Consider the following 44,258-nt stretch of genomic DNA (forward strand, 5'->3'; position numbering starts at 1 on the left):
TTATTTTTCCATGGTCTTGGATATCCGATAAGCTTTGACTCATAAAGTACTTCGTTAACCTTTTCCATTACTTCATTTCTGCATTCTACACGCACACCGATATCAACTGTTCCCGGTTTATGTGCAATATTATGTTCTGCACATAGTTTTTCTAACCAATCAGCTCCTCTTCTTCCTGTTGCAATAACAACTTCATCTGCATAATAATGAACACTTTCATTACCTTCTCTTAAGATAACACCTTTACAGCCTTCTTCATCGAGAATGATATTTTCACATTCTATTTCAAATTTCATTTCAACACCATGCTGTAACAACCATTCCTGAATATTGTAATAAAGCTGCTGTGCCTTTTCCGTTCCCAAATGTCTGATTGGGCAGTCTACTAACTTAAGACCTGCCTTAATTGCATTCTTTCTTATTTCCTTGATGTCTTCTCCCTCGTAAATTCCTTCTACATGTGGGTCTGCACCAAATTCCAAATAGATTGTATCTGTATAGTCAATTAATTCCTGTGCAAATTCTTCTCCAATAAGCATCGGCAAATCTCCACCTACTTCATATGACAAGCTTAACTTACCATCTGAAAAAGCTCCTGCTCCGGAGAACCCTGTAGTTATTGCACAATTTGGCTTGCAGTTAACACAATGTCCTACTTCCGCTTTCGGGCAATGTCTTTTTTCTACTGCTTTTCCTTTCTCAACCAAAAGAATCTTCTTATCGCTATTATTTTTTAAAAGTTCTAATGCCGTAAAGATTCCTGCCGGTCCTGCACCTACAATAATCAAGTCATAATGCATACACAATTCACTCCTATTCTTTAAATTTATTCTGTGTTAATTTTTCCTAAACGCTACAAAACCGGATTCGTAAAGAATCCGGTTTTCTGTTTCGTATCGTGATTTCTTACGTCTAATTATATCACAAGTACATATAATTATTCAATCTTTTTATTTTTCCAATAAATATTTGTATATTGCCTCTGCAACCCCATCATGGTCATTGTCCATAACCTCTACATCTGCTATCTTTTTTACATTAGCATTTGCATTGCCCATGGCTACAGCAAGTCCTGCTGTTTTTAATACATCCAGATCATTATCTGCATCTCCAACTACAATTGACTGCTCAACCTCAATATTCAAGTGTTTGCAAAGTTTTTTTAGTCCATATCCCTTTGTAACTCCAAGTGGTGAAATTTCAAGTGATGTATCCTCTGCATTAAGCATCACAATAGGTAATCCCTGTAATTTTTTTCTCGTATCTTCCCTGTCTTGTGGACAAGTATGAAATAGATTAATTTTTTCTATTCCCTGTTTATCTTCATTATGAAATGTAACTGTATCCTCAACTTTTGTACATACTCTTTCATATAACGGAATATAAATTCCCATGTGGTATTTTTCCATTTGCGGAATCAATCTTTTCGGTGAAATAGAACGTCCTTTAGATATCAAATGAATAAACACATCCTTATCTTTAACTGTATCAAATATCTTACTAACTATTTCTTCGTCTATTGTTGAAGCAGAAATTATTTCTTCATTTTTCAAATTATAAACCAAAGCTCCACTTTCAAGGATGGCATATTCCATATCCTTTAATTGTTCTCTATATTCTTCTATTTCAGCTAATGCCCGTCCGGATGATAACGAAATATGTTTTCCATTTTCTATTGCTTCTTTTATTGCTAAAATAACACCTGAATTAATCTTCTTTTCTGAATTTAGCAATGTTCCATCCATATCTAATCCAATTAATTCGTATCCCATATCTTTTCTCCTTTAAACTCTTTAAGCATTCGCATCAAGCCATACTATCTGCTATAATGATGTGCTATTGAACCTACGCTGCCAAATGCACTTTCTTTTAACCCTTACACGCTCCACATAATACATTTTATATTTATACAGTAATTTCAGCGGTCTGAACAGGAATTACCTTTCTTAAATCTTCAAGTGTAATTTCTACCTGATAGCCGATTTTTCCACCACTTACGCAAAATTTTTCTACTTTTTCTACACTCGAATCAATTGTTGTTTTAAATAATTTTTTCATTCCAATCGGTGAGCAGCCACCATGAATGTATCCTGTAAGTGGTAAAAGTTCCTTTGATTTTATCATTTGTATTGATTTTTCTCCTACAGCTTTTGCTGCCTTTTTTAAATCAAGTTCTTTTTCTACAGGTACAATAAATACATAGTGATTTTTTGTCTTTCCTTCTGTGACTAATGTTTTAAATACGCACTCCGGATTTTGTCCTAATGCTTTTGCAACATCAGTCCCACTTATTGCATCTGTATCACCATAATAATAATGCTGATATTTAATCTTCTTACTGTCTAATACTCTCATTACATTTGTTTTTTCGTCTTTTGCTTTCATTTTCTCTCTCCTTGCGAAAACATGTCATCATTTCTCTTGTTAGGCTTATCTTTTCTTCATCATCCGGAACATCTTTATAATTAACCCATTCTGCTACGGACAATTCATCTTCATCCATTGTAATTTTCATATTGCCATCTAGTTTTGCAAAAAATCCCATAAGGACATTACCATCATATCCCCATGGTTGGCTTTTGTAATATGTTATATCTTTAATATGCACTCCTGTTTCTTCAAATACTTCCCTTGCAACTGTTTCTTCGATAGTCTCTCCTATCTCTGTAAAACCTGCAATTAGTGCATATCTTTTATACTCTCTGTCTGCATATTTTGTTAATAATATTTTATCATTGTCCGTCACTCCTACTATAACTGCCGGAGCGATTTTTGGGAATACCTGATTTCCACATTTAGGACATTTTAGCATTCTTATTTTTTCATCATGTTCCATATTACAACCACATGCCCCACAAAATTTATTAGACTTATACCACATATTTAAATGCCATCCTGTTGCTGCTGCCATTACTTTAGTCATTGGTTTCATTGTTCTTGTCTTAAACATTGGTACATACTCAAATCCATCAGCTTCTATTTCGCTTTTTTCATAGAAATATGAATCATTTCCTATACTAAAAAAATAAACCAAGGTATCATCCCCCTGATTTATCTGTTTATACTTCTCATATGTTAAATATTCTAGTGTTTCTGCCTTTTTAGATAACAATACCCTTCTCCCACTGTAACTTAATACATAATCATTATCTTTAGGCTTAATATTTTTATATTGATTGTTTAGTTTTGGTTCTATGTCCTGTATCATATTTACCTCAACTTTCCCTGCTTATTTTAACCGGTTATCAATCTAAGAAAAATTAATAACCGGTTATTTTAATGTTTATATTTATTATTTTGCAAATTAGTGTTTATGATATTTTCTTCCATCTTCTTCGTATTTAGGTTCACATGTAAGCTGTATTCCTAATCTCTTAAATGTCTGTTCATCTACTGATGTAAGCAATACTGTAGAATGTGCCTGACATCCTTTTAACTTATGTAACTGCTTCATCGCTACTTTTGCAACTTCACTATTTGCTGCTGTTGATGATAAAGCAATTAAAATTTCGTCTGTATGAAGTCGTGGATTCTGACTTCCTAAATACTGTGTCTTTAATGTCTGAATCGGTTCAATTGCCTGTGGTGATACCAATTTAACATCATCTTCAATTTTACCTAATTTCTTAACTGCATTTAATAAGGCTGCTGCAGATGAACCAAGCAAATCACTTGTTTTTCCTGTAATCATTGTTCCATCTTCAAGCTCAATAGCTACTGCAGGACTACCTGTTTTTTCTTCAATTTCTTTAGCTACTTTTGCTACTTTTCTGTCATCAATAGTAACTCCTGCCTGCTGCATCAAAAGTTCTAATTTATATATATCATCTTTTGTTTCACCATTACGTTTTTTATCGCATAAACATTTATAATATCTTCGTAAAATTTCCTGCTGTGATGCTTCACAACATACTTCATCATCCACAATACAGTTACCAGCCATATTAACACCCATATCTGTAGGTGATTTATATGGACTTTCACCTGCAATAAGTTCAAACATTGCATTAACAACAGGGAATATTTCTATATCTCTATTATAGTTAACTGTAGTCTTTCCATACGCTTCTAAATGAAATGGATCAATCATGTTTACATCATTAAGATCTGCTGTTGCTGCTTCATATGCAAGGTTAACAGGGTGCTTAAGTGGAATATTCCATATAGGAAATGTTTCAAATTTAGCGTATCCTGCTTCAATTCCTTTTTTATGCTCATGATATAACTGTGAAAGACATGTTGCCATCTTTCCACTTCCGGGACCCGGTGCAGTAATAACTACTAAAGGTCTCTCTGTTTCTATATAATCATTCTTTCCATATCCTTCATCACTTACAATATGATTTACATCGCTTGGATATCCCGGAATCTTATAATGTCTGTATGACTTAATTCCAAGTTCTTTTAATCTCTGTTGGAATAATTCTGCTGATGGCTGTCCTGCAAATTTTGTAAGGCATACACTTCCTACAAAAAGGCCAACTGACTGAAATTCGTCAATAAGTCTTAATACATCTAAATCATATGTTATTCCATAATCGCCTCTTACCTTATTTTCTTCAATGTCTTCCGCACTAATTACTATAACAACTTCTGCCTGGTCTTTTAACTGTAATAACATCTGTAATTTTGAATCAGGCTGAAATCCCGGAAGAACTCTTGATGCATGATAATCATCAAATAATTTTCCACCAAATTCTAAATATAACTTGTTTCCAAATTTTTCAATTCTCTCTCTGATATGCTCTGACTGCATTTTTAAATACTTGTCATTATCAAATCCAATTTTCATTTACTTAACCTCTACCTTTTCTAATTGACTTTAGAATAATTCCGAATTAAATTCTTATTTCTATTCAATAATTACATAAGCATCCTCTTCGGCTAATAAATCTTTTGTTTTAATCTCATTTTCCTATTCTAGCAGAAAAACATTAATAAATGAAGAGTCTATATATTAATTTATCTAAAAATAATAACAGTCCGGCCATATAGCATAAACTGTAATAATCCCTGCTATTGTATGGTCGAACTGTTTTATTTTACTTATTTGACATAATTTTTTCTAAATCTTTATCCGGTGTACTAATAGGTGAAATGTTATAATTTTCCACTAAATAATTCAATATATTAGGTGATATAAAAGCAGGAAGTGTCGGTCCTAAATATATGTTTTTAATTCCAAGATGTAATAATGTTAATAAAATACATACAGCTTTTTGTTCATACCATGATAAAATCATTGATAATGGTAAATCATTAACTTCACATTCAAATGCCTGTGCTAACGCAATTGCAACTTTTATTGCTCCATATGCGTCATTGCACTGACCCATATCCATAATTCTTGCTAGTCCGTTAATATCTCCCAAATCCAAATCATTAAATCTGTATTTACCACATGCAAGCGTCAAAATAATAGAATCTTTTGGTGACTGTTTAACAAACTCCGTATAATAATTTCTTCCGACTCTTGCTCCATCACATCCTCCAACTAAGAAGAAATGACTTATTTCTTTGTTCTTAACTCCTTCAATAACCTTATCTGCAACTCCAAGAATAGTTCCATGTCCAAATCCTGTCATAACATATCTTCCACCGTTTATTCCCGTCATAACTTTATCTTCTTCATAACCGCCAAGTTCAAGTGCCTTATTTATTACAGGAGTAAAGTCCTTGTCTTCTCCGATATGAACCATTTCAGGATACGAAACAACTTCCGTTGTAAATACTCTGTCTGCATAACTTTGCTTAACCGGCATTAGACAATTAGTTGTAAATAATACAGGTCCTTTGATATCATCAAATTCCTTTTGCTGATTCTGCCATGCAGTTCCAAAATTCCCCTTCAAATGAGGATATTTCTTTAACTCCGGATAACCGTGTGCAGGAAGCATTTCTCCATGAGTATATATATTTATTCCTTTTCCATCTGTCTGCTGTAATAACAATTCTAAATCTTTTAAATCATGTCCTGAAATTACGATAAATGGTCCTTTTTCTATAGTCAATGGAACTTTTACCGGAGTAGGATTTCCATAACTTTCTGTATTTGCCCTATCAAGTAATTCCATGCATTTTAAATTCTTTTCTCCCACTTCAAGCGCTACTGGCAAAAGTTGTCCAATTTCCATATCATAAGTAATAACAGATAACGCTTTATAAAAGAATCCGTTTACATCCTCATCCTCATATCCTAAAACCATTGCATGGTACGCATAAGCTGCCATTCCTCTTATTCCAAACAAGATAAGTGATTTTAATGAGCGGATATCCTCATCCTCATTCCACAACAAATTCATATCATAATCTTCTGTACTTCCACAAGGCATCGCACACGCATTGCAATTTGGTGCAATTGCATTTTTTTCTAAATGAACTTTTTGTATCATTTCCTTTAATGTATCATCATTAAAATTAACATTTGTTATCGTTGTAAATAATCCCTCTATTATAATTTTATCTGTTTCTTTTCTTTTAGGATTGTGACTTGTACTTTTTGCCAGACCGATTAACGCTCCTGTGAGTTCATCCTGCAATTTAGATGTATCCGCTGACTTACCACACACTCCCATTGCTCCTGTACAGCCTGTACAACCGGCTGTCTGCTCACATTGAAAACAAAACATTTTATTATCCATCTATTAAAATTCCTTTCTGATGTAAAATTATCACATGCAGATAGTATTATAATTCGAATAACATTTCTGTTGTTTTAACAACATTATTTTAATTTTTATTTGGCATTTTTTGCATTTGGATATATTTTTTCCATTCTGGCATCATTGTAATTATCATCAACCCATATCTGCCACTGCTTTGTTGCCACTATTCCATTTTCTCTCTGGTCATATCTATGAAGCACCATGCATGTCGCAACGACATCAACACTCATAAATATAATCATTACCCATGTACATATTTTTCCCGGCTTTACAGGAATTTTTTCAATTATTGCTGATAATTTAGGGTAACATATTTTAAACCATACAACTGCTGCCATTCCCCAGAAGAAGCAATATAAAAGATTTATTCTTCCTCCTAAGTTAAATGGTATTTTGCTGTAATCCCAAAATATCTTTCCAAATACAATTTCGGTAAATACACTACATAAATATTCGTATGCTCCCCCTAAACAGGTTCCCATTACAAATAAGAAACTATCACTTTTTTCTCTATATTTATAGAGCATAGCCGTTACGATTGCAATTGCCAAGCCCCACACTATACTGAACTGTCCCCATATTACACTGCTTCTTCTCATCCATACTCCTGCCGTTGCTCTGCAGAATATCGTTTCTGTTACATCTCCAAGAAATGAGCCGATAAAAAACAGTAATGCAATTTTATAAAAATCACATCCCCTTGCAAATACACTCTTATCCTTTTCCTTTTTCTCTACTTTAGAAGATTTTGGATAAGCTTTATCTATACGCAGATTTATTCTTTTGGCAATCCATTTTTCAAGTTTTAAACTAATTTCCGTAAATTTATTATTTGCTTCAATTATTTTATCTACGCCTTTACCTTCAAATTTAATAATAATTGAAGAAAATACTATATCTGCAATAAGGCATCCTGTTATAATCCATAAAATTATATGCATTAAAAGTTCCGGAAATAATTTGTACAAATCAAGTAACAGACTATCTCCAAACTTAACAACTATGTATCCTAGCACGCCCCATACTGCTGCCATTGGAACGCATACATATCCTTCAAAATTCCATTTAATATCTGAATAATCCCACCATTTTTCGTGGTATATTTTTTCAACTAAATGTCCGCCAAACCATTCAACAACAGATGCATATATAGCTGCAAATAAAATCAACCAAATTCCTGTAAGTTCGTGTAATGTTGTTGATATTAAAACTGCACTGATACCATATATAATACAAAATGGTCCATTTATAAGACCTCTGTTAACTACTTTTCTTTCCTTTATTGTTGCAAATACTGTTTCTAGAATCCATCCTAAAAATGAATAACTTAAAAACAGCCACATAAGTTCATATACTGACAGATTGTCCATATTACTTTCTCCTTAGTTCTCCCTAAATTTATCCTTGTGATATATGTCTGTAAAAATCTATCACATATACCAATTCTTTACCATGAATATCCCTATTTAAGAATCACTTCCATCTGTGTTTCCTTTACAAACATTCCCACCTTTTCATAAAATGCACGGGCATTATCATTTCCTTCCCATACATTTAACGTAACATCATAACATCCTATTGATTTAGCATATTCAAGAACATATTTATACAAAATTGTTCCAATATGTTTTCCTCTGCAATTTTCGTCTACACACAAATCATCAATATGTAATGTTTTAAAATCAACCATATTTGTACTAAAAGGTTGTTTTTTTATTACACAAAATGCATAACCTACAACTTCATCATTATCTATAGCTACAAATACCGGTGTTTCATCATTTTGAAATATATTAGTTAGTTCTTCCCTTGTATACTTTGTTGTACCTGATATAAATATGTCAGGTCTTAACTTCGCATGTAATTCGAGTACCTCACTTAATAATATGCTCACTTTATCAATATCTTTAATTTCTGCTCTTCTAACTGTAATATCCATTGTACTTCTCCTTATGGCTTTTACTCTTGCACAAATGCCCATTAAATAAAAATATTTCTCTGACACTTGTATCTGTCTGCAGAATATAAATAATTAATACTTTTTCTACATACTTTATATAATACAACAATATATACATACATTTCTACCTATTTATTAAGACTTTGTATTTTTCTCCTATCAATCCTCTTCATAAACACACACGCAATAACACATGATACTGCCTCTGCTATCGGAAATGTCATCCATACTAACCATATGTAGCTTATATCTTTTATTGCAATTAAAGAAAATCCCCATGCAACAGGAAGAACAAATAAGAACTGTCTGCATATTGAAATAAATAGTGATTCCATGCCACCTTCAAGTGCCTGAAATATTCCCTGAAAAGCAATATTTGCACCTGCAAATACAAAACTTATAGAAATTACTCTTATCGCACTAACGCATAATTGTTGCGTAACACCTGACAACCCAAATATCTTAGCAAATGGATTTGCAAAAATTTCCAGCACAACAGTTCCTACAACCATTATAATTAAAGTATAAATCAAACCATATTTTATTCCGTCCCTAACTCTTTCTTTACTTCTCATTCCATGATTAAATGATACTATCGGAGTAATTGCATCTCTTAAGCCAAATGCTGCAAACAAAATAAACTGTTGAATTTTATAGTACAATCCATATGCAGTAACTGCTGTTTCACTTATTCTAACAAGTATTATATTTAATCCGTATGTCATAAATGACATTAATGCCTGAGCTATGATTGCAGGTAAACCAATCATATATATCTCTTTTATTATTTTTGCTGATGGTTTTAAATTTTTAATTATTCCTTTTATTTCGACATTAAATTTTATATGGAAAGCAATCGCTGTTAAAACTGACACTACCTGACCTATAACAGTTGCATATGCCGCGCCTGCGACTCCCATTTCAGGAATTCCTAGCAAACCATATATTAAAATAGGGTCTAAAATCATATTTGTTACAGCCCCTAGTATTTGTGCTATCGTTGAATATAATGAGCGCCCTGTTGCCTGTAGCATTTTTTCAAATATTGAAAAGAACACTATTCCTATAGATAAAGTACAGCATATTTTCAAATATTGTATTGCCATATTTTTTATTAATTCATTACTTGTCTGTGTAGATACATAGAAATCTGCTCCAAATATTCCGAAAACAAGAAATATTAAATAAATTATTGTTCCTAAAAATATTGTATTTCCTGCTATCATAGATGCTTTTTTCAGATTTCCACTCCCTAAATTTTTCGAAAGCAATGCATTCATTCCGACACCTGTGCCTATTGCAATCGCAACCATCATCATCTGAACAGGAAACGCCAATGTTAAGGCATTCAAAGCTGCTTCTCCATTTTCATGCATATTGGATACAAATGCACTGTCAACAATATTATACACAGCCTGTAACACCATCGATAAAATCATAGGTGCTCCCATTGTCAGCATCAATTTGTTTACCTTCATCGTCCCCATTTTGTTTGCTTCCTTGTTTTCTTCCACTTTTCCCTTTACCTCCTATGTTTAAAATGAATTCCCAAAATTCATAAAATTAAATCAATCCGGCTTCGTCAATTTTTTATTTGTTGTTATACACACGACTTCGTCTTATATAACATAAAAGAGCGCAAATCCATATCTGGATTTACGCTCTTAGCCACTCGATTCGTTTGATATTTTAGCAAATTTCTTTTTAAATTTCAAAGGCTTTTTTTAATATATAACGATTAAAAATTAAGTAATTTTGATTTTTTGCTTATAATTGTTCCTTATTTTTTTGTTTTTCTTCCATTATATCAACAATCTGCTTTTTACTTAATACTATCATTTAGTAAGCACCTCATAAGCTTTCATATTTTGTTTAATAAAAAACAATATTATTTTCTACTAATTTATCTCCCTCATATACCAATTTTAATGAAAAGAATCTTTTCTCATCATTTAACAGTAATTTCAAAAATATTGCATCCCCTTCCCATGTTGGCAAATTAGGTACTACTTTTTTATCTACCCATTTAAGTTCTCCCTCATCGCATTCAATTATATTTCCTGTAAACTTATCCGCAGTAAATAGGCACATGGTTTCCGATTCACATTCATCACTGATAAATGTTACAATTCCTCTGAATTTATATGAAGTAAGTATTAGTCCTGTTTCCTCTTTTACCTCTCTTACAAGACATTCTTCCGGTGATTCCCATTCGTTAGCATGTCCACCTACTCCTATCCACTTGTTTTTATTAATATCTTCTTTCTTTTTCACACGATGAAGCATCAAATATTTTTCATCATTTTCTATATAACAAAGAGTTGTCATCTGCATAATTCTACCCTCACTTTTTTATATAAATATGAGCCATCTTTCGATGGCTCAAAAAATTTATACTTCATTTTCCATATTGCTAAGCTTTGCTGCCTGATCTGCTGCTATACAGTTATCGATTATTTCATCAAGATTTCCATTCATTATTTCATCTAATCTATGTGATGTAAACTTAATTCTATGATCTGTTACTCTTCCCTGTGGGAAATTGTAAGTTCTTATCTTTTCTGAACGGTCACCGGTTCCTACCTGACTTCTTCTTGCTGCTGATTCAGCATCCTGCTTCTTTTGAAGTTCAAGTTCGTATAATCTTGCTCTTAATACTTTAAGTGCTTTATCCTTATTTTTTAACTGTGATTTTTCATCCTGACATGAAATAACAATTCCTGTTGGAATATGTGTAAGTCGTACAGCTGAATCAGTTGTATTTACACACTGACCACCGTTTCCTGATGCTCTAAACACATCAAATTTACAATCATTCATATCGATTTCTACATCTACTTCTTCTGCTTCGGGCATAATTGCAACAGTTGCTGTTGATGTATGAATTCTTCCACCTGATTCAGTTACCGGAATTCTCTGTACACGATGTACTCCACTTTCATATTTCAACTTAGAATATGCACCCTGACCGTTAATCATAAATACAACTTCTTTAAATCCACCTAAACCATTTTCATTTAAAGAAATCATTTCTGTTTTCCAACGATTCTTTTCTGCATACATACAATACATTCTGTAAAGTTCAGCAGCAAATAACGCAGCTTCATCTCCACCTGCACCGCCACGGATTTCTACAACAACATTTTTATCATCATTTTCATCCTTTGGTAAAAGTAAAATCTTTAACTGTTGTTCCATTTCTTCAACTTTTGCCTTAGCTTCATTTAATTCTTCTTTAGCTAATTCACGCATATCGTCGTCATTTTCTTCTTCAAGAATTAAAAGACTGTCTTCAACATCCTGCTTAGCCTGTTTATATGTCTTATACGCTTCAACAATTGGTGCTAAGTCGCTTTGCTCTTTCATTAATTTCCTAAAATTATTCTGGTCATTTGCCACGCTTGGATCGTTTAACATTTCTAATATTTCATCAAATCTTTCCAATATACCATCTAATTTATCAAACATTTTCTTCTCCTTTTCTCGCAATCACAACTCTGTCATTTCCTGACAAATCTTTATACACATTAATATCTTTAAAATTATACTGTTTCAAAATATCGGGAACTGTTTTTCCCTGATCATAACCAATCTCATAAAAAATCATCCCGTCATCTGACAAATATTCATTTAACTTTTCCGATATTTTTTTATAAAATATCAATCCGTCTTCATCACCATCTAAAGCCATCATCGGTTCATGATTTTTTACTTCTTCCATAAGCGTTTCAATATCACTTTTTCTTATGTATGGCGGATTTGATACAATTATATCATATTTACCTGATACATTTTCAAATAAATCTGATTCAATAAATGTAACTTTTGCATCTAACTGCTTTGCATTATCAATTGCAACTTTTAATGCATTTTGGGACAAATCTACTGCTGTTACATCTACATTTTCAGCAAGTTTTTTTATTGAAATTGCTATGCATCCTGAGCCGGTACACATATCTAATACTTTAACTTTCTTGCCTTGAATCTTTTGTTTTAAATAATTTAAAACCATTTCAACTAAAAGTTCCGTATCCTGTCTTGGAATCAATACATCTTCATTCACATTAAATGATAATCCCATAAATTCCTGCTTACCGGTTATGTGCTGTAAAGGAATCTTATTACAACGCATATCTATAAATTTAAAAAACTTATCTGCATCCTCTTTATTAACTAATCTTTGAGGATTGATAAAATACTGTACTCTTGTAATCCCTAAAACTTCTTCTGCTAAAAGCCACGCATCAACAGTTGCATCCAAATCAGATGCTTTCTGCAATTTTTCTATTCCATCTTTTATCAAATCTTTTAATTCAAATTCAGTCGACATCTTCTTCTCCTGAAATTTCATCCAAAACTTCTATTCCATTGCTTTTCAAATAATCTTTCCAGTCAAATACTTCCTCAACTGCCTTAATTGCAACTTCAATCATATCATCAGTTGGTTCTTTAGTTGTTATTTTCTGCATCCATATTCCGGGTTTACTTATTAAATTAACAATAAAATTATCGCTACTACCTGCTAATCGGATAATCTCATATGAAACACCTGCAATTACAGGTATTAAAATTAATCTTATTGTATATTTAATCCAAACTACATCCGAGCGAATGAAGATAAAGAACAAAATACTAATTATCAAAACTATCAACATAAAGCTTGTTCCACATCTTTTGTGAAATCTCGAACTTTCTCTTACATTTTCTACAGTTAATATTTTTCCATTTTCAATACAGTTAATACATTTATGCTCTGCTCCATGATACATAAATGTCCTTCTTATGTCTTTCATTAATGATATTAACAGCATATATCCGATAAAAATAACCATCTTGGCTATTCCCTCTATTACTGGAACCTGTCTGTTTCCTATTCCCGGAACAAATCTTTCAAACATATCCGCTATAAATAACGGTAACATCATAAATATTAATACTGAAAATATAATAGAAACTGCTACTACACATCCCATTATTACATTCTCAGCTTTCTCACCAAATTTATTAATAAGCCACAATTCTAATTTGCCAGGCTCTTCTTCTGTTTCATCATCATCTTCAAAAAAAGATGCTGAATATGTAAGAGATTTTATTCCAAGCACTAGGGAATCAATAAAACTAAATACTCCTCTGATAAAAGGAGCTCCCAAAATTTTGTTTTTCTGTGAAGCACTTTTATATTGCTTCTTTTCTACCTCAATTGTATTATCACTTTTTCTTACAGCTACAGAATACCAGTCCTTATTTCTCATCATAATTCCTTCTATAACTGCCTGTCCTCCTATTCCGGAAGAACCTAATTTATTTTTATTTTTCATAAATGTCCTCATTCATTATAATCGCACAAATAAAAATATTAAATATCCCTATTTTCATAATCAGATTATGCTTCTAACCTGCATATCTTTACATAAGAAAATAGGTTGAGAACAAAAATTCCCAACCTGTTATCCTTAATACTTACTGAATACCATATTTCTTATTAAACTTATCAATTCTACCACGAGCTGAAACTGCTTTCTGCTGTCCTGTGTAGAATGGATGACATGCTGAACAAATTTCAACATGAATATCTGACTTAGTTGAACCTGTTACGAATGTGTTACCACAGTTACATGTAACGGTTGCCTGCTGGTAATCTGGATGGATTCCTTCTCTCATTACATTCACCTCTTCATTTCCTTAAATTAAATTTTATGCTTATTGGCAACGCCAATCCGTCTTAACTCAATAGCCTAGTCATTATAGCATATGCTTTTACTATTAGCAACCTTTTTTTATTAAATGTCACTTTATTTTATAATGATTCGACAAAAATTACGTGAATCTGTGAGCACCTGTTGAATTTGTTGGTCCATCATTATTTTTTATTTTTGAAATTTTTGAAATAAATTCTTTATTATTTTTTGTTCTATAGAATAAATTAATTATTCTTTCTGCCGCGTCTTCTTTCTTCATTCCATTAATTTCTTTTCTTATTACATAAGATGCTCCTAATTCTTCACTATCTAATAATAAATCTTCTCTTCTTGTACCTGACTTAATTATATCAATAGCCGGGAATACTCTCTTCTCAGATAATTTTCTATCAAGAACCAATTCCATATTACCTGTTCCCTTAAATTCTTCATATACAACATCATCCATCTTACTTCCTGTATCTACTAATGCTGTAGCTAGAATCGTCAGGCTTCCACCTTCTCTCATATTTCTTGCTGCACCAAAGAATCTCTTTGGCATATGAAGTGCTGCCGGATCCAAACCACCTGATAAAGTTCTTCCACTTGGCGGTACAGTCATGTTGTATGCTCTTGCAAGTCTTGTAATACTATCCAATAAAATTATTACATCATTTCCATGTTCAACTAATCTTTTTGCTCTTTCGATTACCATTTCCGAAACACGTTTATGATGCTCAGGTAATTCATCAAATGTAGAATAAATTACCTCTACATTCTCCCCTTCAATTGCTTCTTTTATATCTGTAACTTCTTCAGGTCTTTCATCTATTAATAAAATAATCATTTTCATTTCAGGATTATTACTCTGAATTGATTTTGCTACCTGTTTTAAAAGGGTTGTCTTACCTGCTTTTGGTGGAGACACAATCATTCCTCTTTGTCCCTTTCCAATTGGGCTGATAATATCAACTATTCTCATTGCCATATTTTCAGATGGTGTTTCCAAATGAAGTCTGTTATTAGGGAATATAGGAGTTAAATCTTCAAAATTTGGTCTGGAAATAACTTTTTCCAATGATTCATCATTTACTTTATCTAAATAATAAAGAGCTCCAAACTTTTCTGATTCTCTCTTTGCTCTTACTTTTCCTTCTAATATATCTCCTGTTTTCAAATTAAATCTTTTAATCTGTGATGGTGCCACATAAACATCATCATCTCCAGGCATATAGTTATCACATCTGATAAATCCAAATCCATCCGGCATAACTTCAAGTATTCCTGATTTAAAATCTCCTTCATCTGTTGGCTGAGGATCTCTCTTCTCATTTTTTTGCACCTTCTGTACCGGTTTATTTTCATTTTTAGAATGCGTTTTTATTATTCTATGTTCAGTCTTTCCTTCCAATTTATGTGAATTCTTTTTCTCTGTCTTTAACTCTTTATTACTTTCTGAATTTTTTTCTTTATTTTCTGACTTTTTTTTCTTTACTTCCTTTTCAGGCTTATCTTCTTTTTCTTCAGTACTTACTTCTACTACCTGTATATTTTCTTTATTTTCATTATCAACTTCTTCTTTTTTGGCGGCTTCAGTCTGCTTTTTCTGATTTCGCTCATTCACTTCCAAAATCATATCTACTAACTGCTGTTTTCTTAACTTTGTTACACTTTTAATCCCATTTTCCTTTGCAATGGCTCGTAATTCGCTCACTGGTAATGACTGCAACTTTTCTCTCATAAATGCACCAGTCCTTTCACTATCTATCTGTTCAATATTTATTATTAAATCCGGGAAATGTGTGGGAAACCCACTTGAGTCTAGATTCTGTTTTTATATTAACACATCTTTTTTAAAAATAATAGTGTAATTTTTAAAAATGTGTTATGCTTATAAACAGGTGTTTAAATGTATTTTTTACTACTATACTTCAGACACCTGATTTTATGTATATGTTTAAAATATACATTTATTACTATTTATATTATATTTGGAGGTTATTATGACAACAGATGAAAAAGCTTTAAAGCTCCACGCTGATTTAGTAGGTAAAATCAGTACAGAAGCAAAATGTAAAATCAAAACACGTGAGGATTTATCAATTGCATATACACCGGGTGTTGCTAAACCTTGTGTTGAAATTGCTAACAATCCGGAAGATGTTTATAAATACACAATGAAGGCAAATACAGTAGCCGTAGTTTCAGACGGAAGTGCTGTTTTAGGTTTAGGAAATATTGGCCCTTACGCTGCCATGCCTGTTATGGAAGGTAAAGCTGTTCTTTTTAAAGAATTCGGTGATGTAAATGCCGTTCCAATTTGTCTTGACACACAGGATACACAGGAAATCATTGACACTGTTGTTAGAATTGCTCCCGGATTCGGTGGTATTAATCTTGAAGACATTTCTGCTCCAAGATGTTTTGAAATAGAAAGTAAACTTAAAGAATTATTAGACATCCCTGTATTCCATGATGATCAGCATGGAACAGCAATCGTTGTTCTTGCCGGTATTATCAACGCTTTAAAAGTTGTCGGAAAGAAAAAAGAAGATTGTAAGGTAGTTGTAAACGGTGATGGTTCTGCCGGTATTGCAATTTCAAAATTATTATTAAAATATGGTTTTAAAGACCTTACAATATGCGGTTTATACGGAATATTATCAAATGATGTTAAAGATTTAAACTGGGCTCAAAAGGAAATGGCTCAGGTAACTAACCTTGAAGGAAAAAATGGTGTTCTTGCCGATGCAATGGTTGGTGCAGATATATTTATTGGTGTATCAGCTCCAAACATCGTAACTAAGGAAATGGTTTCTTCAATGAACAAAGACGCTATTATATTTGCAATGGCAAATCCTACACCTGAAATTATGCCTGACCTTGCTAAAGAAGCAGGTGCAAGAGTCGTTGGTACAGGACGTTCTGATTTTCCAAATCAGGTTAACAATGTTGTTGCCTTCCCTGGAATTTTCAAGGGTGCTCTTGAAGGTCGTGCAAAGCAGATTACTGAAGAAATGAAATTAGCTGCTGCTAATGCAATTGCTTCTCTCGTTCCTGATGACCAGTTAAGCGAAAACTTTATTTTACCTGAAGCCTTCAATCCTGAAGTTTCTGAAGTAGTAAGCAAAGCCGTAAAAGAAAACATATAACACCAGATTCAAAAAAAGACTGCATTCATGCTTGCATGAAAACGCAGTCTTTTTTATGAATCGCCAAAATATGAGAAAATAGCCCGATAGGGTGGTTTTCGAATATTTTGTAGAATTGCGAGAGTTCGAAGAACGTAGCAATTCGTGTTATATATTTATATAAGAATATTCATAGTCCGATAGAACTGTTTTCTCATATATTTTGTAGAATTGCGAGAGTTCGAAGAACGTAGCAATTCGTGTTATATGTTGAACTGTGCCATATACAAATTATAATATGCACCTTTCTTTTCCAATAATTGTCTATGATTTCCTTCTTCTATTATCTTTCCATTATCAACAACAAATATTCTATCTGCTCTCTTTATTGTAGATAATCTGTGTGCAATTACAAAAGAAGTTCTTCCACTCAACAATTTATCAATCCCTTTTTGAACTATTAATTCTGTTTTTGTGTCTATACTTGATGTTGCTTCATCAAGTATAAGTATTTTAGGTTTTGAAACCATTGTTCTTGCCAATGCTAAAATCTGTTTCTGACCTATAGATAATCCTCCACCACGCTCTAACAACTCAGTATCATAGCCTTTATCAAGCTTCATTATAAATTCATGAGCATTAACAGCTTTAGCAGCTTCGATTATTTCTTCATCTGTTGCATCTAATTTTCCATATCTTATGTTATCTTTGACAGTTCCTGAAAAAATAAAATTTTCCTGCGTCATTGTTCCAACCTGTTTTCTAAGGCTTTCTATCGAAACATCTTTTACATCATAACCATCTAACAACACTCTTCCTTCATTTGCATCATAAAATCTACTGATAAGATTTATTATAGTTGATTTTCCTGCTCCTGTAGGTCCAACTATTGCTATCGTTTCTCCCGGTTTAATAACAAAGCTTACATCATCTAATACTTTTTCTTCATCATATCCAAATGTAACATGGTCAAATGTAACTTCACCCTTTATATCAGGTAAATCGACAACACCTTTCTCATCCTCTATTTCAGGCTTTGTATCTAAAATTTCAAATATTCTTTCTGCTCCTGCAATATTTGTTGTTATCTGATTATAGAAATTGCTTAAATTATTAATAGGCTGCCAAAACATATTAATATATGTTCCAAATGCCAAAAATGTACCTACAGAAATATTTTCATCTTTCAATACAACAATTCCTATAAAATATAATGCAACACATCCAAATCCCCATGAGAAATCAATAACAGAACCAAAACAGTCACTTAATCTTACAGCTGATCTGAATGATGATTTATGTTCATTTAGTAACTCATCAAATGTTTCTTCTGTTTCTTTTTCAGCAGTAAAACTATGAATTATTTTCATTCCCGACATATCTTCATGCAAAAACGCATTTAAATTAGAAGATTTTTTTCTAAAAGTCTGCCATCTTGGATGAGCCTTAACCTGTATCATTGTTATTGCAATTGCCATAAAAGGTGTACTTATAAGTGCTGCTACTGCAAGTTTTGGATTCTTAGAAAACATAATAATAACAACTGCACATACTGTAATAAAATCAGGTATTAATGTTGTTACACAATTTGACAGCACATCTTTTAAGGAATTTATATCTCCGATAATCCTAGATAATATTTTTCCTGTAGGTCTACTATCAAAGAACTTAAATCCAAGTTTTTGTATATGAGTATATAATTCCTGCCTAATTGTAAGTAATATTTGATTACACATTTTAGCCATTATATACATTCTAAGTTTAATGGCAAATGTTGCAATTAAATTGATAATTAACGCTATAATTAATAATTTGTATAAGCCTATATAGTCTTTATTTCCAATATGATTATCTATTGCTGACTCAATTATTAGAGGGTTTATTAAACTTACAACTACACAATATCCCATAAGCATCAAAACTAACACTATTGTCCACTTGTATTTTAACAAATAAGAAAGCAATCTTTTAAGAGTTTGAAGTTTACTTTTTTCTACGCTTTTTTCATCTTCTTTATATGAATTATAAGCCATTCACTTCACCCCCTTCTACATCACCATATTGAGATTGATATGTTTCATAATAAAGGCCATGTTTTTCTAACAACTGCTGATGCTTTCCTCTCTCAGCGATAATTCCATCTTTGAGAATTATAATTTCATCAGCATTTTTCACAGCACTAATTCTATGGGCTATTATAACCTTTGTAACACCATCTAATTTCCTTAATGCTTCCTGAATCTGTTGCTCTGTTTCCATATCCAGTGCTGATGTAGAATCATCTAATATCAGTATTGGATTTTTCTTTGCAAATGCTCTCGCTATGCTGATTCTCTGCTTCTGTCCTCCCGACAGTCCAACACCTCTTTCACCTATTACAGTATTATATTTATTTTTCATTTTAGTAGCAAATTCACTTACCTGTGCATTATTTGAAGCTATCTCTACTTCTTCCTCACTTATGTAGTCCTTTTTACCAAGTTTGATATTTTCAGCTATTGTGTCGGAAAATAAAAATACATCCTGCATAACCTGAGAAATACTTTCTCTTACCTGACTTAGTTTCATATCCCTTATGTCAACATCATCAAGACATATTTTTCCTTTATCAGCATCATAAAATCTTGACATAAGATTAATTATTGTAGATTTTCCCGACCCGGTTTCTCCCATAATTCCAAGTGTTTCTCCAGGTTGTACTTCAAAAGAAACATCTCTTAATATATGTTTTCCTTCTTTTCCATATGCCACATGATCAAAAGTAATCTTACCCTTAACCTCATCAAGAATTATAGGATTTTCTTTTTCTTTGATTGTTGGTACTTCATTATAAATTTTCTTTAATTTTCTATTAGATGCAATTGCTGATGAGAAACTATTTGTAAGCCATCCAAGCATTTCCATCGGCCACACTATATTATTTGAATATTCTACCATTGCAGCCAATTGTCCCAAAGACATTCTTCCATCAATAACAATTTTCCCGCCTGCGAGTAATGTTAATAACGGTAAAATTTTTGTTACTACAGAAAAATAAGGATAATATTTTACAAATACTTTTGACTGCTTCATATTCAATTCATAATATCTGTTGTTATGATTCAGAAATTTTTCTATTTCATATTTTTCTCTGGCAAATGCCTTAACTGTTCTGACTCCTGCAAGATTTTCTTCCGCAACAGTATTTAACTCGGCATTTTCTTCGCTTATTTCCTCATACACTGCTCCTAGTTTTCTTTCCATAATTAAAGCAATACATCCACAAAAAATCATGGCTACTGTAGGTATAATCGCAAGTTTAACGTTTGTTGTATACATGCAAAATAATACTATTGATGTATGTATTACCACTTCAATCAACAGCATACTTACATAGCTTAATCCATCCCAGATTTTATCAACGTCATCCTTAATTCTTGACATCAATTCACCGGTATCCGTTCTATCAAAGAAATCCTGGCTCAATTTCTGTGTATGTATAAATAAATCTTTTCGCATAGAACTTGCTATATCAGAACCTAAGCAGTCAAATGTATATTCTTTTATATATTGAAATACCGCTCTTCCTACGCCTATTGCCAAAATTCCTGCAAGTAAATATTTTAATTTGCCTATCTGTCCACCTACAATAACATCATCAATAATATGTTTTGTAAGCTGCGGTGACATTAAATCAAGACTTACTGCAAGAATCATCGAGCCTATTGCCAAAATATATCTAAGTTTATTTTTCCATATATATGCAGATAATTTTTTCACTTCTCCTCCTTTTTATCAGTAGATCTTTTATGTAATTGCAACTCCTCTTTTATAATCATTTTAATGAAGTAAGATTATAAACTCTGAATGATATTGTACTCTTTAAAAATTTTAACGCTTCACAATATTTATGTTATCTTCTTCCGATACAGGAATCACAATGCACTTTTGTCCTTCAATTAATTGGGTTCTTATTTCATCTTTCTTATCACCTGAAACTCTTACAAAAATTTCATTATCATCTGCCTCCTGTGTTTCTTCTTCGTCATTGTTAATTGTGCTATTTGCAATAGTTTCATTTGCTTCTTCTAACTTTGCTGTAAGTTCTTCCACTTTTGCTGTAAGTTCAATCTTTTCCTTCTTCTCAGCACTTTGTTTCACAATTTTTTGGTCAACAATATTTTCTGCTTCAGGTAATTCTTCACCTAATGTATGCACAAATTCTTCCGCGATACTCTGCGCAACACTTCCCATTACGCCACTTTCAGTAATAACCTGCGCAACAACTTCTTCTGTTAATTTTTCTTCCGGTTTTTCTTCTATTACATCTGCCAAATTTTCATTAACTTTGATCAACACCTCTTTATGGTCATCTTCAGGTACATGCTCTAATAACAAATTATTAAAAATAACCTGTTTTTCTGCATTTGTATGTTTGCTTTCACATCCTAAAATATTATTTACCAATTCTTTATGTGGTTCTTTTGCATCCTTTGAATAGAACATAACATTATGTATATCCGTACTTCTATCTGTAAATGCCGGAAATAAAAATCCGCTTTCCGGAAGTCCGACAATCCAGTCCCTGTCTACTGTTCCAATTCTATTCTCGTCTTTTCTGTATCCAAGTCCCGGTTTACTTAAAGCCACAGGACATATTGAGCATATGATATATTCAAATATCTCTTCTGACTCATCTAACTTATTATTGTCTGTTGTTTTTGTCATTACATCATAAACATCATGGAATAATAAAATTAGATAATTTCCTGTATGTTCATAATTTTCTATTACCATATCATAAAATGACTCAAGCATTTCTTCATTCTTTAACTGACTTGACTTAATTGCCATAAGACTTTGCTGATGTCCTCCCGGTTCCTCTTCAGCTAATGGAAATTCATATTCCATTAAATTATTGCCTATTGTACCTGACAATGTTTTCTTGGCAATTTCAAGGTATTTATAAAATTCTTCTTCCTCTAATCCCAAGAAATTTTCATCTATATTTACAATCTTATTTTTTTCTCCATCCACATAACATCCTGTCATTTTTGTAAATGTACAGCCATCTTTTGTCATTCTTCTTTTTAATTCTAATATTCCTTTTTTATCCATCTCTCTATTACCATCTAATTATTAATTTTCTTTACAACCAACTCTTTGTTTTTATTTGTAGTTGTCTTTCTATTTAAATAATTACTATTCCTTTCTCTCTTTTTGTCTTAAGTGCATCAATTAACATCGTTTCAAATTATTATACATTTTTATTTATAGTCTATATAAATTTAATACCTATTTTTATTCACTACTCATTTTAATTCATAGTCTTTTTAGCGTATAATTCATATGAACATGATATACATTATTTTTTCTTTACAACAAAACTGACAAAATAGCCAAAGGCTATTTCGTCAGTTTTGTTATAACCATTTCATATATTTCCTGACTTGCATCTTTCCATTTAGCACACATTTTCGCAGCGCTTTCTTTATTTGGTACAGTTAGATTTATTTCAATTAATGTGCTTGCATCTTCATTTACCTGACAATGCACAATATAATCTCCATCATTTACTCTGTAATAGTCAGAAACTGTTCCGACTTCATTTCTAAGTTCATACTTATTTGTTATCAAAAAAGTATCCATATCATCAATTATTGCATTAGGAATTTTATTTTCAAAAAATTTTAAACTTTCTCTTCCTTCTGATGTTAAATGATAATATGATGTATTTCTTACTGTATCCGAAAACACGAAATTATTTTCGCATAACTCATTTATCGATTCCTGTAATGAAAAGTAATTCGTATACTCATTTTCTAAGAAAAATTCTGAAATCTGTGAATTTGTTAACGGAAAATCAACCTTATTAAGCATGTATAAAATCATTAATTTATACAATGTAGCCGAATCCATTGCCATTTCTTATCTACTCCTTTGTAATCTGATCTATGATATCCCATATTTCATCTCTTCCCTGTTTTGTCTGAGCTGAAAAAGGAATAATAATTGTTCCCGGTTCCACGTTAAGTTTTTCCTTAATTATCTTTACATTTTTCTGAACCTGGCTTCTTTTTATTTTGTCCAGCTTTGTTGCAATAATAATCGGATAGAACCCATTTGCCAAGATCCATTCATACATTTCTACATCATTAGTTGACGGTGCATGTCTAATATCTACCAATAAGAACACACATTGTAACTGCTTAGAGTTTCTCAAATATCTTTCAATTAACTTTCCCCATTTTGCCTTAACTTCTTTTGATACACTTGCATATCCATATCCGGGCAAATCAACATAATATAATTCATCATTAATATTATAGAAATTAATTGTTTGTGTTTTTCCAGGCTGTGAAGATGTTCTAGCCAATGATTTTCTATTCATTAACGCATTTATCAATGATGATTTACCTACATTTGATTTACCGGCAAAAGCTATTTCAGGTTTATCATTGTCCGGAATTACGCTTGTAACTCCACAAACTTTTTCTAATTCTACACTCTTTATTATCATGTTGATTTACCTTTCTATTTATATGTCGTTATTATTTAACTAACGCCTGTTTCAATACTTCAGTCATTTCTGAAACATATACTATTTTTAGTCTATCAGTAATTTCAGTTGAGAATTCTTCTACGTCAGTTTTATTTTTCACCGGCACAAGTACTTTTTTCATTCCCGCATCTTTTGCTGCCAACAATTTTTCTTTAAGTCCACCTATAGGAAGAACCTTTCCTCTAAGAGTAACCTCACCTGTCATTGCTAAATATCTGTCTACAGGAATATTTGCAATGGCTGAAACTATTGCTGTTGACATAGTTATACCCGCTGATGGTCCATCTTTTGGAACTGCACCTTCCGGAATATGCATATGTATATCATTCTCTTTAAAGAATTTACTGTCAACGCCATATTCTTTGGCAACACTTTTTGCATAACTAAGCGCAATCTGTGCTGACTCTTTCATAACATCGCCTAGATTTCCGGTTAAAACCAGTATTCCTTTTCCAGGCATTGTATTTACTTCTATCTGTAATGTGTCTCCACCTACACTAGTCCATGCAAGTCCTCTAACAATTCCAATTTCATTCTTTTCATTTGCTTCATCCTGACGGAATTTTTCTTTTCCTAAATATTTAGTAATATTTTTCGATGTTACTTTAATACTTTTCTTTTCTTTTCCAACTATTATCTTAGCTGCTTTTCTGCAAATTTTTGCAATTGTTCTGTCAAGACTTCTGACACCTGCTTCTTTTGTATAATATTTTATAATTTTATTTATTGCTTCATCAGATATTGTAAGTTGTGATCTTTTCAAACCATTTTGCTCTAATTCTTTCTGAATTAAATGCTCTTTAGCAATATGGAATTTTTCATTATCTGTATAACTTGATACTTCAACTATTTCCATTCTGTCTAAAAGCGGTCTTGGAACAGTTGACAAATCATTAGCTGTTGCAATAAACATTACTTTCGATAAATCCAAAGGCACTTCCAAATAATTGTCTCTGAATTTAGAATTTTGTTCTGAATCTAACACCTCTAACATTGCTGCTGCCGGATCACCATGAATACTTTGACCTAATTTGTCAATTTCATCAAGTAAAATAAGAGGATTAGCTGTATTTGCCTGTCTGATAGCAGTTGCAATTCTACCAGGCATAGCTCCAACATATGTTTTCCTGTGTCCTCTTATCTCAGACTCGTCTGTAACTCCTCCTAAACATATACGGACATATTTTTTATTTAATGCCTCTGCAATTGAGCGCGCAATTGATGTCTTACCTGTACCCGGAGGCCCTACTAAGCAAACAATTGGACTTTCGCCTTTATCTTTTGTTAAAACCCTTACAGATAGAAATTCGAGCATCCTTTCCTTTACATCTGTAAGTCCATAATGATCTCTGTTTAAAATTTTCTCAGCATCTTCTACATTTTGATTTTCTTCCGTGCAGTTATTCCATGGCATATCCAACATAGTTTCAATATAATTTCTTAATACATTACTATCTGCCGGATTACCCGCTGACATACGTAATCTTTTTATTTCTTTTAATATTTTTTCTTTTATTTCATCATCAGCATTTAACTTTTTAGTTTTTTCAATCATCTCGTCAATATCTGACGTAGCATCATTTTCGCCAAGTTCATCCCTGATGACTCTCATTTGTTCTCTTAAAATATGTTCTCGCTGATTTTTATCTATATTTGTTTTAACTTTTTCTATAATTTCAGCTTTTACCTGACTTATTTCATTTTCAATACTGAAAAATGACAAAATCACTTCATATCTTTCAAGTAGTGTATTTGCCTCTAAATATTTCTGCTTTGTTTTAAAATCCATTCGGATTCTCATAATAATCTGAAGCATTGTACCACTTAATGACTCCTGATTATCAATATTTTTTATTCCAACAGGTGTCAATTCATGATTAATACCATCATAAAGTGCTAATTCATCCTTAAGTTCTCTTAATAATGCAATTTCTCTAACCTGAGTAATTTTTTCATCCGGCTCTTTAATTATTTCAATATCGCCTTTAATACATGAATTTTCTTCATTGTAAGAATGAATTATTCCTCTTTCTTTTGCTTCAACCATCACACGCACTATCCGGTCAGGCATCTTATTAAGTTGTTTTACTTCAACAACAGTTCCTACTTTATAAACGTCATCAAAACCCGGTGCGTCTACCACCGGGTCTTTTTGTGTTACTACAAATAATTTTTCGCCTGTCGTCACAGCTTCATTCGCTGCTGCAATAGACTGTTTTCTGCTGACGTCAAAATGAACTGTCGTTCCCGGCAATATTGTTAATCCTCTAAGTGGTATTACCGGCAAATTTAACATTTCGTCTGGCATTTCTACTCCCTTACATTAAGCTGGTTGAATCTGTTCGTTCTTTGCTTTCTTATTTGCTCTTTTTATTTTCGCATCCAAATTATTTTTGTACTTTAACTCAGGATCTGCTAACTGGTTTACTACATCTTCATTAATAATGCATTCCTCGATTGTTTCATCTGAAGGTGTTTCATACATTACATCTAATACTGTCTGCTCCATAATTGCTCGCAATCCTCTTGCCCCTGTCTTTCTTTCAAACGACTTTTTAGCAATTGTCTTTAAAGCTTCATCCGTAAATGTTAATTTTACTCCATCAAGTTCAAATAACTTTTCGTACTGTTTTACAATCGCATTTTTTGGTTTTGTTAAAATTTCCACTAATGCATTTTCGTCTAATGATTTTAATGCAACTGTTACAGGCACACGTCCTATAAACTCAGGAATAATTCCAAATTTAACCAAATCCTGTGGCATTACTTCGCCAAATAACGCATCGTTATTCATTTCAGTATTATCTGTTATTTCAGAATTAAAACCAATTGCTTTCTGATCCATTCTGTTTTCAATAATTTTTTCTAATCCATCAAATGCTCCTCCACAGATGAACAAAACATTTGTTGTATCAATCTGAAGCAATTCCTGATGTGGATGTTTTCTTCCTCCCTGAGGTGGTACACTTGCTACTGTTCCCTCTAAAATCTTAAGTAATGCCTGTTGCACACCTTCACCTGAAACATCTCTAGTGATTGATACATTTTCAGATTTCTTTGTTATTTTATCTATTTCATCAATATAGACAATTCCATATTGTGCTTTTTCAATATCATAATCCGCTGCCTGAATAAGTTTAAGTAATATATTTTCTACATCTTCTCCAACATATCCTGCTTCTGTCAAAGTAGTTGCATCAGCAATTGCAAACGGTACATTAAGAATTTTTGCTAAAGTCTGTGCTAAATATGTCTTTCCGGAACCTGTTGGTCCTAACATAAGAATGTTTGATTTCTGTAATTCTACATCCAAATCATTTCCTGCCAATACTCTCTTATAATGATTGTATACAGCTACTGAAAGAACCTTTTTTGCCTCATCCTGTCCTATAACATATGAATCCAAAAATTCTTTTATTTCTTTTGGTTTAAGTAAGTTGATGTCATCTGTAACAGCACTATCCTGCGCATGGTATACCTCTTCTTCAACAATTTCTGCGCAAGTCTCTACACATTCGTCACATATATATACTCCTTCCGGGCCTGCAATCAGTCTCTTTACCTGATACTGAGATTTACCACAGAATGAGCAGCGTACATTGCTATCATCAAAATTTTTACCTGCCATCATAACCTCTTTCTAATTTTAACAATAAGGCACCACTAATGCGGTGCCTTATAAATTCCATGCTATCTTGTTTCAATAACCTTATCAATCAAACCATATTTCTGAGCTTCTTTCGCTGTCATCCAATTATCTCTGTCTGTATCAGCTTCCACAACCTCAAGTGGCTGACCTGAATTGCTAGCTAAAATTTCATTTAACTTTTTCTTTGTTTTTAAAATATGCTCTGCAGCAATCTGAATTTCAGTTGCCTGTCCCTGAGCACCACCAAGTGGCTGGTGAATCATAATTTCTGCATTAGGAAGTGCGTAACGTTTTCCTTTTGTACCGCTTGATAAAAGGAATGCGCCCATACTTGCTGCCATACCGATACATGTAACTTCAACATCACACTTGATGTATTTCATTGTATCATATATAGCCATTCCTGCAGTAACTGATCCTCCCGGACTGTTAATATAAAGATGGATATCTTTACTTGGGTCCTCGGATTCAAGGAATAATAACTGTGCTACAACTATACTTGCTACAGCATCATTAATCTCTTCACCAAGAAATATAATTCTGTCTTTTAATAATCTTGAATAAATGTCATATGAACGTTCGCCTCGGCTAGTCTGTTCAATGACGTAAGGTACTAAACTCATGTGCCATACCTCCTGTTTCTGTTATTTATTTTGCAGCGTCAACTACTAACTTAGCAGCCTTCTGTACTGCGATGTCTTTCTTAATTGTCTCTTTATCAGCATCTGTTGTGAACTGCTTAATCTGATCAAGTTCCATATTGTACTGTTTAGCCATTTCTTCTAATTCTTTTTCGAATTCTTCATCTGAAACTTCGATGTTTTCAGCCTTAACAACTGCTTCTAATACAAGTCTTGCTTTAATTCTTTCTTCAGCCTGTGGTGTTACCTGTTCAAGTAACATTTCAGGTGTTGAACCTGTAAACTGCATATACTGTTCAAAAGAAATTCCCTGTGACTGTATTCTCTGAGCAAAATCTTCAACCATCTGCTGTGCCTGTGCTTTAATCATCTTTTCATGGATGTCCATCTTAGCATCTTCAACGATTGCTTTAATTACATCAGCTTCTTTCTGCTGTTCTGCTTCTTCTTTCTTCTTTTCTTCAAGGTTCTTCTTAACATCTTCCTTGTATTCAGCAAGTGTATCAAATTCAGATACATCCTGAGCGAAATCATCATCTAATTCAGGAAGTTCTTTAACCTTGATTTCTTTAATATTTACCTTGAACATTGCTGGTTTTCCTGCAAGTTCTTCAGCCTGATACTGTTCTGGGAAAGTAACGTTAACTTCAACTTCGTCTCCTACTTTCTTTCCTACTAACTGATCTTCAAATGTGTCAATAAATGAATGTGATCCAATTGTTAATGGATAATCTTCACCCTTTCCACCTTCAAATGCAACACCATCAACAAATCCTTCAAAATCGATTGTTACCTGGTCTCCATTTTCCACTTCTTTATCATCTGCAGCAACTAATCTTGAGTTCTGTTCCTGAACCTTTGCTAATTCAGCATCAACTTCTTCATCTGTTACTGTTGTATCCTTAGCTTCTACTTCAATTCCTTTGTATTTTCCAAGTTCTACTTCAGGTTTTAATACTACTTCTGCTGTAAAGATAAATGGCTTTCCAGCTTCAATCTGTACGATATCGATTTCAGGCTGAGCAACGATTTCTAATTCACTTTCTGTTGCAGCATCAGCATAAGCTCCAGGAATCATGCTATTTACAGCATCTTCATAAAATACGCCAACGCCATACATCTTTTCAATCATCTTACGAGGTACTTTACCTTTTCTAAATCCAGGAATGCTGAATTTAGATTTAGATTTCTGGTATGCACTTTCTATAGCCTTTTCAACCTCTTCAGCAGGTACTTCAATTGTAAGCTTTGCAGTGTTATTTTCTAACTTTTCAACTTGTAAACTCATCTTAATATTTCCTCCTTGAATATGTAAAATGGACTATGAGTCAGTGTCCATCTTTCTATCTTTTTGATTGCAACAGGGCATACTACACCCTATACGCAGTACAACATTATAACATAAATGCAAGATACTGTCATCATTTTTTTATTAACTTTTTCAACTCTCTTTTTATCAATTATTATTTTTTTATTTAATACTTATATAATATTATTTGTAAACTTTCTCTATATAAATTATAAACTTCTAAGTGTTTTAACTATTGCATTTTATCAATTCTTTATTATGCAGATTTACTATCTATTAAAATGAATTGCTTCAGCAATACTTCCTGCTTTTTCTTCGCTGTCTAATATAGATACCATTTCAAGTCCCATCTCTAATGCTGCTCCTAATCCGTTTGCAGTAACAAACTGTCCATCAGTAACTACGCTTCCACCATATTCTTTGCAATCCATTTCTTTTTCAAAACTTCCATGACATGTAGCTCTTTTATCTTTTAGTAAGCCCAAATGACTATATATACTTGGTGCTGCGCATATAGCTGTAAGATACTTGCCTTCCTTATAATATTTTAATATTGCCTGTTTCAACATATCGCATGCCTCAAGATTAGGTGTGCCCGGTATACCTCCCGGAAGAAAAATTCCGTTTCCTTCATCAAAATTAATATCTTTAATTAATTTATCTGCCTTAATATTTACTTTATGAGAACTTTCAACCATTAATTCATCTGTTACGGATACTGTAACAACATCAATTGTATGGCTTCTTCTCATTAAATCTATTACCATTAACGCTTCTGTTTCTTCAAATCCCTGTGCTAAAAATGCATATATTTTCTTCATGTTATTTATTCCTTTCTATATCATTTTATTAGTTTTATTCTGTACAATCACTTTCTTTATATTTGTACTTTTCTTGCCTTTATTATAGCAAACTGATAATATTATTCTAGTATTTAATGTTTTGTTATACAACTATATTTTATGAAAGGTATTAACGTATTTGTTATAATGGTATTTTTATGGAAATAGAACGCAAATTTATTCCTAAATGTCTTCCTGACAATTTAGACTCTTATGAACACCACGATATTCAACAGGCTTATTTAAATACTTCTCCTGTTATTCGAATCAGAAAACAGGATGAGGATTATTTTCTTACATATAAAGGTAGCGGAATGATGTCTAGAGAAGAATATAATCTTCCTCTGAATCAAAAAAGTTATTTTCATCTTTTGACAAAAGCCGATGGTAATATTATTACAAAAACACGATATCTCATTCCTCTATTTAATTCTCTAACAGCTGAGTTAGATATTTTCCACGATATATTTGATGGTCGTTTACTGGTAGAAGTCGAATTTAATTCTATCGAAGATGCCAATTCATTTATTCCACCTGAATGGTTCGGAGAAGATGTCACATATGACAAAAAGTATCATAACAGTAATATGAGCAAAGAAATATTGTAATTTTTTCAACTCAACAAAAAAAGGATTTAACGCAATAACTAAAAATTTTTTACCTTTTTAATTATTGCATAAATCCTTTTATTATTACATTAGTCTTTTTTATTTATTTCAAAATATTTTGGATTGTTTTATGTGATATTGTAAACTCTAATGCGCCCATATATGCCGGTGCAACATCTCCTTCTGCAAAACATATAACTAATTCACCTGAATTATTAATATAAAACTGTTGATTTTCATCTATTTTTTCAAATGTTGTATATTTTTCCTCTTCATCTATAAAATATTTATACTGTGAATTTTCTTTCATTTTCTTTTTCATCTGTTTCTTTATATCTTTAGTAATTACATCTACATATTGACTATCTTTTTTAAACAAATCTGTTAATTTTATCACTTGTCCTGTCTTTTTATCAATTGTATAAAAATAGTTTACTTCATAACCATCTGCCTGAGACATATATGCTGACAACTTAATGCAATAATAATCAATTGAATTTGTAACTACAGTATTATTCACCTTTAAAGAAGAATACCCTAATCCACCAACTTGTTTTCTAAATTCTTTAATAAGTTCATTTGTTTTTTTCTTCATATCCTGATTTATTTTTTCTTCAGATTTATCAGCGTTTTCTCTAATTTCTAATTCCGTATCTTCTGTTTTATTTTTCACTTTTTTCAAATTAATATCTGCATAATTTTTGCCATCATCAAATTTATATTGCCTAAATGTGACCATTTCAAAATATGCACCTACAAAAGGTATTTTTTGCATAGCATATGCTGTTGATTCATTTATATTAGGAATTATTATTGTACATATAATTACTGCTGCAACCGCAACTGCCATATGCCAATAATTCTTTTTTTTAATGCATAAAGAATCTGCCTCTTTTAAATATTTTTCATTAATTCCACTCATAGCTTCCAGCAATTCTAAATTACTGATTTTTTCTTTTTTATTGTCCATGCCTATTCTCCTTAATATATTTCATATCCTTCATTTTCCAAATAGCTCTTTAATTTTCTTCTCATTCTATGCAATAACACTTTTACTGCCGACTCTTTAAGATTAAACCTATCCGCAATTTCTTTTATTTCATCCAAATAAAAATATCTTCGTACAAATATTTGTCTTTTTTGTTTTGGCAGTTTTTCGAGATATTTATTAATTGAATTTTCTAATTCTTTTCTATCCATTTCTTCACTCACATTATTATTCAATAGAATTTCGCACTCATTTAATTCATCTAATGTCTTTTCAATTCTTGAATTAACTCTTTTGCTTGCATTTTCATATTTATATTTATTAATTGCCTGATTTCTTGTTATTTTTCCAATAAACGCTGATAAAATCTCCGGAATTATCGGTGGTATGGAATCCCAAACTTTCAGCCATGTATCATTTATACACTCCTCTGTATCTTTTTCATTTAACAAAATTCTAAAAGCTATTGAATAACAATATTTACCATATTTTTGTTCTATATTTACAATTGCTCTTTCATCCCTTTCAAAAAATTGTTTGATAATAACTTCATCATCCACTATTTCATTTATTTTTTTTTGATTAATTGACGAATTTTTCATTTTAATTTCCTTACTAAAATCTATTTTCAGTTATCCGTATTTATATTATTTAAAATATTATTATATAGCAACGTTGCGTAAGCCTTACACCCCGATTCTGTTAAATGAATTCCATCATTCACAAACCAGTCCTTATGACTTTCTCCATATGTTGACCAATCTATTAAATTCACATTTTTATATTCGTTTACAATGCTTTCAATCATATGATTTGATTCTTCCTGCCACTGCAAATGTTCGCCAAAAACATTTACCCAATATATCTGTCGCTTTGCACCAATAGCTTTAATCAATTCTTTTCCTGTCGAAGAAGAAAATGTTCCATTTGTTCCCAATGCAATAACAACAATATCTCCTAGTTTTCCTTCTCTTTCTAAATTCTTAACAATATCTTTTGCCTGTGATACCTGTCTTGATACTTTTGCATCAATAATTATATTAGGATTTATTTTTTTCAATTCGGCTGATGCTCCTAACAATACAGAATCTCCTATTATTGTAATTTTTTCATTTTTAATTTGCTGCTTTTTTGTTTTTTTCTTTTTTTCATTAGTATAATCTTTATTATTCACTTGTTCATTTTTTAAAGTTACAGGTTCTTGATTATTTGCTATGTCATTATTTTTTTTCTCATAATTGTTTTCATTTTTCATCTCACTTACTACTTTGTTTTCATCAGCTTTTATTAATGTTCTATTCAATACCTTTGACAAGTCACATCTAACAGTCAAAATACACATAATCAAAACTATACATGCAGATAAATAACTCTTAGCTAAATAACTTTTAACAAATTTATTTTTTTTGCCTCTTATTCGATTGGTGTTTAAACGTTTTGTAAAGCAATTTTGAACTATTGCAATACCTAAAATCAACAATATCTGTATTACCCATGATGTGATTCCATAATTTGCCTTATAATATCCAAAGATAAATATAATAGGATACATCCATAAATATATTTCATAACTTATCTTTCCAACAATAGTTAGAGGGCTCTTTTCAATTACTCTACTAAATCCACTGCCAGACATCAGTAAAACAATTAATGCACAAATAACACTATTTACGAACAGTCCTCCTAAATATACATATGCGCTCTGTCCTTCTACAATAAAGTATCCACATATGCATAACACACTTAACATTACTAAAAAAATGTTTTTGGCATATGAAACTATTTTTGACTCGCTATGCTTTAAATTATTTTGTATAATTGCTACAAGCACTCCCATCAAAAGCGAAAACATTCTTGTATCTGTCCCGTAATATAATCTTGATACATCATTTTGTGGGCTATACAAAACACTCATCCACGCTCCGCCAACTAACACTACTAAAGCAAGTATTATTAAAGTTTTCTTTTTAGAAAAGTACTTTTCACCACGTTTTATCATGAAAAATAGTACAGGCCAAACAATATAAAATTGCATTTCTATAGCTATAGCCCATAAATGTGTAAATGGCGACTGGTTACTCATTCTGGCAAAATATGATGCATTTTGTTGAATTTGCCACAAATTATTATATCCTCCAAAAACGCTAATAATTTCACTTGTTTTTCCTTTTAACACTTCCGGTATAAATATCGCTAACATTCCACACACCGAGCATATCATAATTATTAATGGTGGGAAAATTTTCTTTATCCGTTTCATGTAAAATTTTTGAACAGAATATTTTCCATTCGTCACTTCCCATTCTGCCCCTTTATAAATCAAATATCCTGATAAAACAAAAAACATATTGACTCCAAGAAATCCTCCTGGAAATTTGCCTGGTATTAAATGATAAAAAACAACTCCCAGAATTGCGATTCCTCTCATTGCATCTAAACCTTCTATATAATTTTTCTTTTTAGTATTCATTTTTATCCCTTTCTAATTAGTTTTATTATTTTTATCTTATATATCTATAGACACGATAATTTCATATCAGGTTACACTTTTTTTTGAAAAATTATATCTTTTAGTTTTTTTGTGCTAACTAAATAAAAAGCCTCATTAATGTCCCGGCTTCTAATCGTTAGATTTTTTTGTGCTAACTTTTAAAAGTAAGTATACTAATGAGGCTTTTCATTAATTTTTTAATTTCACCACAATCATTTAGTTCCAAAACATTATTAGATTTCTTAAATGACAATATATTCTCATACCTTTTTCATTATCATAATATGTTAATGTGCTCTCAGGTGTAACAGCAATACTTGCTGCAATCGTACTTATAACAGCCCATATCGTACATAATACAAAAACTCGGTATATCCATTTTTTTAGTTGTTCATTCTTCATATTTCCACAAACATAGAACATAACTGCCAATCCCGCCATCATAAACTGCCATGCATAATCACATCCGTATCTTATGGAATAACCATTTTCCCATGTCATTGAAACCATTATTAACGGGAATATAATTCCAGGTATAAGCCATGTCAATGCAAGTTTTATCTTCTCTTTTTTATCAAAATTCTTAGCAAGTTTCGGTGCATATAGAACTGAAAGTATTGGAAGTCCTCTTGCAATCAATCCCATTGTACATGGTGTATCCACAAAATAATACCCATTAAGCTGCATTGAGTCATAATTACCATGTATGAACGGAAATGTTGAATTAATAGTCGGTATAACTAACAATGTATTTACAACAGCAACCATAACCAATTCAATAGTTGATTTTGCCTGAGTAAAATCATTTATTGTTAATGAATATTGAATTCCAAAATCAAAAACACTACCAAATCTTGCATAATTGTACCACATTTGAATTAATCCAAATACAACATAAGGCACACCTGCTGCCAAAACATATTTGATAATCTCTATTGCATTCTTTCCATTTTGCTTATTGTTCTGAATTAATCCATATAAAATCCATATTACACATGCGAAGCACCAAAATACAGCTGTAACTCTTGCAAGAACTGCTAATCCCATAAACAGCGCAGACAAAAACAGGAAACTTTTTTTAATTTTCTTTTTCTGAAAAATTCCACTGTTTATAATAAAGAACATTCCTATCGCTGTAAAGCAAAGTCCTGATGCTGATGCTAATTCGTAAAACTTAGGTCTTACAACATTTAATGTAACTCCACTAATTATCAACGTTGTAAACAATCCCATTATAGTCATCCTAAACGGAATCTTTTTAAACCAGTTTTTTACAACGCTTATATATATTAATGCTATAAAAATCAACGCTATCATACTATAAATGTAAGTCGCTAAGGCCGTAGAAAAATATTTTCCCGTAATCTTATGATATGGCATAAATAACGTTAAAACTGTTGTTATTCCATAATATGAATAATATTTTCCATTATAAAGCAAATGATCCCATTTGTATGATTCTCCCATTGTCGTTCTTTGCGTCCAATCATACGGATTATCCACATCGAGTAACGCCTGCGGAACAGGATCAAGCAATGATACCTGTCCTTTTTCAAACGCATCAACTAATTCCTGATTTATCTGATTCGTCACAACTTCTTCTGTTTTAAACAAATCATCTGTATACATTTTTGCAATAAATGTAAGTGTTAACGCTGATACAACTACTGCAAATATAACTACCGCCTTTTGACTTTTTTTCTTCAGATTCATTCTTCCATCAAGTCCTGGATATTTAGCAAATACATATCCCAAAACCATTATGATAAATATCATAAAAACTCTGATAAAAGAAAATTTAAATGGAATTTTTTCATTTATAGTCAAACCTGTAATTGTATACCTCTGATTTGCTTCGGATTCTATTTTCATGGTAATCGTATATGTTTCACCTGTAAAACTACAAGTAGCATATTTTGTTTCAGGCATAGATTTAACTATATTCATCTTTTTATTGCTATACCTATCTGAGTCTCTATGTGCGCTTTCTGTATATGCGATACTTACATCTGTTTGTTCTTTTCCACCATCAGCAGATGCCATATTAAACTTTATCGTTTTAACATAATCATTTACCGGAAACTTTACTGCTATTTCATTGCCAGATGCAGTATATACTCCATTACTCTCACTTGCACCTGTAACCTGTGCTTCCGACACTGGAATTGTCCTTTGATTATATTTACCTCCCAACAACGTAAAGCTCTTATAGTTAAACACAAAAATTTCCAATAAAATACATATAACTAATGTTATTAATCCAAATCTAAGAACCTTGTCTCTAAATTCTTTTTCCACCTTTTTCTCCTCCATATGTATTGGCTTTTCTTATTCTTCGATTCTAATATCCCATGTGAATAGCATAATAAATAATACCATATATCTCCTTTTAATTAAAGGTAGCTTTTTATTTGATTTTTTAGTAATTCTTCAAAAACAAAAAGGATTGTCGCAATCGACAATCCTTTTTCATGCGGGTGACAGGACTTGAACCTGCACGGTCTCCCACCAGAACCTAAATCTGGCGCGTCTGCCAATTCCGCCACACCCGCTAAATCATTTCAAAAAATAACAGGTGTAAGATTTCTTACACCTGTCAGTGAGCCACCGGGGACTCGAACCCCGGACAACTTGATTAAAAGTCAAGTGCTCTACCACCTGAGCTAGTGGCCCATATAATGTTTTACTTGGTTGCCCAATAACTGGGCTAGCTGGATTCGAACCAGCGAATGCAGGAGTCAAAGTCCTGTGCCTTACCGCTTGGCGATAGCCCATTGTGAAAGGTGGCTAGAGGGATTCGAACCCTCGGCCTCCAGAGCCACAATCTGGCGCGCTAACCAACTGCGCTATAGCCACCACAGCATCTGGCTTCTTTCCAGAACAATGTGCCCGAAGGGATTCGAACCCCCGACCCACGGCTTAGAAGGCCGTTGCTCTATCCAGCTGAGCTACGGACACGCACATTCATTAACTTCTAGGTGTTAACCTCTCAGCTTACATAGAGAATCAACTTTCACAAGGCTCTCTAATAAGCAAAGCGGGTGATGGGAATCGAACCCACGTATCTAGCTTGGAAGGCTAGTGTTCTACCATTGAACTACACCCGCGAAGTCGGGGTGACAGGATTCGAACCTGCGACCTCTTGATCCCAAATCAAGCGCTCTAGCCAAGCTGAGCCACACCCCGATTGGTGTTAGTACTTCGCGTCTTCGTTGCTGTTTTGTTCTGTGTTTTTCAGCAGCAACATGATGTATTATATATTATGTATTTCAACTTGTCAACAACTTTTTTAAACTTTTTTTATTTTTTTAATCACTTATTTTTCAAAGTAATTTAGATTGTAAAAAACTTCCCCATTGTCAAGTAATTCCATCAAAATATAACTTGGTTTATGGTTCATCTGTCGCGGTCTTGAAATACTTCCGGGATTTATAACCGTAATGTCATCTCCCTGAATAATTTCCGGAACATGTGTATGTCCATACATCGCAATATCACAACCTTCTTCTAAAGCTGCATATGACAATCTTTCTATTCCCCATTCAACGCCGTAAGCATGTCCATGGGTCGCGAATATCTTATGACATTCTAGCTCAATTGTCAAGTATAATTTATTATTTGTTTCAAAGTCACAATTTCCACGTACAATTTCAACCGGGAAATTGCACATAGAACGTAGTAATTCATCTTCTCCCTGTATATCTCCAAGATGAATTAACATATCAATATCTTTAGATCTTTTTATTACTTCACTTAAATTTCCCATGTTTCCATGCGAATCACTTACAACTAATACTCTCTTCATATTAACACCACTTTCAAACACTAACTATATTCGTTTATCTATTACTGCAATTCTTCCTCAAGTATCTTTTTTACCTGTTCTAAAGCTTTTCCTCTATGACTAATACTATTTTTTAGTTCAGGCTCCATTTCACCTGTTGTCATCCCATATTCAGGCACATAAACTATTGGATCATATCCAAATCCATTTGTTCCTTTTTCCTTATAATCTATTACTCCCTCAATAGTTCCTCGACATGTCCTTATTCTTCCATCAGGAAATGCTACAGCCATTGCACACACAAATCTGGCACTTCTGTCACTTCCCTCTACTCCTTCAAGTCTTCTAATAATGTCGGCATTTTTTTCTGAATAAGGTGTATCTTCCCCTAAATATCTCGCTGAATAAATTCCTGGTTCTCCATTTAAATAATCAACCTCGAGACCTGAGTCATCTGCTAAAGCTATTTTTCCTGTCATTTCCATAATTGTTTTTGCTTTAATTATTGCATTTTCTTCAAATGTACTTCCATCTTCTACAATATCTACATCTAAGCCAATATCCTTTAAAGTTAACAATTTCAAATCAGGATTATTGCACATCATTCCTACTTCTCTTACTTTATTTTGATTTGTTGTTGCAAAAATTATTTCTTTCATTTTTATCTCTCTCCTATCTTTTTTCAAACAAATATTAAAGCATTCCGCCATTTATCGCAAATTTTCCTTCTTTTTAGGCGGTTTTGGTCCCATAAACTGATAAAAATATGTTTTAATCATTCCATTGTATATTTTTCTATTTTTAGTTGCTTTTAACCCCATATATTTTTCAGTATCTTCGTATGACGTTATTACAAATGCAGACCAACTGTCAAGTGCCTTGTACTGTCTACCTAACGCCTGATATATTGGAGGTAATTGTTCTTTTTCTTCTAATCTTTCTCCATAAGGTGGATTTGTTATAATAAACCCATATTTTTTGCTGTGTCTTAATTCACTAACCGGTCTTCTTTGGAAATGAATCAAATGGTCTACACCTGCTAGTTCAGCATTTTTTCGGGCAAATTCTACTACTTCTCCATCTATATCATAGCCTTGAATATCTACTTCTATATCATCATTTATCATATCATTTGCTTCATTTATTGCGTCATACCATAATTTCTTTTCAATAAGATTATCCCAGTTTTCTGCAGTAAATTCTCTATTCATTCCTGGTGCAATATTTGCTGCTATTAACGCTGCCTCTATTGGAAATGTTCCACTTCCACAAAATGGATCAACTAAAATTCTGTCTTTGTTCCAAGGTGTAAGCATTATTAATGCTGCTGCCAAAGTCTCTGAAATAGGTGCTTTAGCCGTATTTTTACGATATCCTCTTTTATGTAAAGAATCACCTGAAGTATCAAGCGCTATAATAGCTTCATCCTTGTAAAAAACAACTCTTAAAGGATACTCATTTCCTGTTTCTGCAAATCTGTTTACTCTATACTTTAATTTCAATTTCTCTACCATAGCCTTTTTTACAATTCTTTGTATATCAGAAGGACTAAATAACTTACTTTTTATAGAGCTTGCCTTTTTCACCCAGAATTTTCCATCCTCAGGTATATAATCTTCCCAATCCATAGCTTTTACGGCTTCAAACAATTCGTCATAAGTTGTCGCCTTAACTCGTCCTACCTGAAGTAACACTCTCTCTGCAGTTCTCAAAAAAACATTTGCCCTACATACAGCTGAAATATCTCCCTCAAATGTGACTCTTCCATCTTCAACTTTAACGATATCATATCCTAAATCCTGAATTTCTCTTTTAAGTACCGCTTCAATTCCAAAATGGCACGGTGCAACAAAATTATATTTTTTCATATGCTATTCCTTTTCTTTTTTTAACTAACAATTTCATCCATTGTACCATATTCTTAGCAACATATGTAAAGGCATTTTGCACTAAATTGCAAAATGCCTCTACAAAAACAAAATTCCTTTTATAAAAAATATTAATATTTATCAGAACAATCTTCTTCGTTTTTTGAAGTTGAGTTCTTTGATGTTGTATTCTTTGAAGTTGAGTTCTTTGATGTTGTATTCTTTGAAACTGAGTTTTTTGATGTTGAATTATCTGAAATTTTGTTTTCTAAATTTGAAGTACTATTTTTTGAATTTGAAAATTCATTTGAATATTTTTTTGACATAATGTCCTCCTAAATTCTTTTTTTGTTACATGAATATTATGCCTCAAATATTTTTATTTATTCGTTTTTAAAACAATTTTGACACTTACTATATCCTTGTGCCTCTGCCTCATCTATTGTTCCATCAAAATATACCTTATTATTATCACTCATCTGTTTTACACTTTTACAATCATCCTTATGAATTTTCTTAGTATTTTTATTTAATACATAATTGTCTGATTTATTTGAACTTTCATTTTCGATTGACCTATTATCACCTTCATTTGAGCTTATAAGTTTATTATCTTGGTTATTCTCATATGAATCTTTATTTATTTTCTCTCCAGATTCTAACTTATTATATGAATCTTTATTGAATTGGATTTCTTTTTCCGTAAACGAAAATTCAATTTCACCTTCTATATCCGTCCTATATATTTTTGCTCCTATTTTATTAAGTTTTTCCAATGTTTTGTATGCCGGGTGCCCATACGCATTGCCTTTACCGGCACTTATCACTGCATATTCAGGATCAATTTTATTTAAAAATTCACTTGAACTCGATCCACTACTACCATGATGATTTACTATATAAACATCTGAATTTATATCTATACTATTATTTACAATTTCTTCTTCAGAAATATTAGTTGCATCCCCTGCAACTAAAAAACTTTTATTATTATATTTAAACCTAATTCCAACAGAATAGTCATTTACATTGCTATATCCTGTTGAATTTGGCGCTATTATAGTGAATTCACCTCTTCCTAATGAATATGTCTCTCCTACAATTGGTTGTATTCGATTTATTTTTTTATTATCCATAATACTGATAAATGAATTATATACTCTTGTTGTAGTTGTATATTCAGGGCAAATAACATTTTCTACATCAAAAACATTTAATGCCCCTACCACTCCATTTAAATGGTCTGCATCGTAATGCGTTGCAATTACATATTTAAAATTTGTAATTTCTTTCTTTTTCAAATAACTTACCAGATACGATGACTTATCTGAGTCTCCACCATCTATAAGCATATATTCACCATCTGATTCAACTAAGGTACTACTTCCCTGTCCTACATCCAGTACCCATACATTGCATTCTCCTTTAATTGATGAAATACTGTCAAATTCATCTGTGCTTCTTTCTACTTTATTTTCATTAGTTAAGTTATTTGAAGTCACATCTATATCATAATTTACACTTTGATTTTCATTGTTAAAATTTGTATTATCTATGTCTTTGTCTTCACAACCAACTGTTAATATTATTGTCATTGCTATACATATTAATAATCTTATTACTTTTTTCATTTTATTTTCCAATACAAATTTACTTGTATTTAAAACTCTCCCTTCTAAGATTTATATATAAAAAAATAGCATATACCAAATAAACTCTTATAATTACCTTAATTTAGCATAACAAAAAATCCTCTAGACAAATCTAGAGGATTTTAATGTACGTGACAGGATTCGAACCCACGACCTTCTGGTCCGTAGCCAGACGCTCTATCCAGCTGAGCTACACGTACAAACAACGTCGTTTTACGCGACATTGCATATTCTACACTAAAATTTATTAGATGTCAATATAAATTTAGTAATTTAGTCTGTGAAGTCAAAAGTTTATTTCCACTTTGAAGTGGGTAAAGTGGATTTTAGTCTTACACTTAATATATGCCTGACAGCCATTGGAAAGTCAGGTTTATATGAGTATTAATAATTCTCTTTCACATTTAACATTATATGAAAGACGCATCATTCTTACCGGCATTACCAGTGATTCTTCAAAAACGGCCATTGCTCAAACCATTGGCAAAAACAAGTCAACCATTGGCAAGGAAATTAAACTTCACCGCTCTCTTTCACATAAATGCAACATGCCCTTGGAATGCAGAAATTACTGCAAGTGTGTTTATGACAGGAAATGCACCACTGACTGTCCTGAGTGCATTTTCTTTAAAATTCTGCCTCTGTTACAATTAGTGTAACACTAATTGTAACAAAATGCCAAGAAAAAAGTGACATTTGCTCATTTTCGTAAGAGTAAATGCCACTTTATAATTCTCAATTTTCAAAGTGGAAATAAACTTTTCACTTCAACAATTTAATTTAGTTAATTTAGTTTTATTTTCATTTGAATATTTAATTTTATGTATATTTTTAATGTTTTTTATTAATCTCATTCTTAATCTATAGATTAATGTACATATTAATAAGACGATACATATTATGCTCTTAATTTTTTATCTATAAAAGTGTAATAAAAATTATAATTTAATTATATAAATTTATATCATATAATTTGCTTGATTTAATAAAAATATAATCAAATTAATTTAATTATCATTTTTACAAATAAAACTTGCATTTAAGTCTAGAGGATAATTACATCCTTTCATTCTACCTTTATCTGAGTATTGCCAAATAAGTACATTTTCTAAATCATAATCTCTAAAATCATTCTTATCATATGTCCATCTTGCAACCCAAAGCCCATATTTTGCCAATTTCTTTGTATATAAGAAATCTCTAAAATAGTTTGCATCGGAATATATTACTGTATTATATCCTGCATCTTCTACTGTCTTGCAAAATGCATCAATAATTTTTGTGTTTTTCTTTTTTAATTTTCGCTTTCTTCTGTAATCATTTTCAAAATCATATGCTATTGGATAATCAATATTATATTTTTTCATTTTCTTAATTACATATTTTGCTTCCTTCTTTGCTTCACGTATGTTATCAGCATAACTATAAAAATATACGCCAATCTCTACTCCATTAGCTTTTGCATTTTTCATATTATATTTAAATTTTTTATCCTTTATTCCACCCTTTTTAGAATCTCCATACCCTATACGAATCATTGCAAAATCAACGCCTGATTTTTTTATTTTTTTCCAATCAATTTTTCCATTGTGATGTGATACATCAATTCCTTTTTCCTGAATAGCCATTCCATAACTATTAGATATTTTACTTGTATATGTTATTCCATCTATATTTTCAAATGCCTTTACTTTGTATTTATATACTAACTTTGCATTTAATTTAGTACTATTATTTAATATGTTATATTCTGTATTTTTATCAATATATTTTCCTTCATTTTCATATACTGTTCCTATTTTATCCCAATTTTTATTATCTGAACTTTTATATACATAATATCCTGACGCATATGGATTAATATCCCAAGTGATACAAATTTCATCACCCTTTCCTGTTTTTGCAGTAACGTTTGTTACTGTCTTTGGATCTCCAACTATTTTCTCCGATTCATCACTTTCTGCAATTTTTTTTGAATACCTATATGAATATATAACGTATCTATATTCTTCACCTGTTTCAACATTTTCATCTAAATATTTATTTCCATAATTTACTGTATCATATTCTTCAAACTTTCCATCCTGATTAGTTCTATAAACTACATACTTTGTCGCATTTCTAACTACATCCCATTTTATTGCTATTCCATTTTCATTATTTTTAGCATAAACAATTTTGTTATTGATTACTTTTGCCTCTGTATTCACATTATTACAAAATATAATTCCCGTCATCAAACATATGCTTGTAACTGCATATAATAATTTTTTCATTATTTTTCCCTCATACCTTCTTTAATTTTTCAGATGTATCTTATACTAATACTAATTATAAACTATTCAACATTAAGCAATATTTTAAGACAATACCTTAAAATATAAACTAATGCATAAAAAAACAAGCAACCTAAGTTGCTTGTCTATGCCGGCGACCGGAATCGAACCGGTA

General features: G+C 31.9%; 37 protein-coding genes and 8 tRNA genes (1 of these 45 cut by a window edge). 2 read left to right on the forward strand and 43 right to left on the reverse strand.

Translation table 11 applies throughout. From position 1 onward, the window contains the following. From DWX29_RS07040 to rho, 15 genes are all read right to left on the reverse strand, one after another. Positions 1–800 carry the 5' portion of an FAD-dependent protein gene (locus tag DWX29_RS07040; RefSeq protein WP_022088268.1) on the reverse strand. The gene continues 595 nt to the left of window position 1, outside the view, so only the first 800 of its 1,395 coding nucleotides appear in the window; its start codon is at positions 798–800; its stop codon lies beyond the left edge, outside the window. A 150-nt stretch (positions 801–950) separates the two neighbouring features. After that, the gene (locus DWX29_RS07045; protein WP_117910341.1) at positions 951–1,772 is read right to left on the reverse strand and encodes a Cof-type HAD-IIB family hydrolase; all 822 of its coding nucleotides are present in this window, start codon (positions 1,770–1,772) and stop codon (positions 951–953) included. 133 nt (positions 1,773–1,905) lie between these two features. Continuing rightward, entirely contained in the window at positions 1,906–2,385 is a 480-nt protein-coding gene (ybaK, locus tag DWX29_RS07050) for a Cys-tRNA(Pro) deacylase (protein ID WP_117910340.1), read from the reverse strand. Further along, positions 2,336–3,208: an NAD(+) diphosphatase gene (nudC, locus tag DWX29_RS07055; RefSeq protein WP_118565494.1), complete on the reverse strand. Its 873-nt coding sequence runs from the start codon at positions 3,206–3,208 to the stop codon at positions 2,336–2,338. The genes ybaK and nudC overlap by 50 nt, the downstream gene beginning before the upstream one ends. A 96-nt stretch (positions 3,209–3,304) precedes the next feature. Then, a complete protein-coding gene (locus tag DWX29_RS07060) occupies positions 3,305–4,792 on the reverse strand; it encodes a DUF1846 domain-containing protein (protein ID WP_022088264.1) in 1,488 nt (495 codons plus the stop codon). Between the two features lie 250 nt (positions 4,793–5,042). Beyond that, positions 5,043–6,641 carry a hydroxylamine reductase gene (gene hcp, locus DWX29_RS07065; RefSeq protein ID WP_199522689.1) on the reverse strand — a complete coding sequence of 533 codons (1,599 nt, stop codon included), beginning with the start codon at positions 6,639–6,641 and terminating at the stop codon, positions 5,043–5,045. A 95-nt stretch (positions 6,642–6,736) separates the two neighbouring features. After that, complete coding sequence (locus DWX29_RS07070; RefSeq protein WP_118565495.1) at positions 6,737–8,035, reverse strand: putative ABC transporter permease; 1,299 nt, start codon at positions 8,033–8,035, stop codon at positions 6,737–6,739. A gap of 92 nt (positions 8,036–8,127) precedes the next feature. Further along, positions 8,128–8,604: a GNAT family N-acetyltransferase gene (locus DWX29_RS07075; protein WP_117910337.1), complete on the reverse strand. Its 477-nt coding sequence runs from the start codon at positions 8,602–8,604 to the stop codon at positions 8,128–8,130. A gap of 149 nt (positions 8,605–8,753) precedes the next feature. Then, positions 8,754–10,112: an MATE family efflux transporter gene (locus DWX29_RS07080; protein ID WP_117910374.1), complete on the reverse strand. Its 1,359-nt coding sequence runs from the start codon at positions 10,110–10,112 to the stop codon at positions 8,754–8,756. Between the two features lie 385 nt (positions 10,113–10,497). Then, the gene (locus DWX29_RS07085; RefSeq protein WP_117910336.1) at positions 10,498–10,959 is read right to left on the reverse strand and encodes an 8-oxo-dGTP diphosphatase; all 462 of its coding nucleotides are present in this window, start codon (positions 10,957–10,959) and stop codon (positions 10,498–10,500) included. A gap of 57 nt (positions 10,960–11,016) precedes the next feature. Beyond that, positions 11,017–12,093 (reverse strand): peptide chain release factor 1, encoded by a 1,077-nt coding sequence (gene prfA, locus DWX29_RS07090; RefSeq protein ID WP_117910335.1) that lies wholly within the window; start codon positions 12,091–12,093, stop codon positions 11,017–11,019. After that, entirely contained in the window at positions 12,086–12,955 is an 870-nt protein-coding gene (gene prmC, locus DWX29_RS07095; RefSeq protein WP_117910334.1) for a peptide chain release factor N(5)-glutamine methyltransferase, read from the reverse strand. The genes prfA and prmC overlap by 8 nt, the downstream gene beginning before the upstream one ends. Next, complete coding sequence (locus DWX29_RS07100; RefSeq protein WP_117910333.1) at positions 12,945–13,943, reverse strand: DUF1385 domain-containing protein; 999 nt, start codon at positions 13,941–13,943, stop codon at positions 12,945–12,947. Before DWX29_RS07100 ends, prmC begins: the two co-directional genes overlap by 11 nt. 142 nt (positions 13,944–14,085) lie before the next feature. Further along, on the reverse strand, positions 14,086–14,286 hold the full coding sequence (gene rpmE, locus DWX29_RS07105) for a 50S ribosomal protein L31 (protein ID WP_022088236.1): 201 nt from the start codon (positions 14,284–14,286) through the stop codon (positions 14,086–14,088). Positions 14,287–14,442: 156 nt separating this feature from the next. Next, the gene (rho, locus tag DWX29_RS07110; protein ID WP_118565496.1) at positions 14,443–16,044 is read right to left on the reverse strand and encodes a transcription termination factor Rho; all 1,602 of its coding nucleotides are present in this window, start codon (positions 16,042–16,044) and stop codon (positions 14,443–14,445) included. Between the two features lie 262 nt (positions 16,045–16,306). On the opposite strand from rho, the gene DWX29_RS07115 reads away from it, so the two are divergent. After that, the gene (locus tag DWX29_RS07115) at positions 16,307–17,455 is read left to right on the forward strand and encodes an NADP-dependent malic enzyme (RefSeq protein WP_118565497.1); all 1,149 of its coding nucleotides are present in this window, start codon (positions 16,307–16,309) and stop codon (positions 17,453–17,455) included. A gap of 242 nt (positions 17,456–17,697) precedes the next feature. Here DWX29_RS07115 and DWX29_RS07120 read toward each other — a convergent pair whose 3' ends face one another. From DWX29_RS07120 to DWX29_RS07165, 10 genes are all read right to left on the reverse strand, one after another. Continuing rightward, the gene (locus DWX29_RS07120; RefSeq protein WP_117910330.1) at positions 17,698–19,467 is read right to left on the reverse strand and encodes an ABC transporter ATP-binding protein; all 1,770 of its coding nucleotides are present in this window, start codon (positions 19,465–19,467) and stop codon (positions 17,698–17,700) included. Further along, positions 19,457–21,193 carry an ABC transporter ATP-binding protein gene (locus DWX29_RS07125; protein ID WP_022088232.1) on the reverse strand — a complete coding sequence of 579 codons (1,737 nt, stop codon included), beginning with the start codon at positions 21,191–21,193 and terminating at the stop codon, positions 19,457–19,459. The genes DWX29_RS07120 and DWX29_RS07125 overlap by 11 nt, the downstream gene beginning before the upstream one ends. 111 nt (positions 21,194–21,304) lie before the next feature. Continuing rightward, positions 21,305–22,531, reverse strand: coding sequence for a DUF4317 domain-containing protein (locus DWX29_RS07130; protein WP_118565498.1), 1,227 nt, complete (start codon positions 22,529–22,531; stop codon positions 21,305–21,307). A gap of 288 nt (positions 22,532–22,819) precedes the next feature. Further along, positions 22,820–23,338 carry a DUF4364 family protein gene (locus tag DWX29_RS07135; protein WP_022088230.1) on the reverse strand — a complete coding sequence of 173 codons (519 nt, stop codon included), beginning with the start codon at positions 23,336–23,338 and terminating at the stop codon, positions 22,820–22,822. A gap of 7 nt (positions 23,339–23,345) precedes the next feature. Then, a complete protein-coding gene (gene yihA, locus DWX29_RS07140; RefSeq protein WP_022088229.1) occupies positions 23,346–23,933 on the reverse strand; it encodes a ribosome biogenesis GTP-binding protein YihA/YsxC in 588 nt (195 codons plus the stop codon). 31 nt (positions 23,934–23,964) lie between these two features. Beyond that, on the reverse strand, positions 23,965–26,283 hold the full coding sequence (gene lon, locus DWX29_RS07145) for an endopeptidase La (protein WP_118565499.1): 2,319 nt from the start codon (positions 26,281–26,283) through the stop codon (positions 23,965–23,967). A gap of 15 nt (positions 26,284–26,298) precedes the next feature. Further along, positions 26,299–27,603, reverse strand: a complete 1,305-nt coding sequence (gene clpX / locus DWX29_RS07150; RefSeq protein WP_117910327.1) for an ATP-dependent Clp protease ATP-binding subunit ClpX — start codon at positions 27,601–27,603, stop codon at positions 26,299–26,301. A gap of 62 nt (positions 27,604–27,665) precedes the next feature. Further along, positions 27,666–28,247 (reverse strand): ATP-dependent Clp endopeptidase proteolytic subunit ClpP, encoded by a 582-nt coding sequence (gene clpP / locus DWX29_RS07155; RefSeq protein ID WP_117910326.1) that lies wholly within the window; start codon positions 28,245–28,247, stop codon positions 27,666–27,668. A 25-nt stretch (positions 28,248–28,272) separates the two neighbouring features. Further along, complete coding sequence (tig, locus tag DWX29_RS07160; RefSeq protein ID WP_117910325.1) at positions 28,273–29,553, reverse strand: trigger factor; 1,281 nt, start codon at positions 29,551–29,553, stop codon at positions 28,273–28,275. 290 nt (positions 29,554–29,843) lie between these two features. Next, positions 29,844–30,395: a DJ-1 family glyoxalase III gene (locus DWX29_RS07165; RefSeq protein WP_022088224.1), complete on the reverse strand. Its 552-nt coding sequence runs from the start codon at positions 30,393–30,395 to the stop codon at positions 29,844–29,846. Between the two features lie 179 nt (positions 30,396–30,574). Here DWX29_RS07165 and DWX29_RS07170 point away from each other — a divergent pair, with 179 nt between their 5' ends. Beyond that, a complete protein-coding gene (locus tag DWX29_RS07170; RefSeq protein WP_022088223.1) occupies positions 30,575–31,024 on the forward strand; it encodes a CYTH domain-containing protein in 450 nt (149 codons plus the stop codon). Positions 31,025–31,127: 103 nt separating this feature from the next. Here DWX29_RS07170 and DWX29_RS07175 read toward each other — a convergent pair whose 3' ends face one another. From DWX29_RS07175 to DWX29_RS07265, 18 genes are all read right to left on the reverse strand, one after another. Continuing rightward, complete coding sequence (locus tag DWX29_RS07175) at positions 31,128–31,994, reverse strand: RsiV family protein (protein WP_022088222.1); 867 nt, start codon at positions 31,992–31,994, stop codon at positions 31,128–31,130. An 11-nt stretch (positions 31,995–32,005) separates the two neighbouring features. Beyond that, on the reverse strand, positions 32,006–32,614 hold the full coding sequence (locus DWX29_RS07180; protein WP_022088221.1) for a sigma-70 family RNA polymerase sigma factor: 609 nt from the start codon (positions 32,612–32,614) through the stop codon (positions 32,006–32,008). A 26-nt stretch (positions 32,615–32,640) separates the two neighbouring features. Next, a complete protein-coding gene (locus DWX29_RS07185) occupies positions 32,641–34,482 on the reverse strand; it encodes an acyltransferase family protein (RefSeq protein WP_022088220.1) in 1,842 nt (613 codons plus the stop codon). Between the two features lie 237 nt (positions 34,483–34,719). Further along, positions 34,720–36,801: a hypothetical protein gene (locus DWX29_RS07190; RefSeq protein WP_118565500.1), complete on the reverse strand. Its 2,082-nt coding sequence runs from the start codon at positions 36,799–36,801 to the stop codon at positions 34,720–34,722. A 174-nt stretch (positions 36,802–36,975) separates the two neighbouring features. Continuing rightward, positions 36,976–37,055 (reverse strand) — tRNA-Leu (locus tag DWX29_RS07195). Positions 37,056–37,103: 48 nt separating this feature from the next. After that, positions 37,104–37,176, reverse strand: a tRNA-Lys gene (locus DWX29_RS07200). A gap of 29 nt (positions 37,177–37,205) precedes the next feature. Beyond that, positions 37,206–37,277: transfer RNA gene (locus tag DWX29_RS07205), tRNA-Gln, on the reverse strand. A gap of 8 nt (positions 37,278–37,285) precedes the next feature. After that, positions 37,286–37,359: transfer RNA gene (locus DWX29_RS07210), tRNA-His, on the reverse strand. A 28-nt stretch (positions 37,360–37,387) separates the two neighbouring features. Further along, a tRNA-Arg gene (locus tag DWX29_RS07215) sits at positions 37,388–37,461 on the reverse strand. 78 nt (positions 37,462–37,539) lie between these two features. After that, positions 37,540–37,610: transfer RNA gene (locus DWX29_RS07220), tRNA-Gly, on the reverse strand. A gap of 4 nt (positions 37,611–37,614) precedes the next feature. After that, positions 37,615–37,689: transfer RNA gene (locus DWX29_RS07225), tRNA-Pro, on the reverse strand. A 130-nt stretch (positions 37,690–37,819) separates the two neighbouring features. Further along, a complete protein-coding gene (locus DWX29_RS07230; protein ID WP_147339825.1) occupies positions 37,820–38,308 on the reverse strand; it encodes a metallophosphoesterase in 489 nt (162 codons plus the stop codon). 41 nt (positions 38,309–38,349) lie between these two features. Then, positions 38,350–38,946, reverse strand: a complete 597-nt coding sequence (locus DWX29_RS07235) for an XTP/dITP diphosphatase (protein WP_118565501.1) — start codon at positions 38,944–38,946, stop codon at positions 38,350–38,352. A gap of 51 nt (positions 38,947–38,997) precedes the next feature. Continuing rightward, positions 38,998–40,155 (reverse strand): class I SAM-dependent RNA methyltransferase, encoded by a 1,158-nt coding sequence (locus DWX29_RS07240; protein ID WP_118565502.1) that lies wholly within the window; start codon positions 40,153–40,155, stop codon positions 38,998–39,000. A 131-nt stretch (positions 40,156–40,286) separates the two neighbouring features. Then, a complete protein-coding gene (locus DWX29_RS07245) occupies positions 40,287–40,481 on the reverse strand; it encodes a hypothetical protein (RefSeq protein ID WP_117910322.1) in 195 nt (64 codons plus the stop codon). A gap of 57 nt (positions 40,482–40,538) precedes the next feature. Continuing rightward, positions 40,539–41,786, reverse strand: a complete 1,248-nt coding sequence (locus tag DWX29_RS07250; RefSeq protein WP_022089053.1) for an MBL fold metallo-hydrolase — start codon at positions 41,784–41,786, stop codon at positions 40,539–40,541. A gap of 147 nt (positions 41,787–41,933) precedes the next feature. After that, positions 41,934–42,007, reverse strand: a tRNA-Arg gene (locus DWX29_RS07255). A gap of 807 nt (positions 42,008–42,814) precedes the next feature. Further along, the gene (locus DWX29_RS07265; protein WP_118565503.1) at positions 42,815–44,083 is read right to left on the reverse strand and encodes a GH25 family lysozyme; all 1,269 of its coding nucleotides are present in this window, start codon (positions 44,081–44,083) and stop codon (positions 42,815–42,817) included. Between the last annotated feature and the right edge of the window lie 175 nt (positions 44,084–44,258).

Origin of the sequence: Eubacterium sp. AF19-12LB (genome assembly GCF_003479125.1) — a bacterium.
Taxonomy (GTDB): domain Bacteria; phylum Bacillota; class Clostridia; order Lachnospirales; family Lachnospiraceae; genus Eubacterium_U; species Eubacterium_U album.

Coding starts and splice junctions, on each gene's coding strand:
- DWX29_RS07045 (WP_117910341.1), bottom strand. CDS start 1,772: ATGGGATACGAATTAATTGGATTAGATATGGATGGAACATTGCTAAAT.
- ybaK (WP_117910340.1), bottom strand. CDS start 2,385: ATGAAAGCAAAAGACGAAAAAACAAATGTAATGAGAGTATTAGACAGT.
- nudC (WP_118565494.1), bottom strand. CDS start 3,208: ATGATACAGGACATAGAACCAAAACTAAACAATCAATATAAAAATATT.
- DWX29_RS07060 (WP_022088264.1), bottom strand. CDS start 4,792: ATGAAAATTGGATTTGATAATGACAAGTATTTAAAAATGCAGTCAGAG.
- hcp (WP_199522689.1), bottom strand. CDS start 6,641: ATGGATAATAAAATGTTTTGTTTTCAATGTGAGCAGACAGCCGGTTGT.
- DWX29_RS07070 (WP_118565495.1), bottom strand. CDS start 8,035: ATGGACAATCTGTCAGTATATGAACTTATGTGGCTGTTTTTAAGTTAT.
- DWX29_RS07075 (WP_117910337.1), bottom strand. CDS start 8,604: ATGGATATTACAGTTAGAAGAGCAGAAATTAAAGATATTGATAAAGTG.
- DWX29_RS07080 (WP_117910374.1), bottom strand. CDS start 10,112: ATGGGGACGATGAAGGTAAACAAATTGATGCTGACAATGGGAGCACCT.
- DWX29_RS07085 (WP_117910336.1), bottom strand. CDS start 10,959: ATGCAGATGACAACTCTTTGTTATATAGAAAATGATGAAAAATATTTG.
- prfA (WP_117910335.1), bottom strand. CDS start 12,093: ATGTTTGATAAATTAGATGGTATATTGGAAAGATTTGATGAAATATTA.
- prmC (WP_117910334.1), bottom strand. CDS start 12,955: ATGTCGACTGAATTTGAATTAAAAGATTTGATAAAAGATGGAATAGAA.
- DWX29_RS07100 (WP_117910333.1), bottom strand. CDS start 13,943: ATGAAAAATAAAAATAAATTAGGTTCTTCCGGAATAGGAGGACAGGCA.
- rpmE (WP_022088236.1), bottom strand. CDS start 14,286: ATGAGAGAAGGAATCCATCCAGATTACCAGCAGGCAACCGTTACATGT.
- rho (WP_118565496.1), bottom strand. CDS start 16,044: ATGAGAGAAAAGTTGCAGTCATTACCAGTGAGCGAATTACGAGCCATT.
- DWX29_RS07115 (WP_118565497.1), top strand. CDS start 16,307: ATGACAACAGATGAAAAAGCTTTAAAGCTCCACGCTGATTTAGTAGGT.
- DWX29_RS07120 (WP_117910330.1), bottom strand. CDS start 19,467: ATGGCTTATAATTCATATAAAGAAGATGAAAAAAGCGTAGAAAAAAGT.
- DWX29_RS07130 (WP_118565498.1), bottom strand. CDS start 22,531: ATGGATAAAAAAGGAATATTAGAATTAAAAAGAAGAATGACAAAAGAT.
- DWX29_RS07135 (WP_022088230.1), bottom strand. CDS start 23,338: ATGGCAATGGATTCGGCTACATTGTATAAATTAATGATTTTATACATG.
- yihA (WP_022088229.1), bottom strand. CDS start 23,933: ATGATAATAAAGAGTGTAGAATTAGAAAAAGTTTGTGGAGTTACAAGC.
- lon (WP_118565499.1), bottom strand. CDS start 26,283: ATGCCAGACGAAATGTTAAATTTGCCGGTAATACCACTTAGAGGATTA.
- clpX (WP_117910327.1), bottom strand. CDS start 27,603: ATGGCAGGTAAAAATTTTGATGATAGCAATGTACGCTGCTCATTCTGT.
- clpP (WP_117910326.1), bottom strand. CDS start 28,247: ATGAGTTTAGTACCTTACGTCATTGAACAGACTAGCCGAGGCGAACGT.
- tig (WP_117910325.1), bottom strand. CDS start 29,553: ATGAGTTTACAAGTTGAAAAGTTAGAAAATAACACTGCAAAGCTTACA.
- DWX29_RS07165 (WP_022088224.1), bottom strand. CDS start 30,395: ATGAAGAAAATATATGCATTTTTAGCACAGGGATTTGAAGAAACAGAA.
- DWX29_RS07170 (WP_022088223.1), top strand. CDS start 30,575: ATGGAAATAGAACGCAAATTTATTCCTAAATGTCTTCCTGACAATTTA.
- DWX29_RS07175 (WP_022088222.1), bottom strand. CDS start 31,994: ATGGACAATAAAAAAGAAAAAATCAGTAATTTAGAATTGCTGGAAGCT.
- DWX29_RS07180 (WP_022088221.1), bottom strand. CDS start 32,614: ATGAAAAATTCGTCAATTAATCAAAAAAAAATAAATGAAATAGTGGAT.
- DWX29_RS07185 (WP_022088220.1), bottom strand. CDS start 34,482: ATGAATACTAAAAAGAAAAATTATATAGAAGGTTTAGATGCAATGAGA.
- DWX29_RS07230 (WP_147339825.1), bottom strand. CDS start 38,308: ATGAAGAGAGTATTAGTTGTAAGTGATTCGCATGGAAACATGGGAAAT.
- DWX29_RS07235 (WP_118565501.1), bottom strand. CDS start 38,946: ATGAAAGAAATAATTTTTGCAACAACAAATCAAAATAAAGTAAGAGAA.
- DWX29_RS07240 (WP_118565502.1), bottom strand. CDS start 40,155: ATGAAAAAATATAATTTTGTTGCACCGTGCCATTTTGGAATTGAAGCG.
- DWX29_RS07245 (WP_117910322.1), bottom strand. CDS start 40,481: ATGTCAAAAAAATATTCAAATGAATTTTCAAATTCAAAAAATAGTACT.
- DWX29_RS07250 (WP_022089053.1), bottom strand. CDS start 41,786: ATGAAAAAAGTAATAAGATTATTAATATGTATAGCAATGACAATAATA.
- DWX29_RS07265 (WP_118565503.1), bottom strand. CDS start 44,083: ATGAAAAAATTATTATATGCAGTTACAAGCATATGTTTGATGACGGGA.